Origin of the sequence: Neorhizobium sp. IRS_2294 (assembly GCF_050500145.1) — a bacterium.
In the GTDB taxonomy this organism is placed as follows: Bacteria; Pseudomonadota; Alphaproteobacteria; order Rhizobiales; family Rhizobiaceae; genus Neorhizobium; species Neorhizobium soli.
The window spans coordinates 794304-851974 of sequence record NZ_CP191439.1 but is presented as its reverse complement, the minus strand read 5'-3'; the positions used below and the strand labels follow the sequence as shown (position 1 = coordinate 851974).

General features: G+C 61.6%; 53 protein-coding genes (2 of these 53 cut by a window edge). 29 read left to right on the top strand and 24 right to left on the bottom strand.

All coding sequences use genetic code 11. The features are described 5' to 3' along the window. The 3 genes from ACQY1K_RS03980 to ACQY1K_RS03970 form a co-directional block, all read right to left on the bottom strand. Nucleotides 1-1882, bottom strand: partial view of a chromosome segregation SMC family protein gene (locus ACQY1K_RS03980; protein WP_430258358.1) — the 5' portion only. Its footprint begins 1580 nt before the window's first position; 1882 of the gene's 3462 nt are visible here — the first part of the coding sequence; its start codon is at nt 1880-1882; the stop codon falls past the left edge of the window. A gap of 51 nt (nt 1883-1933) precedes the next feature. After that, nucleotides 1934-2638, bottom strand: a complete 705-nt coding sequence (locus ACQY1K_RS03975) for a DsbA family protein (RefSeq protein WP_113109616.1) — start codon at nt 2636-2638, stop codon at nt 1934-1936. Nucleotides 2639-2927: 289 nt separating this feature from the next. After that, nucleotides 2928-3440: a DUF721 domain-containing protein gene (locus ACQY1K_RS03970; RefSeq protein WP_430258357.1), complete on the bottom strand. Its 513-nt coding sequence runs from the start codon at nt 3438-3440 to the stop codon at nt 2928-2930. Between the two features lie 92 nt (nt 3441-3532). On the opposite strand from ACQY1K_RS03970, the gene mutY reads away from it, so the two are divergent. The 3 genes from mutY to ACQY1K_RS03955 all read left to right on the top strand — a co-directional run bounded on the left by mutY (nt 3533) and on the right by ACQY1K_RS03955 (nt 5806). Next, entirely contained in the window at nt 3533-4645 is a 1113-nt protein-coding gene (gene mutY, locus ACQY1K_RS03965; protein ID WP_430258356.1) for an A/G-specific adenine glycosylase, read from the top strand. A gap of 18 nt (nt 4646-4663) precedes the next feature. Further along, nucleotides 4664-5278, top strand: coding sequence for an HAD family hydrolase (locus ACQY1K_RS03960; RefSeq protein WP_430258355.1), 615 nt, complete (start codon nt 4664-4666; stop codon nt 5276-5278). Nucleotides 5279-5371: 93 nt separating this feature from the next. Next, nucleotides 5372-5806: a VOC family protein gene (locus ACQY1K_RS03955; RefSeq protein WP_430258354.1), complete on the top strand. Its 435-nt coding sequence runs from the start codon at nt 5372-5374 to the stop codon at nt 5804-5806. 232 nt (nt 5807-6038) lie between these two features. Here ACQY1K_RS03955 and ACQY1K_RS03950 read toward each other — a convergent pair whose 3' ends face one another. Further along, a complete protein-coding gene (locus tag ACQY1K_RS03950; protein WP_430258353.1) occupies nt 6039-7169 on the bottom strand; it encodes a site-specific DNA-methyltransferase in 1131 nt (376 codons plus the stop codon). A gap of 165 nt (nt 7170-7334) precedes the next feature. Here ACQY1K_RS03950 and ACQY1K_RS03945 point away from each other — a divergent pair, with 165 nt between their 5' ends. The 3 genes from ACQY1K_RS03945 to ACQY1K_RS03935 all read left to right on the top strand — a co-directional run bounded on the left by ACQY1K_RS03945 (nt 7335) and on the right by ACQY1K_RS03935 (nt 10245). Beyond that, nucleotides 7335-7631 carry a nucleotidyltransferase family protein gene (locus tag ACQY1K_RS03945; RefSeq protein ID WP_174195764.1) on the top strand — a complete coding sequence of 99 codons (297 nt, stop codon included), beginning with the start codon at nt 7335-7337 and terminating at the stop codon, nt 7629-7631. A gap of 176 nt (nt 7632-7807) precedes the next feature. Beyond that, on the top strand, nt 7808-9445 hold the full coding sequence (locus ACQY1K_RS03940; RefSeq protein ID WP_113109611.1) for a Na+/H+ antiporter: 1638 nt from the start codon (nt 7808-7810) through the stop codon (nt 9443-9445). A 113-nt stretch (nt 9446-9558) separates the two neighbouring features. Further along, entirely contained in the window at nt 9559-10245 is a 687-nt protein-coding gene (locus tag ACQY1K_RS03935) for an HAD family hydrolase (RefSeq protein WP_092661492.1), read from the top strand. On the opposite strand, the gene ACQY1K_RS03930 is transcribed toward ACQY1K_RS03935, so the two are convergent. Together ACQY1K_RS03930 and ACQY1K_RS03925 are read right to left on the bottom strand one after the other, a co-directional pair. Next, nucleotides 10242-13034: an autotransporter outer membrane beta-barrel domain-containing protein gene (locus ACQY1K_RS03930; RefSeq protein WP_430258352.1), complete on the bottom strand. Its 2793-nt coding sequence runs from the start codon at nt 13032-13034 to the stop codon at nt 10242-10244. The genes ACQY1K_RS03935 and ACQY1K_RS03930 overlap by 4 nt on opposite strands. A 126-nt stretch (nt 13035-13160) precedes the next feature. Continuing rightward, nucleotides 13161-13718 carry a PilZ domain-containing protein gene (locus ACQY1K_RS03925; protein ID WP_430258901.1) on the bottom strand — a complete coding sequence of 186 codons (558 nt, stop codon included), beginning with the start codon at nt 13716-13718 and terminating at the stop codon, nt 13161-13163. A gap of 149 nt (nt 13719-13867) precedes the next feature. Between ACQY1K_RS03925 and thrC the strand changes: the two genes are divergently transcribed. From thrC to ACQY1K_RS03905, 4 genes are all read left to right on the top strand, one after another. Next, a complete protein-coding gene (thrC, locus tag ACQY1K_RS03920; protein WP_430258351.1) occupies nt 13868-15262 on the top strand; it encodes a threonine synthase in 1395 nt (464 codons plus the stop codon). Between the two features lie 41 nt (nt 15263-15303). Continuing rightward, nucleotides 15304-16602 (top strand): M16 family metallopeptidase, encoded by a 1299-nt coding sequence (locus tag ACQY1K_RS03915; protein ID WP_430256175.1) that lies wholly within the window; start codon nt 15304-15306, stop codon nt 16600-16602. 36 nt (nt 16603-16638) lie between these two features. Continuing rightward, complete coding sequence (locus tag ACQY1K_RS03910) at nt 16639-17250, top strand: GNAT family N-acetyltransferase (RefSeq protein ID WP_062453614.1); 612 nt, start codon at nt 16639-16641, stop codon at nt 17248-17250. A gap of 71 nt (nt 17251-17321) precedes the next feature. Further along, entirely contained in the window at nt 17322-20159 is a 2838-nt protein-coding gene (locus ACQY1K_RS03905) for an EAL domain-containing protein (RefSeq protein WP_371816136.1), read from the top strand. A 134-nt stretch (nt 20160-20293) separates the two neighbouring features. Here the strand turns inward: ACQY1K_RS03905 and ACQY1K_RS03900 are convergent, their stop codons facing one another. The 3 genes from ACQY1K_RS03900 to ACQY1K_RS03890 all read right to left on the bottom strand — a co-directional run bounded on the left by ACQY1K_RS03900 (nt 20294) and on the right by ACQY1K_RS03890 (nt 22481). Continuing rightward, the gene (locus ACQY1K_RS03900) at nt 20294-21445 is read right to left on the bottom strand and encodes a zinc-binding metallopeptidase family protein (protein ID WP_082471851.1); all 1152 of its coding nucleotides are present in this window, start codon (nt 21443-21445) and stop codon (nt 20294-20296) included. Nucleotides 21446-21556: 111 nt separating this feature from the next. Beyond that, on the bottom strand, nt 21557-21748 hold the full coding sequence (locus ACQY1K_RS03895) for a CsbD family protein (RefSeq protein ID WP_062453615.1): 192 nt from the start codon (nt 21746-21748) through the stop codon (nt 21557-21559). Between the two features lie 103 nt (nt 21749-21851). Continuing rightward, nucleotides 21852-22481 carry a YqgE/AlgH family protein gene (locus tag ACQY1K_RS03890; RefSeq protein WP_062579450.1) on the bottom strand — a complete coding sequence of 210 codons (630 nt, stop codon included), beginning with the start codon at nt 22479-22481 and terminating at the stop codon, nt 21852-21854. A gap of 280 nt (nt 22482-22761) precedes the next feature. Here ACQY1K_RS03890 and ACQY1K_RS03885 point away from each other — a divergent pair, with 280 nt between their 5' ends. After that, a complete protein-coding gene (locus ACQY1K_RS03885; protein ID WP_245341481.1) occupies nt 22762-23604 on the top strand; it encodes a protein-disulfide reductase DsbD domain-containing protein in 843 nt (280 codons plus the stop codon). A gap of 84 nt (nt 23605-23688) precedes the next feature. Continuing rightward, on the top strand, nt 23689-24174 hold the full coding sequence (locus ACQY1K_RS03880) for a peroxiredoxin (protein ID WP_062453618.1): 486 nt from the start codon (nt 23689-23691) through the stop codon (nt 24172-24174). 96 nt (nt 24175-24270) lie between these two features. Here ACQY1K_RS03880 and ACQY1K_RS03875 read toward each other — a convergent pair whose 3' ends face one another. The 3 genes from ACQY1K_RS03875 to ACQY1K_RS03865 form a co-directional block, all read right to left on the bottom strand. Continuing rightward, nucleotides 24271-24579: a Dabb family protein gene (locus ACQY1K_RS03875; RefSeq protein ID WP_062453619.1), complete on the bottom strand. Its 309-nt coding sequence runs from the start codon at nt 24577-24579 to the stop codon at nt 24271-24273. Between the two features lie 121 nt (nt 24580-24700). After that, nucleotides 24701-25144, bottom strand: coding sequence for a ribonuclease HI (gene rnhA, locus ACQY1K_RS03870; RefSeq protein WP_244474026.1), 444 nt, complete (start codon nt 25142-25144; stop codon nt 24701-24703). Further along, nucleotides 25138-26103 (bottom strand): homoserine kinase, encoded by a 966-nt coding sequence (locus tag ACQY1K_RS03865; RefSeq protein WP_092661481.1) that lies wholly within the window; start codon nt 26101-26103, stop codon nt 25138-25140. Before ACQY1K_RS03865 ends, rnhA begins: the two co-directional genes overlap by 7 nt. A 407-nt stretch (nt 26104-26510) precedes the next feature. On the opposite strand from ACQY1K_RS03865, the gene ACQY1K_RS03860 reads away from it, so the two are divergent. Next, complete coding sequence (locus tag ACQY1K_RS03860; RefSeq protein WP_139283826.1) at nt 26511-26816, top strand: hypothetical protein; 306 nt, start codon at nt 26511-26513, stop codon at nt 26814-26816. 45 nt (nt 26817-26861) lie between these two features. Here the strand turns inward: ACQY1K_RS03860 and ispH are convergent, their stop codons facing one another. The 10 genes from ispH to coxB all read right to left on the bottom strand — a co-directional run bounded on the left by ispH (nt 26862) and on the right by coxB (nt 34872). Further along, complete coding sequence (ispH, locus tag ACQY1K_RS03855) at nt 26862-27887, bottom strand: 4-hydroxy-3-methylbut-2-enyl diphosphate reductase (RefSeq protein WP_430258350.1); 1026 nt, start codon at nt 27885-27887, stop codon at nt 26862-26864. A 71-nt stretch (nt 27888-27958) separates the two neighbouring features. Further along, nucleotides 27959-28726, bottom strand: a complete 768-nt coding sequence (locus tag ACQY1K_RS03850; RefSeq protein ID WP_430258899.1) for an SURF1 family protein — start codon at nt 28724-28726, stop codon at nt 27959-27961. Nucleotides 28727-28736: 10 nt separating this feature from the next. Next, nucleotides 28737-29030: a helix-turn-helix domain-containing protein gene (locus ACQY1K_RS03845; RefSeq protein ID WP_113166733.1), complete on the bottom strand. Its 294-nt coding sequence runs from the start codon at nt 29028-29030 to the stop codon at nt 28737-28739. Next, nucleotides 29027-29377, bottom strand: a complete 351-nt coding sequence (locus ACQY1K_RS03840; RefSeq protein WP_062453625.1) for a type II toxin-antitoxin system RelE/ParE family toxin — start codon at nt 29375-29377, stop codon at nt 29027-29029. The genes ACQY1K_RS03845 and ACQY1K_RS03840 overlap by 4 nt, the downstream gene beginning before the upstream one ends. Nucleotides 29378-29458: 81 nt before the next feature. Next, complete coding sequence (locus ACQY1K_RS03835) at nt 29459-30334, bottom strand: cytochrome c oxidase subunit 3 (RefSeq protein ID WP_430258349.1); 876 nt, start codon at nt 30332-30334, stop codon at nt 29459-29461. A 62-nt stretch (nt 30335-30396) separates the two neighbouring features. Further along, a complete protein-coding gene (locus ACQY1K_RS03830; RefSeq protein WP_430258348.1) occupies nt 30397-31041 on the bottom strand; it encodes a cytochrome c oxidase assembly protein in 645 nt (214 codons plus the stop codon). 25 nt (nt 31042-31066) lie between these two features. Beyond that, nucleotides 31067-31207 (bottom strand): hypothetical protein, encoded by a 141-nt coding sequence (locus ACQY1K_RS03825; RefSeq protein WP_162734883.1) that lies wholly within the window; start codon nt 31205-31207, stop codon nt 31067-31069. Beyond that, on the bottom strand, nt 31204-32160 hold the full coding sequence (gene cyoE, locus ACQY1K_RS03820) for a heme o synthase (RefSeq protein WP_209900053.1): 957 nt from the start codon (nt 32158-32160) through the stop codon (nt 31204-31206). The genes ACQY1K_RS03825 and cyoE overlap by 4 nt, the downstream gene beginning before the upstream one ends. A 73-nt stretch (nt 32161-32233) precedes the next feature. Beyond that, on the bottom strand, nt 32234-33970 hold the full coding sequence (gene ctaD, locus ACQY1K_RS03815; protein WP_430258347.1) for a cytochrome c oxidase subunit I: 1737 nt from the start codon (nt 33968-33970) through the stop codon (nt 32234-32236). Between the two features lie 17 nt (nt 33971-33987). Further along, nucleotides 33988-34872 carry a cytochrome c oxidase subunit II gene (coxB, locus tag ACQY1K_RS03810; RefSeq protein ID WP_062453631.1) on the bottom strand — a complete coding sequence of 295 codons (885 nt, stop codon included), beginning with the start codon at nt 34870-34872 and terminating at the stop codon, nt 33988-33990. Nucleotides 34873-35198: 326 nt separating this feature from the next. Here coxB and ACQY1K_RS03805 point away from each other — a divergent pair, with 326 nt between their 5' ends. The 5 genes from ACQY1K_RS03805 to ACQY1K_RS03785 all read left to right on the top strand — a co-directional run bounded on the left by ACQY1K_RS03805 (nt 35199) and on the right by ACQY1K_RS03785 (nt 39843). Further along, a complete protein-coding gene (locus ACQY1K_RS03805; RefSeq protein ID WP_180215419.1) occupies nt 35199-35870 on the top strand; it encodes an invasion associated locus B family protein in 672 nt (223 codons plus the stop codon). A 119-nt stretch (nt 35871-35989) separates the two neighbouring features. Continuing rightward, nucleotides 35990-37405 (top strand): metalloprotease TldD, encoded by a 1416-nt coding sequence (gene tldD, locus ACQY1K_RS03800; RefSeq protein WP_184653953.1) that lies wholly within the window; start codon nt 35990-35992, stop codon nt 37403-37405. Further along, on the top strand, nt 37402-37842 hold the full coding sequence (locus ACQY1K_RS03795) for a bleomycin resistance protein (protein ID WP_430258346.1): 441 nt from the start codon (nt 37402-37404) through the stop codon (nt 37840-37842). The genes tldD and ACQY1K_RS03795 overlap by 4 nt, the downstream gene beginning before the upstream one ends. Nucleotides 37843-37918: 76 nt before the next feature. Beyond that, nucleotides 37919-38710: a sulfite exporter TauE/SafE family protein gene (locus ACQY1K_RS03790; RefSeq protein WP_430258345.1), complete on the top strand. Its 792-nt coding sequence runs from the start codon at nt 37919-37921 to the stop codon at nt 38708-38710. Between the two features lie 92 nt (nt 38711-38802). Beyond that, nucleotides 38803-39843, top strand: coding sequence for a polysaccharide deacetylase family protein (locus ACQY1K_RS03785; RefSeq protein ID WP_062580187.1), 1041 nt, complete (start codon nt 38803-38805; stop codon nt 39841-39843). 21 nt (nt 39844-39864) lie between these two features. Here the strand turns inward: ACQY1K_RS03785 and pdxH are convergent, their stop codons facing one another. Beyond that, entirely contained in the window at nt 39865-40485 is a 621-nt protein-coding gene (gene pdxH / locus ACQY1K_RS03780) for a pyridoxamine 5'-phosphate oxidase (protein WP_062579430.1), read from the bottom strand. Between the two features lie 84 nt (nt 40486-40569). Between pdxH and ACQY1K_RS03775 the strand changes: the two genes are divergently transcribed. The 4 genes from ACQY1K_RS03775 to ACQY1K_RS03760 all read left to right on the top strand — a co-directional run bounded on the left by ACQY1K_RS03775 (nt 40570) and on the right by ACQY1K_RS03760 (nt 43961). Beyond that, nucleotides 40570-41001, top strand: a complete 432-nt coding sequence (locus ACQY1K_RS03775) for an RT0821/Lpp0805 family surface protein (RefSeq protein ID WP_430258344.1) — start codon at nt 40570-40572, stop codon at nt 40999-41001. Between the two features lie 223 nt (nt 41002-41224). Continuing rightward, complete coding sequence (locus ACQY1K_RS03770; protein ID WP_430250371.1) at nt 41225-42394, top strand: DnaJ C-terminal domain-containing protein; 1170 nt, start codon at nt 41225-41227, stop codon at nt 42392-42394. 150 nt (nt 42395-42544) lie between these two features. After that, complete coding sequence (gene fabI, locus ACQY1K_RS03765) at nt 42545-43363, top strand: enoyl-ACP reductase FabI (RefSeq protein ID WP_062453638.1); 819 nt, start codon at nt 42545-42547, stop codon at nt 43361-43363. Nucleotides 43364-43370: 7 nt separating this feature from the next. Then, the gene (locus ACQY1K_RS03760; protein ID WP_209900043.1) at nt 43371-43961 is read left to right on the top strand and encodes a histidine phosphatase family protein; all 591 of its coding nucleotides are present in this window, start codon (nt 43371-43373) and stop codon (nt 43959-43961) included. A 24-nt stretch (nt 43962-43985) separates the two neighbouring features. On the opposite strand, the gene ACQY1K_RS03755 is transcribed toward ACQY1K_RS03760, so the two are convergent. Continuing rightward, entirely contained in the window at nt 43986-44246 is a 261-nt protein-coding gene (locus ACQY1K_RS03755) for a DUF1344 domain-containing protein (protein ID WP_062453640.1), read from the bottom strand. A gap of 297 nt (nt 44247-44543) precedes the next feature. Here ACQY1K_RS03755 and ACQY1K_RS03750 point away from each other — a divergent pair, with 297 nt between their 5' ends. The 7 genes from ACQY1K_RS03750 to glgB form a co-directional block, all read left to right on the top strand. After that, nucleotides 44544-47687: a putative bifunctional diguanylate cyclase/phosphodiesterase gene (locus tag ACQY1K_RS03750; RefSeq protein WP_430258343.1), complete on the top strand. Its 3144-nt coding sequence runs from the start codon at nt 44544-44546 to the stop codon at nt 47685-47687. A 159-nt stretch (nt 47688-47846) separates the two neighbouring features. Then, nucleotides 47847-48944, top strand: coding sequence for a chorismate synthase (gene aroC / locus ACQY1K_RS03745; RefSeq protein ID WP_430258342.1), 1098 nt, complete (start codon nt 47847-47849; stop codon nt 48942-48944). Between the two features lie 10 nt (nt 48945-48954). Beyond that, nucleotides 48955-50055 carry a 3,4-dihydroxy-2-butanone-4-phosphate synthase gene (gene ribB, locus ACQY1K_RS03740; RefSeq protein ID WP_430258341.1) on the top strand — a complete coding sequence of 367 codons (1101 nt, stop codon included), beginning with the start codon at nt 48955-48957 and terminating at the stop codon, nt 50053-50055. A gap of 225 nt (nt 50056-50280) precedes the next feature. Then, a complete protein-coding gene (locus ACQY1K_RS03735; protein ID WP_062580184.1) occupies nt 50281-50772 on the top strand; it encodes a cupin in 492 nt (163 codons plus the stop codon). 133 nt (nt 50773-50905) lie between these two features. Beyond that, nucleotides 50906-54160: a maltotransferase domain-containing protein gene (locus ACQY1K_RS03730; protein ID WP_430258340.1), complete on the top strand. Its 3255-nt coding sequence runs from the start codon at nt 50906-50908 to the stop codon at nt 54158-54160. A 23-nt stretch (nt 54161-54183) separates the two neighbouring features. Beyond that, nucleotides 54184-57528, top strand: coding sequence for a maltose alpha-D-glucosyltransferase (treS, locus tag ACQY1K_RS03725; protein WP_430258339.1), 3345 nt, complete (start codon nt 54184-54186; stop codon nt 57526-57528). Next, a protein-coding gene (glgB, locus tag ACQY1K_RS03720; RefSeq protein ID WP_430258896.1) for a 1,4-alpha-glucan branching protein GlgB crosses the window boundary here: on the top strand, nt 57528-57671 show its start. It continues 2064 nt past the right edge of the window; 144 of the gene's 2208 nt are visible here — the first part of the coding sequence; it begins with the start codon at nt 57528-57530; its stop codon lies off the right edge, out of view. Before treS ends, glgB begins: the two co-directional genes overlap by 1 nt.

The following is a 57671-nucleotide window of genomic DNA, read 5'->3' as shown; positions in this document are numbered from 1 at the left end:
CCGCACCCGGCGCTTCGGAGCCCGAGATATGGCCATCCCAGCGATAGACGGCACCCTCTCGGGTCACGAGGCGCTGGCCAGGGCGCAGCAGCGGCATCAGCCCCTCGGCGTCGTCTTGCGAGATCACGCCGATCTGCCCGAGCCGGCGCGCCAGTTCCGGCGGCGCCGTGACATAGGACGACAAGGGCAGCGCACCCTCGGGCAGGCTGGGATCAGCGGCACCATCTCCATTGATCGACCAGTGGGCGGAGGCAGAGGCATCGACAGGTGTTTCGAGATCATCGCCGAGGGCTGCACCAAGCGCTGCCTCATAGCCACGATCGACGCGGATCATTTCTGCAACGGGGACGAAGCCGCCGGACAGGGCGCCGGCGGCCAGCATGCGCGAAATCGTGCGCTTTTCGGTTTCGAGCGCGTTCAGCGCCGAGCGAGCGGATTCGACCGGGCCGCGGGCCATCAGTTCGTTCGAGCGCGCATGGGCCAGCGCCGCTTCGACTTCTTCGGCCGCGATCGTCGCATCCTCGACGGCGATTTCGGCGGCTTCCACCGCGTCCTGCCGCTCGGCCGGGTTGTCGAGGCCATCAAGCTTTTGTCCGATCGCGTCGAGTTCGCCGCTCGCATCGGCCATCTGGCGGTCGAGGCGCTGGCGGCGTTCGGCGAGGTCGCGGATCAGCCGGTCCAGCGCATTGCGTCCGGCCGCTGCTTCGGCGCGTTCGGCGGTGACTGCGGCAAACAGCTTTTCGCTGTCGGCAAGCGTTGCAGCGGCTGCCTCGAAGGCCTCGCGCAGGTCTTCGGCTTCGGCACCTGAATCCGCCAGCGTCTCGGTCAGCTCGGCTTCTTCGCCATCCAGCTTTTCGAGGAAGGCGGTGTTATCGGCGGCAAGCTGTTCCTCGCGGCTTATGTCTTCGGCAAGCTGCGACAGTCTTCGCGTCAGTTCGTCGCGACGGCGCAGCAGGCGGCCGGCTTCTTCTTCCAGCTGACCGCGGGCGATCTGCAGGCGCTGCAGGGCGGCACCGGCTTTCGCCTCGTCCTCGCGCAATTCCGGCAGTCTGAGGCTGGCAATCGCCTGCGCCTTTGCCGCTTCCATCTGCCCTTGCGCCTTTTCGGCGACGATGTTGGTGGCCTGGTTGAGCGCGGTTTCGGCCTCGGCCTCCGCCTCGCGGGCCTGGACGAAGCGGATATGCAGAAGCATCGCCTCGCGGGCGCGGATATCGGCTGAGAGCATGCGGAAACGGTTGGCCTGGCGGGCCTGGCGCTTCAGGCTTTCGATCTGGCTTTCCAGCTGGGCGACGACATCTTCCAGCCGCTCCAGATTGGTTTCGGCGGCGCGCAGGCGAAGTTCGGCCTCATGGCGGCGCGAATGCAGGCCGGAAATGCCGGCGGCTTCTTCGAGAAGCTGGCGACGGGCCTGGGGCTTGGCATTGATCAGCTCGCCGATCCGCCCCTGCCCAACCATGGAGGGCGAGCGGGCGCCTGTCGAGGCATCCGCGAACAGGAGCTGCACATCCTTGGCGCGGGCTTCCTTGCCGTTGATGCGGTAGAGCGAGCCGTTCTCGCGCTCGATGCGGCGCGACACCTGGATCTCATCGGCATCGTTGAAGGCGGCGGGTGCCGTATGATCGGAATTGTCGAGATAGAGGCCGACTTCGGCGCTGTTTCGGGCCGGACGGTTGCCCGAGCCCGAAAAGATGACGTCGTCCATGCCGGACGCGCGCATGTTCTTGTAGGAGTTTTCGCCCATCACCCAGCGCAGCGCTTCGACAAGGTTGGACTTGCCGCAGCCATTGGGGCCGACCACGCCGGTCAGCCCTCGCTCGATGATGAATTCCGTCGGCTCGACGAAGGACTTGAAGCCAACGACGCGCAGCTTGTTGAATTTCATGCTGCGCCCTTTCTCCCGCCGACGGGTCCCCTACCCGCCGGGGTGGCGATCTTACAGAAGGCTGTCGAAAAGCTTCGACATGGAGTCAACCGTCATATCTCCGGAGTATTTCTTGCCGTTGATCAGGAAGGTCGGTGTGGAATTGACGCCGAATTCCTCGTTGCCCCGCTTAACGACGGTATTAATGTCGTCGAGAAGCTTCTGGTTCGTCAAGCAGGCTTCGAAACTCTGCTGTGAGTAACCTGCAAGCTTGACCGACTGCAGGAGGGCGCCGCGCACATCCTTGTCGGCAGGGGCCGCCCAGGCGCGCTGCTGCTTGAACAGCATCGACACCATCGGGTAATACTGCGCAGACGTTGCGAGTTCGGCCGGGTTCTGCGGGTTGCAGCGGGCCAGCATGAAGGCAGCGGTCGCGACCGGATCGAACGGGAATTCGCGGATGATGAAGCGAACCTTCCCGGTATCGATATAGTTCTTCTTGATCGTCTCGAACGTGGTGTTGTGGAAGTGTGCGCAATGCGGGCAGGTCATCGACATGTATTCGATGACGGTGACCTTGGCGTTTTCTTCACCAAGCGCCATTTCCGGCAGGGTGCCAGGCTTCAGCGCCGCCGCCATATCCACATCGCCCTGCGATTCCGGAAGGGCCTGGGCAAAGGCGTCGGAGATGCCGAGCGGCAGCGACAGGCAAAGCGCCGTGACCGCCACTCCGCCGAGAAGCGCGCGTCTGGTGATGGTCTTATCGTTCAACTGCATGGAACACCCGTGTTCGAGATTTGAAAAAGTTTGATATTCCGTATCGTGGCGCCTTGGCCCCGACAAGCGGTGGAGTGTTAAATCCCTTCAAAGAATTGTGACGAAATGGCGGTGCGAGGGATAGTTCGGTGTATTCCTCGGCCTTTTCCGCTCTGTTGCGTCACGATGCGTATGCTAGTCGGAGGGAACCTGGCCCTGCGATGAAAAGAGTTATTTCAGCCCAAGGACTTGGGCTGGCTGGATTCCTGTGACGAGCACAGGAATGAGAGTGGCGGGGGCCCTGGAACTCTCATTTGCGCTTCTGCTGGAGAACGGCGGTGCCGAGCCTGGCGACGGCTTTCTTCAGCGCTTCGCTTTCGATCCCTTCCATCATGCCCTCCAGCCGTTTTGCCGCTTCGCCTTTGAGCGGCTGCAGTTTGCGCGGATGCTTGAACGTCTGCGATACCGCCTTCTGCACGATGCGGATCTGGCGCACGGCCGGAAAGCCGAAAAACCCGTTGATGCGGGCGATCAGTTCGCCCTGGGCATGGCCGAGGAACAGTGCGCGAGACCCTTCGCAGGCGATAGTGAGGACACCAGGCTGGTGGCCTCCCTCGCTATAGCCATCGTTATAGCGCGACCAAGCGATCTTTTCCGGCCGCGTGCAATCGGCGAAATCCTCGCCGGCGATCGCGTCCCAGGAGCCGAGCAGCGCGGTGGATATGCCGGCGCGGCGTGCCAGCACCGGATCGATGATGCCGTTCGCCACTTCGGAGATCTGCAGCGCGCCTTTGCGGCGGAACGGAGGTTTCGGAGCATTCATCGCTGGATAACTGGCCGCCTGAGGTTGTGCCGTCCTTGATGCCGGCGCATTGACGCATACCTATAGGCCATTCCAGCGGCAAACGGCAAACGATGCTCCAGACGCTTCCCAAGACGACGAATTCGGCCGATGGCCCGACCCATGCGGAAAGGCTTCTCGCCTGGTACGACCGACACCACCGCGAGCTGCCCTGGCGGATCAGCCCGACGGCTGCCAAAGCCGGGATCCGGCCCGACCCCTATCGCATATGGCTGTCGGAAGTGATGTTGCAGCAGACGACAGTGCAGGCGGTCAAACCGTATTTCGCAAAGTTTCTCGAGCGCTGGCCGAAGGTGACCGATCTTGCCGCAGCCCCTTCCGACGACGTGATGGCGGCCTGGGCGGGGCTTGGCTACTATGCCCGCGCCCGCAACCTGAAGAAATGCGCCGAAGCGGTAGCAGCCGATCATGGGGGCATCTTTCCCGATTCGGAAGATGGCCTGCGCGCCCTGCCCGGCATCGGCGATTATACATCGGCCGCCGTTGCCGCGATCGCCTTCAACCGGCAATCGGCTGTGATGGACGGCAATGTCGAGCGGGTGATCTCGCGTCTCTATGCGATCGATGCACCGCTGCCGGGTTCCAAGCCCACCATGAAGGCAAAGGTCGTGGAGCTGACGCCATCAGACCGGCCGGGCGATTTTGCCCAGGCGATGATGGATCTCGGCGCGACGATCTGCACCCCGAAACGTCCCGCCTGCGCGCTCTGTCCGTTCCGGGACGACTGTATGGCCTTGGCCGGCGACGACCCTGAGCGGTTTCCGGTGAAGGCCGCAAAAAAGGAAAAGCCGGTTCGCCAAGGCGCTGCCTTCGTGGCGGTGACGCCCGATGGCGAGGTGCTGCTTCGAAAGCGCATCGAGACCGGGCTTTTAGGCGGCATGACGGAAGTGCCGACGACGGCCTGGACCGCGCGGCTCGACGGCGGCACGACGATCGATCACGCGCCGATCCCGTCTGCCGACTGGCAGGCCTGTGGTACGGTCATTCACGTCTTCACCCATTTCGAGCTGCGGCTTTCGATTTTTCGCGCGAAGGTGACCAAGGTCGCTGTGGACAATGGCTGGTGGGAACCGGTGGAAAGCCTGGAGAACCAGGCCTTGCCGACCGTCATGAAAAAAGCAATCGTCCAAGCTATACCACTCGCCTTCGCAAAAGCTCCAAACTGACAGCAGGAAACATCCTCTATGGCGGCCAAGATTGATCACATCGTTTTCGACATCGGCAAGGTTCTGATCCACTACGATCCCAACCTTCCCTTTAGCCGGATCATTCCCGACGAGAGCGAACGCAAGTGGTTCTTCGACAACGTCTGCACCCACGAATGGAACCTGGAACAGGACCGCGGCCGCAACTGGCATGAGGCCGAAGCGCTGCTGCTGGAACAGCATCCGGAACAGGAAGCCAATATCCGCGCCTTCCGCCAGCACTGGCACGAAATGGTGCCGCATGCCTATGACGGCTCCGTCGCCATCTTCGAAAGCCTGATCGAGAGCGGTCGCGACGTAACCATGCTCACCAACTTCGCCGCCGACACGTTTGTCGAAGCGCGCCGGAAATTCCCGTTTCTCGACAAGCCGCGCGGCGTGACGGTTTCGGGCGAGATCGGCCTGATCAAGCCGGATGTGGCCATTTACGAAAAGCACGCCCGTGATTTCGGCCTCACCCCTGAAGCCTCGATCTTCATCGACGACAGCTATCCCAACGTCGAAGGCGCGCGGGCAGCGGGCTGGAACGCTGTGCATTTCACGGATCCGGAAACGCTGCGCAAGGATCTGAGGGATCACGGTATCGAGGTGTGAGGTTTGGGGGTGGTAGCCGGTATGCTGACGATATAAGTTCCCGGCCCACCCACCTCGTTTTGCAATCGACCTCACGTTAAGACGGCACCCCTCATGGCAATTCCATTCGCTCCCGTCGGCATTGATCACATCGTTCTTCTGATCGACGACATGAAACGTGCGCTTACGTTCTACACGGATGCCCTAGGGTGCCGTCCTGGCTATTCCTATCCGGCACTGGGGATGGAGCAGGTGTGGTTCGGGTCGTCGTTGATCGTCTTGTGGGATGTAACTCACCCGGGCGGAACGAAAGCAGCGCCTCCGGTGACCGGTGGGCGCAATGTCGATCATGTCTGTCTTGCGACCAGCCCTTTCGACCATGACGAACTGCGTAAGCATCTCGATAAGCACGGGGTAGAGATCGTCCAGGAAGCGTTTCATGGTGGTGCCCGTGGCATGGGGCACTCGTTCTATATCCATGACCCGTTTGGCAATAAGATCGAGATCAAGGGGCCTGCAGAATACCCGGATGGACGGCAGGCAACCTAGCCGGGTGATCGGCGGACGGGCCGAAACATTCTAATTCGGAGGTGTTCAGGGTTACTCTGGTCAGAGCCTGCGTCGTTGCGGCCCCGAAATCAGTGCATTTGCCCCATAAAAAAGATGACGCCCGGAGCCTTCACACTCCGGGCGTCACATGATCCTCTTCCGGAACTAGAGGTACAAAACCGGAAGAGGAAGCTCGCGAGCTGACATGGGATCTGGTCCCGGGACTGGTGGCTCAGTCCGCTTTTGGCAGGCCGTTGCGAATGATGGTGCGAAGGTCGTCGATCGGTTTCAGGACGCCGGCCTCCTCGTAGTGCCAGAAGGTCCAGCCGTTGCAGGCATCAAACCCCTGAACCTTGGCGCCGAGCCGGTGGATCGATCCGGCGTCTCCGTTCGAAGTCAGCGTGCCGTCGGCGCGGATGATGGCGCTGTGGCGGCGGCGGGCGTCGGTGAGGATCTGGCCAGGCTTGACGAGACCGCTTTCGACGAGCGCATTGAAGGCGACGCGCGGTTCGGCGCGCTTGCCGGTCATGACCGTCAGTTCCGTCTTGCCGAGCGGTTCGACCGAGGTGATGCGGGCAGATGCGGCGTCGATATAATCCTGCTCGCGTTCGATGCCGACGAAGTTGCGGCCGAGACGCTTGGCGACCGCACCCGTGGTGCCGGAACCGAAGAACGGGTCGAGCACGACATCGCCGGGCTGGGTGCAGGACATGATGATGCGGGCGAGCAGCGCTTCAGGCTTCTGGGTCGGATGGACCTTCTTGCCGTCGTCACCCTTCAGGCGTTCGCCGCCCGAGCAGATCGGAAACAGCCAGTCGGAGCGCATCTGCACGTCGTCGTTGGAGGCCTTCAAGGCTTCGTAATTGAACGTGTAGCCCTTGGCCTTGGCATCGCGGCTGGCCCAGATCATCGTTTCGTGGGCGTTCTGGAACCGGCGGCCCTTGAAGTTCGGCATCGGGTTGGTCTTGCGCCAGACGATATCGTTGAGGAGCCAGAAATTGAGGTCCTGCATGATCGCGCCGACGCGAAAGATGTTGTGGTAGGAACCGATCACCCAGATCGTGCCGTTCGGCTTGAGCACGCGGCGGCAGGCAAGCAGCCAGGCGCGGGTGAAGGCATCATAGACCTGGAAGGAGGCGAACTGGTCCCAGTCGTCATCGACGGCATCGACCAGGCTCTGGTCGGGGCGATGCAGGGCGCCGCCGAGCTGCAGATTGTATGGCGGATCGGCAAAGATCGCATCCACCGATTTATCCGGCAGCGCCTCGAGGGCTGCCACGCAATCGCCCTTGATGATGGAGTTCATCCAGGCGTGAGGACGGGCCTGTTTCTGGAGGTCGATCAAAGGAAGGACTGCGGCCATGAGACACTCGCTACGCTGTACTGGATACGAATTTACTGACTGTTATGGTTACTCATTTTGGTTACCAAAGACTGAAGCCGGTGGCCTGTTTCAGGAAAAAAGCAAAATGATGGAAGGCGGCGCGAAGATGCGCTAGGATACAACTCATGAGAAAAGCCGAGGGTCATGAGAAAAGCTGAGGCGATCGAGAAGCTGAGACGGCAGGCCGACGCGATCAGGGCGCTCGGCGCGACCTCGCTTTACCTGTTCGGCTCCGTTGCCCGCGACGAAGCAGGCCCCGACAGCGATCTTGATCTGTTTATCGATTATGATGAGAGCAAGAAATTCTCTCTGGTTGATCTTGTCGGGATCAAGCTGTTTCTCGAGGATGAACTCGCGGCCGACATCGACGTTACGACCCGCAACAGTCTGCATCCAAGGCTGAAGGACAGGATCGAAGCCGCTTCGGTGCAGGTGTTCTGATGGACCAATTTATCTGGGACGTCATCGCGCATGACCTACCGCCGCTCAAATCCGCGATGCTGGGTCTGCAGGAACGACTGAGCCGGGCGTAAAGGTCGCACCGCCCTTCCCGGCCCTTGCCTCATCCATTCCCATTTCCTATTCAGGCCGGAACCGGAACGGATAGGAGTGCCACCATGGAAAGCATCACCATTGCCCTGGTCCTGCTTCTCGCCGTGGTTCTGAGCGGTACGCTTGCGAGGCTTTCGCCTGTTGGCATTCCGCTGCCGCTGGTGCAGATCGCGCTCGGTGCCGCAATCGCCGGCGTGACGGGGTCTGCGGTGCAGCTCGATCCGGATTTCTTCTTTCTGCTGTTTCTGCCGCCGCTGCTGTTTCTCGATGGCTGGCGCATTCCCAAGGAAGGGCTGTTTCGCGACAAGGCGGTGATCCTGGAGCTGGCGCTCGGGCTTGTCGTGTTCACGGTGATCCTGATCGGCTTTCTGGTCCACTGGATGATCCCGGCGATACCGCTTGCGGTCGCCTTCGCGCTCGCCGCCATTCTCTCGCCAACCGATCCGATCGCGGTCTCGGCGATTGCCGCGCGGGTGCCGATCCCTGGCCGGCTGATGCATATTCTGGAGGGCGAATCGCTGCTCAACGATGCGTCGGGCCTTGTCTGCATGCAGTTTGCGGTGGCCGCCGTGCTGACCGGCGTGTTCTCGCTGACGGATGCGGTGGGTACGTTCCTCTGGGTGGCTATCGGCGGCATCCTGATCGGCTTTGGCACCACATTCGTGGTCATGAAGGCGAAGTATTACGTGTCGCGCAAGCTCGGCGAAGAGCCCGGCGCGCAGATCCTGATCAGCCTGCTCATTCCGTTCGGCGCCTATCTTCTGGCCGAGCACCTGCATTGCTCCGGCATTCTGGCAGCGGTTGCGGCCGGCATCACCATGAGCTTTGCCGAATTGCGTGGCCAGACGATGGCTGCCACCCGCATGCGGCGCTACGCGGTGTGGGACACGGTGCAGTTTGCGTTGAACGGCATCATCTTCGTGCTGCTGGGCGAACAGATGCCGGGCATCGTCTCGGGCGCCGCCCGGATCGTGACGGAAACGGGCCACCTCCACCCGATCTGGCTGATCGCCTATGTGGCGGTCATCACCACCGCACTCGCGGCCCTGCGCTTTGCCTGGGTGTGGGTATCCTTGCGCTTTACCCTGTATCGCGCCGCGCGTCGCGGAGAGGCGATCCGCAAGCCGCACTGGCGGCTTCTGGCGGCCATGTCGCTTGCCGGCGTGCGCGGTGCGATCACGCTTGCGGGTATTCTCACCCTGCCGCTTGCCATGAACGACGGCACATCGTTTCCGGCACGCGATCTGGTGATATTCCTGGCAGCCGGCGTGATTATCCTGTCGCTGACGGCGGCCAGCATCGGCCTTCCCTATCTTCTCCAGAACCTCGAATTGCCGCCGGAACCTGACCACCTCCAGGAAGAGGATATTGCCCGGATTGCGGCGGCAGAGGCGGCGATCCGAATGATCGAGAAACTGCAGCATGCGATGAGCGAAGGCCGCACCGACGCCGATCTTTACGGTGAGGTCGGCACGCGGCTGATGGAACTCTACCGGCAGCGGATCGAGGGCCGTTCCAAGCTGGGAGACGAGGCAGAGCTGTTGCGCAAGATGGAGGAGGTCGACAAGCGGTTCAGGCTGGCCGCCCTGCGTGCCGAACGCGACGAGCTGTTCCGGCTTGGCCGCCGGCGCAAGATCTCCGAGGAAATCGCGCGAAAGCTGGTTCGCGAGATCGATCTTGCCGAGGCGCGCTACGGTTTCTGAGGCGCGCCCCTGTTGTCGCCGCTTTGCCGGTAGAGGAAATCGCTCTCCGCATTGTTTCCGGCGCTGCCCTCGTGTAGATCGCCCTCACCTTCTTTCTTCAAAGAGTATCCATCATGAGCGGCTTCGACCTCATCATCTTCGATTGCGACGGCGTGCTCGTCGATTCCGAAATCATCGCGGCACAGGTCGAATCCCGGCTGCTGACGGAAGCGGGCTATCCGATCAGCGTCGAGGAAATGGGCGAGCGCTTCGCCGGCATGACCTGGAAGAACATTCTTCTGCAGGTGGAACAGGAAGCGGATATTCCGCTATCGGCCTCCCTGCTCGACAAATCGGAAAAGCTGCTTGACCAGAGGCTGGAGCGCAGCGTCAAGATCATCGACGGCGTCAAGTTCGCGCTGGCGCGGCTGACCACGCAGCGCTGCATCTGCTCGAATTCTTCGAGCCAGCGGCTGGACATGATGCTGACCAAGGTCGGCCTCAAGCCTTATTTCGAAAACCACATCTATTCCGCCAAGGACCTCGGTCCCGACCGCGTCAAGCCGAAGCCGGACATCTTCCTGCATGGGGCAAAGCAGTTCGGCGTTGAGCCGGACAGGTGCCTGGTGATCGAGGATTCCACCCATGGCATCCACGGCGCACGCACGGCCGGCATGCGGGTGGTGGGCTTTACCGGTGCATCGCATACCTATCCGAGCCATGCCGACCGGCTGACGGATGCCGGCGCCGAAACGGTGATTTCGCGCATGAGCGACCTGCCGGCGGTGATCGCCGCACTGGGAGAATGGGGCGGGATCTAGAACTGCACAGCAAGGCTGGCCTTCGCGGTATGGCTCGTCAGCGAATGGGCAAATTCGCCGGAATAAGTCACCTTCAGTCGCGCGGACTTTGAAACCTGCGCGGTGACGGAGGCTTCGACGACGGCCGTATCGCGCGGCAGCGCCACGCCTTCCAGCACGAACGGACTGCTGCCGCTTGCAAAGGCAAGCCGTGACTCGGGCGTCAGGTCGCCCATTGCGTGACGCCAGCCGAGCATGCCGGAGACGGTGAGCGGCAGGTCCTCGACCGGCATTTGCGCCGACCAGCGAAGGCCGAATGTGGAAAGGGCGATGTTGTCCGTTTCACCATTCCCCGTCAGAGCGGCCTCCCCGCCCTTCTCGCGAAAACCATCGGTGTCGAGATTGATATAGGCAAGGCTCGCGAAGGGCTGCAGCGTGACCGGACCTGCCGTCGTCTTCCACGACAGGTCGGTAAACAGCTGGCGGGTGGCGCCTCTGTAATCGGCCTGGAGATCATCCGTGAACGTGCCGAAGTCGACGCTGCGCGACGTCGAGATGCGGTTTTTGGAATAGACGGCGCCGGATGTGAGGGCAACGTCACCCCATTCTGCGGCGGCGTAGAGCCCGGCATGATAGCTTTCCCAGTCCGCCTCGCTGCCAGCGGAAGCATTGCTGTAGCCGAACAATCCGCCGAGCCGCCAGTGATCGGAGGCCTGCCCGTCGAAGCCCGCGATCAATCCAGCCGCTTGGCTGTCGATGCCGGCCGCGTTGCCGTCGCTGCGCAATTGCCCTGATGCAGCGGCGCCGGTCGCCCAGAAGCTGGTCGCACCATCGGCCGATGCGCGGATCGGGACCGCACCGTTCACCCGGTCGACGATCGTGTCCCGGACGAGCCGGCTGTCGCTCAAAAGCTGGGTTTTCAACGAGGCGTGGATCTCGCCGCCAAGCTGCGAGAAGGCATCGCGTGCGCCGTCGGCGTTTTGCTGGAGAACGCCGAGGAAGACGTCGTTTTCGGACCCGAGCGACTGGACCGCTGTAGCCGTTGCCCGCGTATTGGCGGTGTTCGCCACGTCGGCGAAATCGACATCGTTGCGGTAGAGGCTCAGCGTCACATCGTCGGCGCCATAGGCAAGGATGGGCGACAGGAAGGCGAGATCGGTGGTGACGTCGTCGAATTCACCTGCGACGCTTTCGCCTGTGATGATCGTGTAGGCCGTAGCAGGTGAATAGGTGCCGCTGCCTGCGAGAACCTGGACCGTGCCGCCTTCGATCGTGACGGACCCGGTGGCGGCTAGGCTGTCGGACGTGCCGTCCGCTTGCGTTTCCACCTGATAGGTCGAGCCGGTCTCGAAGGTGACGTCGCCGTTGACGGCAAGCGTTGCGATACCCGGGCCGGGCGACAGCGTGCCGCCTGACCCGACGGTGAGGCCACCGATCTCGCCTGTGCCTGACAGCATGCCATCCGTGCCGATATCGATCGCGCCGCCGATCGTGCCGTCGTTGACGAGCACTCCTCCTGTCACCGTCGCATCGCCGCTGATCTCGCCCGTGTTGGAAAAGCTGCCACCGGTGTTGGTCAGCGAGGCGATGGTGCCGTCGTTGGATGAGGTTCCGGCGTTTGTGACATCGCCGGCGACCGCGCCGGAATTGTTGACGAAGCTGGCGGAAGCCGCGACATCCACGTCGGTGACGACGAAATTGTTGGTGACCGTGCCGCCTGTCACGGTGGTGCTTCCGGTGATTTCGCCGCCGTCGTTGTTGGTGAAGGTGCCGCCGGTATTCGTGAGTAAGGAGATCGTTCCGGCGTTCGAGGCGTTGCCGGCATTGGAGACGTCGCCGGCCGTCGCACCTGAATTGTTGACGAAGATCGCAGCCGCCGCGACATCGACCGTCGTCACCACGAAATTGTTGGTGAGCGTGCCGCCCTCGAGTGACGTTGCGCCTGAAATGGTGCCGTTGTTGGTAAAGCTGCCGCCGGTATTGGCAAGCGATGCCACAGTGCCGGCATTGGACGCCGTGCCCGCGTTGGTGACGGCTGCCGCCGAAGCGCCGGAATTGTTGACGAAACTGGCTGTTTCAGCGACATCGACGTCTGTGACGACGAAGTTGTTGGTGACGGTGCCGCCCGAGACCACCGTATCGCCGGTGACCGTGCCGCCATCGTTGTTGGTGAAGGATCCGCCGGTATTGGTGAGCGACGCGATCGTTCCGGCGTTGGAGGTGGTGCCCGCATTGGTGACGGCACCGGCCGTTGCGCCGGAATTGTTGACGAACCGGGCGGTCGCTTCGACATCGACATCGGTGACGACGAAATTATTTGTCATCTGCGCATCGCCGGACAGCGTCGTGCGGCCGTCGATCGTGCCGTCGTTGACGACTTCGCCACCCGAAGATGCAAGGTCACCGGAGAGCGTTCCCGAGTTACTGATGGAGCCGCCGGACATCGTGACGTCTGATGACAGCGTGCCGCTTTCCGAGATCTCCATGCGGCCCATGTCGAACAGGGTCGTGCCGCTCGTCGCTCTCAGGTCTGCTTCGACATGAAGCGTGCCGCCGGACACCGCGAGCGTATCGACGGCCGTGCCGGTTGACACCGTCGGGGCGCCGGAGCCGATCGAGGCTGCGTCCGATGGGCCTGGGGCATCCGGTGCCGTTGTCCAGTTCGCGCCGTTTTTGAAATTGTTGTCGGAGGCGCCGGTCCAGACCGATTGCGCCGATGCGCCGCCGGGAACGAGCGCTGCCAGCGTGACGATGGCGGTGCAAAGCCGCAGACGCCGCTTCGCGTCCGCCACGATAGCTGGAGCAATCATCCCAAACCCTGTCTCGAATGGTCGCGGGCGACGCGCCCTTGACGATCTTCACATACTGGGTACGGATTTATGGTTAACCGAAGATTAAACGGGCGCCGTCAGCGCCCGACCGGAGTGGCCGCAGGCTTAGCTACGGCGTGCGGGCTTCTTGCCGGGTGCGCCATTGTCGAAACCGACGCGGACGCGGGTGAAGCGCGATGCGCCGCCCTGCGCGTTCGGGATCTGCACATCCGCCTTCTGGAAGATGAACTGCGTGCCGCCGGCCGGAAGATCGACCGGATAGGCGACCTTCTGCGAGTAGATCGTGTTGTCGCCGTCGACGACCTCGACCAGGATCGGCAGGGTGACCCGGGCCGGTGCGCCGACAGGTCCGTCGACGAGGCGGCCCTGGACCACGACATTGATGGTCATCGTCGTTTCGTTGGCCGTGCACTGACGCGTCGCGTCGGCCAGCGATGCCTGGTAGACGAGCTTCTGCGGATCATCCTGACCGCCACGCGCGTATTCCTGGCGTATCGCCGTCTGCTCGCGCAGAACGACCTGCGGGCAATAGGCCTGCACCACCGCCGGGGTTTCAGCCTGTGCCGTCGGCGCAAGGCCACCCGCCGGAGAGGACGAGTTGCAGCCGGCGAGCGCCGTCAGGAGGGATACCGTTACGAGACCATGGGAAATCTTGCCAAACACAATACTCAACCTTGTTCCATCCCTTTTGACCGGCTTGCCGCGCCAAACATGCTCATGGCGTAACGCAGCGCCGTTTTCCAGTCTTTCACCGCAGATTTCAATCGTCTATACCAGCGGCGCGAATAAAAATCGATTGGGGATTATCGGTCGTGGACTACATTTCTACCCGGGGCGAAGCGCCCGCTCTCGGCTTTCGTGATGCACTGCTGGCCGGCCTTGCCCGCGATGGCGGTCTTTACCTGCCGCGCCACTGGCCGCAGCTGTCCAAGCGGGACATCCGCAATCTGCGCGGAAAGTCCTATGCGGAAGTGGCTTTCGAGATCCTCAAGCATTTCGTCGACGGGGAAATTCCGGACGACAAGCTGAAGACCATGATCAACGAGGCCTATGCGACCTTCCGTCATCCGGCGGTGGTGCCGCTGGTGCAGACGGGTCCGAACGATTTCATCCTCGAGCTTTTCCACGGCACGACACTTGCCTTCAAGGATGTGGCGATGCAGCTGCTGGCGCGGCTGATGGATCACGTTCTGGCCGAGCGCGGCGAGCGCGCCACGATCGTCGGCGCGACGTCGGGCGATACCGGCGGTGCGGCGATCGATGCCTTTGCCGGGCGCGACCGGACCGACATCTTCATCCTCTTTCCCGAAGGCAAGGTCTCGCCGGTGCAGCAGCGCCAGATGACCTCGTCGACCGCATCCAACGTGCATGCGGTGGCGCTCAAGGGCAATTTCGACGACTGCCAGAACATCGTGAAAGAGATGTTCAACGATGTCGCCTTCCGCGACCGGGTGAAGCTTTCGGGCGTCAACTCGATCAACTGGGCCCGCATCATGGCGCAGGTCGTGTATTATTTCACCGCCGCTGTTTCGCTCGGTGGACCGGATCGCAAGGTATCGTTCACGGTGCCAACCGGCAATTTCGGCGATATTTTCGCGGGCTACGTGGCCAAGAAAATGGGCCTGCCGATCGACCGGCTGGTGATCGCCACCAATGACAACGACATTCTTGCCCGCACGCTGAAGACCGGGCGCTACGAGATGCAGGGGGTGATGGCGACCACGTCGCCGTCGATGGATATCCAGATCTCGTCGAATTTCGAGCGGCTTCTGTTTGAAGCCTATGGCCGCGATCCGAGCGCCGTGCGCTCATCCATGGCGAGCCTGAAGCAATCGGGTGCGTTCGAAATCAAGCCGGAAGCGCTGAAGGCGATCAAGCGCGAATTCCGCGCCGGCCGCGCCACGCAGGAGCAGGTTGCCGAGACAATCCGTGAGACGCTGGAAGCCACCGGATACCTGCTCGACCCGCATACGGCGACCGGTGTTTTCGTGGCTCAGAAGAACGCTCGACCCGGCAGCCCGATGGTGACATTGGCCACGGCGCACCCCGCCAAATTCCCGGCGGCGGTAAAATCCGCTTGCGGAATTGATCCGGCACTTCCATCATGGCTCGCTGATCTGATGCACAGGGAGGAGCGCTTCGATACGCTGGACGCCGAGCTGAAGGCCGTTGAAACATTCATCGGCGACCACGCACGGGCCAATTGAGCCAGTTATCGGCAGTGCCGGAAAGACGCGAAGACGTGAATATGAATGTTGAAATCACCCGGCTCCCCTCCGGGCTCACAGTCGTGACCGAGACCATGCCACACCTGGAGAGCGTCGCGCTCGGTGTGTGGATCAAGTCCGGAGCCCGCAACGAGACCGAGAACGAGCACGGCATCGCGCATCTTCTCGAGCACATGGCGTTCAAGGGCACAGCGAGGCGCAGTGCCCGCGATATCGCCGAGCAGATCGAGGATGTCGGCGGCGAACTCAATGCCGCGACTTCGACCGAAACCACATCCTATTACGCAAGGGTGCTCAAGGACCACGTGCCGCTCGCGGTCGATATCCTTGCCGATATCCTGACGGAATCGGAATTCGACGAGGAAGAGCTGCGCCGCGAAAAGCACGTCATCCTGCAGGAAATCGGCGCGGCCAACGACACGCCCGACGACGTGGTGTTCGACCGCTTTTCCGAAGTCGCCTATCGCGGCCAGACGATCGGGCGCGCCATTCTCGGCACGCCGGAGACGGTAAAAGGGTTCACGCCGCCGCAGATCCGCGGCTATCTCTCGCGCAATTATACGACCGACCGGATGTTCATCGTCGCGGCCGGCGCTGTCGACCACCAGGTGTTCTGCAAGCAGGTCGAGGAGCGGTTCGCCAGCCTGCCGACCATGCCGAGTGCGACGCCCGTTCTCGAGCCCGCCCATTATATCGGCGGCGACACCCGCGAAGACCGCGACCTGATGGATGCCCAGCTGCTGATCGGCTTCGAGGGCAAGGCCTATCACCAGCGGGACTTCTACTGCTCGCAGATTCTCGCCAACATCCTCGGCGGCGGCATGTCCTCGCGGCTGTTCCAGGAAGTGCGCGAGCGTCGGGGCCTTTGCTATTCGGTTTATGCATTCCATTGGGGCTTTTCCGATACGGGCATTTTCGGCGTCCATGCGGCGACCAACGGCGACGAGTTGCCGAACCTCGTGCCTGTGGTCGTCGAAGAGCTGCGCAAGGCATCCGAGCAGATCCATCAGGCGGAAATCGACCGGGCGCGCGCGCAGATCCGTGCCCAGCTTCTGATGGGGCAGGAAAGCCCTGCCGCCCGCGCCGGCCAGATCGCCCGCCAGATGATGCTCTACGGCAAGCCGATCCCCAATGACGAGATGATGGAACGGCTGGAGGGGATCACCACCCAGCGGCTGACCGATCTTGCCGGACGTCTGTTCTTCGACACGGTGCCTACGCTTTCGGCGGTTGGGCCGATCGCACAACTGCCGTCGATGGAAGAGATCGCGGCGTCGCTTTCCTCACCAGGCGTGACAACCAAAAAGGCGGCCGGCTGATCAAGCCGCCTGCCCTGCCCGGAGCACACAAGCACCATGGCCAAGTCCGTGTTTCGGTTCCTATCGCGACATCCGGACACACCGGAGATCTCAGGCGAGCGCCACATCATGCGCCTGCCGCTTTATGCCGACTACAAGGCCTGGATGACGCTGCGGTCGCAAAGCCGGGCGTTCCTGCAGCCGTGGGAGCCGACCTGGCGCCCTGACGAGCTGACGGAATCGGCGTTTCGCGCTCGCGTGGTGCGCGCCACCCAGGAACATGCGTCAGGCGTCGCCATGCCGATGCTGCTTTTCCGCCGCGACACGATGGAGCTTTTGGGGGGCCTGACGATCGGCCATATCCGCCGCGGCGCGTCGCAAAGCTGCATGGTCGGCTACTGGATGGGCGAGAAACATTCGGGCCAAGGCCATATGTTGGCCGCATTGGAGATGGCTATCCCCTACATCTACGGCGGACTTCAGTTGCACCGGATCGAGGCAGCCTGTATTCCGGACAATTGGAAAAGCATCCGGCTTCTCGAAAAGGCCGGATTCGAGCGGGAAGGTCTTTTGCGGAAATATCTCAAGATCAATGGTGAGTGGCGCGACCACGTGATTTTCTCCCGACTGCCAGAAGATGGTGAATTTGCGAAAATGCTGAACACATGATGCTGCGTCACATGAGTTTCTCGGCCATGCCGCGCCTGCCGTCGGTTCTTGGAATTGTTTCCGCTGTCTTGATGTTTCTTGCGGCGGCGACGTTTGCACAGGCGGCCGAGCCGGTGAAAATCTCGCGCGACGACACCGCGCTCGACCTGACCCGCACGACCGACATCTACGCCAACCAGGGCGAGGCCTTTCAGGTTTCCACCGCCGCTGCTGCCGACGGTATCCGTCGCCGCATCGAGGTGCGCGCGTCTTCGCCGTCGCACCAGGGCGACTGGGCTGTGTTTGCGCTCTCCAACGTTTCCGAGGAGCAGCTGGAGCGGGTAATCGTCGCGCCGCATTTTCGGCTGGTGAATTCCAAGGTTTTCTGGCCGGATCTTGGCTCGCAGCGCATCATCTCGATCACGCCATCCGAAGGGTTTGCGCTCGACCGTATCGCCAGCCCCGATGCCGACGTGTTCCGCATCACGCTCAATCCGGGCGCCACGATCACCTTCGTCGCCGAGCTTTCGACGCCGGCGCTGCCGCAGATCTATCTCTGGCAACCGGATGCCTACAAGGATTCGGTCAACTCGTTCACGCTCTACAAGGGCATCGTGCTCGGCATTGCCGGTCTGCTTGCGGTGTTCCTGACCATCCTGTTCGTGGTCAAGGGAACCTCCATGCTGCCGGCGGCGGCAGCCCTTGCCTGGGCGGTGCTTGCCTATATCTGCGTCGACTTCGGGTTTCTTGACAAGCTCATCAGCGTGACATCGTCCGACGAGCGAATATGGCGTGCCGCAGCCGAAGTGGCGCTTGCCTCGTCGCTCGTCATCTTTCTGTTTACCTATCTCAACCTCAATCGCTGGCACGTGCATCTGGGCTATGCGACGCTTGCCTGGGTGGCCGGCCTCGTGCTCCTCGGCGGTGTGGCAATCTACGATCCATCCGTTGCATCCGGTATCGCGCGGCTTTCGTTTGCGCTGACCGGCACTGTCGGCATCCTCCTGATCGTCTATCTCGGCTTCAACCGCTATGACCGCGCCATCCTTCTGGTTCCGACCTGGGCGCTGCTGCTGGTCTGGCTGTTCGGGGGATGGCTGACTGTCACCGGCCAGCTCGACAACGACATCGTGCAGCCGGCGCTTGGCGGCGGACTGGTTCTGATCGTGCTTCTGATCGGCTTTACCGTGATGCAGCACGCCTTTGCCGGCGGCGCCTACCAGCAGGGTCTGTTTTCCGATCTGGAGCGGCAGTCGCTGGCGCTGACCGGTTCGGGCGACACGGTTTGGGACTGGGATGTGGCGCGCGACCGCGTGGTGACCACGCCCGACATCTCGACGCGGCTTGGCCTCGAGCAAGGCTCCATGCACGGGCCGGTGCGCAACTGGCTGCCGCGGCTTCATCCCGATGACCGCGACCGGTTCCGCGCCACGCTGGACGTGCTGCTGGAACATCGCCGCGGCCGGTTGAACCACGAATTCCGGATTCGCGCGGAAGACGGGCATTTCCACTGGCTGCAGATCCGCGCACGGCCGGTGCTCGGCTCAAACGGCGAAATCATCCGCTGCGTCGGCACCGTCATCGACGTGACCGAGCAGAAGAACTCGATCGAGCGTCTGCTGCAGGACGCGATGCATGACAACCTGACCGGGTTGCCGAACCGCCAGGTGTTCCTCGACCGTCTGCAATCGGTACTGACGCTGGCACCCGGCGACGGGCATCTGCGCCCAACCGTCATGGCGATCGATATCGACCGCTACAAGCAAGTCAACGACTCGCTTGGAATTGCCGCAGGCGACAACATTCTGATCGCGCTGACGCGGCGCCTGCGTCGTCTCTTGAAGCCACAGGATACGCTGGCACGGCTTGCCGGCGACCAGTTCGGCCTCATCCTTGTGTCCGAGCGGGACCCGGGCAAGGTCGCGGATTTCGCCGATGCGGTGTCCAAGGCAATCATGGTGCCGATCAACTTCGCCAATCGCGAGATCGTCCTCACCGCCTCGATCGGCCTAGCCTCCTGGGTAGATCAGCAGGAAAGCGCCCCGGGACTTCTCGCCGATGCGGAACTGGCGATGTACCGGGCCAAGCGCGCCGGCGGCAATCGCGTCGAACCGTTCCGTCCGGCATTCCGCTCGACCGGTACAGATCGTCTGCAGATCGAAACCGACCTTCGCCGCGCCATCGAGCGACGCGAACTGACACTCGCATACCAGCCGATCATCCGGCTTGTGGATGGCGAGATTGCCGGCTTCGAAGCGCTGATGCGTTGGGAACATCCCAAACGCGGCAGCATTCCGCCCTCCGAATTCATTCCGATCGCCGAAATGTCGGACCTGATCGGCCCTCTCGGCCTCTTTGCGATGGAACGGGCGGCCTCAGACCTCACGTCCTGGCAGGCACAAACCGGTTCGCTGCCGATCTTCGTATCCGTCAACGTCTCGAGTGCGCAGCTCCTGAACGCCGATCTCTACAATGACGTCCGGGCATTGCTGCAAAGGACGCAGGTGGCACCGGGCCAGCTCAAGCTGGAGCTGACGGAGTCGCTGATGATGGAGAACCCGGAGCAGGCGCGTCTTGTTCTGGCCAAGCTCAAAGAGACCGGCCTCAGCCTCGCGCTCGACGACTTCGGTACCGGATACTCTTCGCTCGGCTATCTTACGCAGTTCCCGTTCGACACGATCAAGCTCGACCAGTCGTTGGTGCGCGATGCCACCGACAAGCGCGCAGTGCTGCTGCGCTCGGTCATCGCCATGGCGCGGGCGCTCGAGATGGACGTGGTGGCTGAGGGCATCCAGACCGACGAAGACGCGGCGGAACTTGCCAAGATGGGCTGCCATTTCGGCCAGAGCTACCTGTTCGGCCCGCCGGCGACGACGGATGCGATTGGCCGACTGCTGAAAGAACGGTTTCCGCTGACGAAACGGGCTTGAGTTCCGACTTCCTCATCTTGCCTTGTGGCGAGGATGAGGGAGACCGGCTATCGCTCTCGTCAACCAAGCCTCACCTGTGTTTCGAGCAGCCTGACAGGCCTGATGTCAGGCCCGTCCGCGTGAATAGAGCCTGATCATACAGCCGTTGCCATCGCGGCGCCGCTCATGGCTTCCCAAGTCGCGCCCGGATGCTGACGGCGGTTTTCCTGGATCATGTCGTGGATGAACTGCAGCTTGGTGGTGACCGCCGGGGCGAGGATGAACGGATAGAGATCCGGCACACCCATGGCCCTATGGATGCTGTTCAACGCCATGCTGAACGGAATCCACGCCCGAACGAGCTGCTCGGCGCTTGCTGCCTCGTAGGGTTGGAACGCAACTTCCGCTGCAAGTTCACCGTGACGTCGCGGGTCGATCGACAGGCCGTAGGCGCGCGCCATTTCCAGTGTATCGACGATATGGATGTAGTGGGCGAAGGTCTCGGCGAAATCCTCCCACGGATGCGAGCTCGCATAGGTGCTGATGTACGACTGCTGCCAGCCAACCGGCGGGCCTTCTTCGTAGTTGCGGCGCAACGCGTCGGCATAATCCATCGTCTCGTCGCCGAACACGGCGCGGAATGCATCGGTCCTGCCGCCGTCGCGGATGAGCTTGTCCCAGATGTAGTGGCCGGTCTCGTGGCGGAAGTGGCCGAGCATCGTGCGATAGGGCTCGTTCATCGAGATGCGGATCTGCTCGCGCGTCGCGTCGTCGGCTTCGGCAGCGCGGATGGCGATAAGGCCGTCTTCGTGGCCGGTCATGGCGGGCTTCACCGTTCCATCCGGCTGGATCTCGTCGATCAGGAAATCGAAGACGAGGCCGCCCTGCGGATCTTCTTCGCGGTTGGTGCGCGGCAGGTTCCATTTCATCAGCGAGTAGAACAGATGGCGCTGCGCCTGGCTGATGCGACGCCACTGGTCCAGCCCCTCCTCGGTCGAGGCGTCAGGCACCAGGCGGTTGTGCCGGCAAGCCGGGCAAAACGGGTTCGGGTCCTCGGCAACGACCGTCCAGTTGCAGATATCCAGGCTGCTGTTGGCACAGAGCCTCACCTTGCTGTCGAGGTCACCGAACAGGTGCCAGGTCGGGTCCGCCACGGGGGCGTCGGGACCCGCAACCATCTCGTCCTGCTCCAGAGCCATGATGGCGAGCTTTTCCGGAACGAAAGCCAGTTTGTAACCGCAGTGGACGCAGTTGCGATTGTCGAAATAAACCGGTTGGCCGCAGTGATCGCAGTCGAAGAGGCGCATGGACAGATCCGCTAGACGAAGTGGAAGTTGGGGTGAACTGAATTCTGGATGATAAAAAACCTGCCCCGGTAGGACCGGAACAGGTTTCTGGATTTGGCGGATTCGGATCGCTTAGGCGCGATCAACGATGTCCTTGCCGGCTTCCTTGATCTTGCCCTTGGCCTGCTGGGCTTCGCCCTTGGCTTCCTGGGCAGCGCCCTTGGCTTCCAGCTCGTGGTTGTCGGTCATGTCGCCGACAGCCTGCTTGACCTTACCGGAGACTTCATTGCCCATTCCGGAAATTTTATCGCTGGTGCTACCCATAGTGTTTCTCCTTGAGCTTAGCGGCATCGTTTTCGATGTCTTGCACTAGGAGAACTCCGAGCCTTGGCAGTTCGTTCCGGCATCACTCAAGAATTTCAGAAACTCAGGCGTGGCCGGCGTCGGAGGACAGCATTGCGGGCGTCACGCCCATCGAGGCGAGCGCGCGCTCGTACTTGTCTTCCAGCGTCGTACCGAAGATCAGATCTTCGCTGGCCGGGCAGTTCAGCCAGCCGTTGCTGGAAATCTCCCGCTCCAACTGTCCTGCACCCCAGCCTGCGTAACCGAGCAGCATGGTAGCGCGTGATGGCCCCCTGCCGTCACAGATGGCGCGGATGATATCGAGCGTGGCGGTGAGCGAGATATCGTCGCTGACGGGAATGGAGGATTCGCTCGAGAAGTCGTCGGAATGCAGCACGAAGCCGCGACCGGTTTCCACCGGACCTCCAGACAGGATCGGGAACTCACGGCATTCGTGCGGGAGGGCAATGATCTCGTGCTCGTCCAAGAGCTTGAGGTGCCGCAACACTTCCGTGAAGGAAATTTCCTGGGCGCGGTTGATGATAAACCCCATGGCGCCGGCCGGAGAATGGGCGCAGACATAGATGACCGTGCGGGAGAAATTGGTATCCTGCATGCTCGGCATCGCAATCAGGAACTGTCCGTCAAGAAAGCCGCGTTCGCGACCGCCCTTGCCGCCGTCGTCCTGAGCACCCGAGAGAAGCGAAAAAGCCATCATGCCTCCACCTGCAGCGCTTTGAAACCTATTCTAGCAAAACTGCGGCCGTTTGAAATGTCTGTACTGACTGTCTTTGAAGGCCGGGCCCGCCTGGTTGTGAGAGCGTGCCGTGGCTGCTGCTTCACAGCAGCGTTCCTGAAACATGGGGCACGAACCGTGGCGATCAACGGAAAATGATCCTGTTTTTCGAAAGCGCTGCTGGTTCGTTCAACATTTAACGGTTAATCCCTGAGCGATGAGGAGCCTGACCCCAATTCGAACCACAACCGCAAACCTGTTGCTTGGCGCTGCCATCTGCCTTGGATTGCAGACGGCGGCGGCCGATGCTCTGGCGGAAATGACGCCCTGGGCCACCAACGAGGGCGGCCGCATGCGGATCGTCACCATGCCTCCAGAGCCCGATGGAACCGTGCGCGGAGCGATGCAGATCGAGCCGAAGGATGGCTGGATCACCTATTGGAAAGAGCCGGGTGAAGCGGGCATTCCGCCGCAACTGACATTTTCGCGCGAAAGCGGGATCACCTCCCAGACGATGTCCTATCCGGTTCCAAAGCTGATCACCAACGGTGACGTGACCGACATCGGCTATGATCGCGCCGTGGCATTTCCGTTTGCGCTGAAGCTCGACAAGCCGACCAAGGCGGGGCAAGCCTCACAGGTCTTGCCGTTGGGGGCGGCAAGCATCGACGTTTCCGCGTTTATCGGCATTTGCCGCAATATCTGCATACCCTTCCAGGCCGAATTCTCTCTGCCGATGAAAGCGGTCCGGGGCACGCCGGTGGAAGAGGCAATGATCCTCAACGCCGCCAGCGCCGCACTCCCCTCGCCTCCGGCCAACGATTTTGCCGTGACTGATTATGCGATGGTGAAGGGCGGGAAGGTTCTACGGCTGACGCTGCGGCTGCCGGACAGTGCGACCGCGCCGCCGCAGGTGGTGGTGACCGGTCCCGAGGGGCATGTGCTCTTCGAAAGCGTCGATGCGAAGCGGCAGGGTCATGCCTATACGCTGGATATGCCGGTGGGCAAATTGCCTGACAATTACGACATCAGCGGCAAACGGTGGGGCATTCTGGCGACCAGCGGCAGTCGGTCGATGGAGACGTCCATCGTTTTCGACTGAGACCTCTCCCGTCTTCGCTTGCCTCTTGCCGACCGCGACCTATAGTTCCGCCGAACGGCAAACTTCAAGCCAACAGGAGATCCCATGACCATCGCTATCGGTGAAAAACTACCCAGTGCCACCTTCAAGGAAAAGACTGCTGACGGCCCGGTCGAGATCTCGACGGACGCGCTGTTTGCCGGCAAGAAAGTCGTGCTGTTTGCGGTACCCGGCGCCTTCACGCCCACCTGCACACTGAACCACCTGCCCGGCTATCTCGACAATCGCGACGCGCTGCTTGCCAAGGGTGTCGACGACATCGCCGTCGTTGCCGTCAACGACTGGCATGTAATGGGCGCCTGGGCACAGCAGACCGGCGGCATGGACAAGATCCATTTTCTGGCCGACTGGGACGGTGCCTTTACCAAGGCGATGGGCCTTGATGCCGATCTTTCCGCCGGCGGGCTTGGCGTGCGCTCCAAGCGCTACGCGATGCTGGTCGAGGACGGTGTGGTGAAGTCACTCGACATCGAGGAAAGCCCTGGCCAGGCCACCGTCTCGGGTGCCGACGCGATGCTGGAACGCCTCTAAGTCAATTAGTATTCCATGAGATCGTTTGAGGGGCTCATGCCCCTCATTCCCATTGCGCATGAGACGCTGCGAGGGGCTAGAGCCCGCCTCGAACCATTACACTGCCATATCGAAAACCATCAGGCCCGACACGCCGCCATCGGATGCGGCGACAATTCGTTCGGCGACGGTAATATGGTCGGGATGGACGAGATAGGCGTCACGGCTTTCCAGCGTGTCGAAGGTGACGATGAAGCCGTCGAGGAAGCCGCCGTTCAGGCCTTCCGATGAGGCGTTCGGGCCGGACTTCACATCGACAATGCCGGGAATGAGCGTTTTGAGGCCGTGAACGGCGTCGTAGATTTCCTGCTTCTCTGCCGGCTGCAATGCAGTCTTGAAGCGCATGAAGACGCAATGAAGGATCATCGGTGGGTCCACCCTATGGCTGTTCTGTATGGCGCGAAATCGTCGTGGAGCCTGCTTCAACGCTATGCCCGACGGGAAACCGCTTCGCACCTTTGCTGTAAACCACCCTCAAGAGCAACCGCTACTTTCTCTTGAAAGGCGCCATGCCGGTGCGGGCCAGTTCGTCGGCGCGTTCGTTTTCCGGATGGCCTGCATGGCCCTTGACCCAGTGCCATTTGACCTTGTGGCGCTGGTTGGCGACATCGAGCTGCTGCCACAACTCACCGTTCTTGACGGGCTTCTTATCGGCCGTCTTCCAGCCGTTCTTCTTCCAGCCGAAGATCCACTTGGAAATGCCGTCCATCACGTATTTGCTGTCGGTGTGAAGATCGACCTCGCACGTGTCCTTGAGCGCGTTGAGGGCGCTGATGGCGGCCATGAGTTCCATGCGGTTGTTGGTCGTTTCGGCCTCGCCGCCGGACAGTTCCTTGGTGGTTTCGCCGTAACGCAGGATAGCGCCCCAGCCGCCCGGGCCGGGATTGCCGGAACAGGCGCCGTCGGTGAAAATGTCGACCTGTTTCATGATGTCAGTCCATAATCTGCAGCAGAGGAAATGCCGCGGTGGAACCGCAGCTTGCGGAGGTATTCGAGCGGATCCTTCTTGACCACCAGCGCGCCCTCGGGCGTCGTCAGCCAATCATAGAGCCGGGTGAGAAAGAAGCGCAGGGCCGAGCCGCGGGCAAGCACCGGCAATGCGGCGATCTCCGCATCAGACAGTGGCCGGACGCTGCGATATCCTTCCAGCATCGCCATACCCTTCTCAACGTTATAGCTGCCGTCCGCTTCGAAGCACCAGGCATTGAGGCAGATGGATACGTCGTAGGCTAAGAGATCGTTGCAGGCGAAGTAGAAGTCGATGAGGCCGGAAAGTTCGTCGCCGAGGAAGAAGACGTTGTCCTGAAACAGATCCGCATGGATGACACCCGCCGGCAGATCCTTCGGCCAATGGGCGGCGAGAAATTCCAGTTCCGAGGTGATCTCGTCCTGCAGCCCCGTTTCGACCTCGTCGGCGCGGTCCGCGGATTTCTCCCACAGGACCTTCCAGCCATCGAGCGACAGCGCATTGGGGCGCTTGATCTTAAACCCTTCGCCGGCGAGATGCATCTGCGCCAGCGCCTTGCCGACCTCGCGGCAGTGCCTCGCCTCCGGCCGTCTCAGCCACATGCCCTCGAGAAACGAGATGAGGGCCGCCGGCCGGGTCGAGAGTTCGCCTAGCAACTGCCCGTCGCGGCGTGGCAAAGGCAGCGGGCAGGACAGACCCCGATCGGCCAGGTGCTGCATCAGGCCCAGAAAGAACGGCAGGTCGGATTTCTCGACGCGCTTTTCATACAGCGTCAGGATCAGCGGCTCGCGGGTTGTGTGCAGCAGGAAATTCGAGTTCTCGACGCCCTCGGCAATGCCCTTGTAGGACGTGAGCTCCCCGACATCATATTCGGCCAGGAACCGGTTCAGGTCGATTTCGGTGATATCGGTATAGACGGCCAAGATTTCGTCCCGCTGATGATCGTTGCGCTGGATCTCTTCCTAGAGCGTTTCCTGGCCAGATTGAAGCCTGCTGTTGGCTCAAAAGGGGTCGAATGGTCGCCTTTGCCCTGATGAAAATCTGCCCCGGCAGATCGCTTCAATCCGGGCCGTGAACTCAAAAACGGCTATCGGTACCGATGAACCCATCGATAGATGCGGTGTCAGACATTTTGCAGACATATCCCCAAATTCAGGTCGGGAAAAATTTACGCCGACAATGCTGGCGTAGACAAACAATATAGCGAACCATCGACCGGTACTGCTTAAAATCGGAAAAATTGGCGAGTGATTCGATGTTGATCCCGGGTCTGACTAACGTCTATCTTATCGGAATAGTCGGACTAGAATTTCTAATGATATGCGCTCGAGTGCTTGGCTATGGCCCCGCATTTGCTGCCTTTGGCAGCATGGCTGTTGCTGCCGTCGCATACTTTCATCTGACGCTGGTAAAGACCAAAGTCCGCCCTCTTGTCGGAAGCTTGCGTGATGAGGATCGTCGCGCGGAGATGAGATGGCTGGTCGTCATCGCTCCGATTTTCATCATGTGGATCAACTCGGTTCCTATCTCCGGAAAATTCCCGATAGATTACGCGGTCGATATCTGGAAATCGGTATTCTTTATAGCGGTAATGGTCTGGTGTCTTGTTGAGGGCGCAATCAGGATCCGCTTCTAGTGTCCACGCCGGCTTGGCCGGTGCTTCGCTAGAGCCGAAGGCGGTTCATCCAGCGGAGAGAGGGCGCTCGCCGTTGACCCAGGCCATGTCTTCGATGGTGAGGGGGACGGCGCGGAGTTCGCGGTTGACGAGGAAGTTTTCGGTTTCCTCGGCGGTGATCGCAAGCTCGATTTCGGCCGAAAACCTCTGCTTGAAGGCTTCGATGATTTCGTCGACGATGACTTCCGGGGCAGAGGCGCCGGCGGATAGGCCGAGCGTCTGGATCTGGCCGATCTCATCCCAGTTCAGCTCGGAGGCGCGCTGCACCAGGATCGAGCGTCTGGCGCCGGCCCGCAGAGCGACTTCGACGAGACGCTTGGAGTTCGACGAGTTCGGTGCGCCGACCACGATGAAGAGATCGCAGCCGGGTGCTGCTTCCTTGACGGCTTCCTGGCGGTTGGTGGTGGCGTAGCAGATGCTGTCGGCTGCGGGTGCCGTCAGGTTCGGGAAGCGTTCCTGCAGCTTGGCGATGACACCGGCCGTATCATCCACTGACAGCGTCGTCTGGGTAACGTAACCGAGATTGTCAGGATCGGCGGGGATATAGGCTTCGGCATCGGCGATCGTGTCGACGAGCGAGACCGTGCCTTCCGGCAACTGGCCCATTGTGCCGATCACTTCCGGATGTCCAGCATGGCCGATCAGGACCACATGGCGGCCCAGCCGCTGGTGGCGCATCGCCTGCTTGTGGACTTTTGAGACGAGCGGGCATGTGGCATCGAGATAGAAAAGATTGCGGGCCTGGGCATCCTCGGGCACCGATTTCGGCACGCCATGAGCGGAAAATACCACCGGCTGTTGGCGATGCTCCGCCGGGATCTCATCCAGTTCCTCAACGAAGACGGCGCCCTTGGCTTCCAGTCCCTCGACGACATAGCGGTTGTGGACGATCTCGTGACGGACATAGACCGGCGCGCCATAGGCTTTCAGCGCCAGCACGACGATCTGGATTGCCCGATCGACGCCGGCGCAAAAGCCGCGCGGACCGCAGAGGCGGATCGTGAGAGCCGGTTTTGTGACCTGGATGTTCATGTCGCTTCCGTAAGCCGTTGCAGTCCCCATATAGGCGAGCCGGCTCCGCCACGCCAAGAAAAAAGTGACGGCTATGGCGTCGCAGGCTTGGCACGGCGCCACCATGCGCCGATGACGACCGCCACCAGTGCCGCTGCAAGCCCGTACCAGGTGAAGGCATATTGGAGGTGGCTGTTGGGGAGATCGAACTGGGTGACGCCGCCCTTCGGCCAGCCGCCGGGATTTTGAACCAGATCATCCACATCGACAAAGAACGGCAGGGTTTTGGCCGGATCGAGACCTGATGACGACGCCATGACGTCGAGATCCTTCCAGAAGAAGATGTTCTTGGCGGTATCGTTGTCGGGCACGATGGAGGATGGCTTTTGCGCCAGACGGCTGCGGGCATAACCGGTCAGCCGCTGCTCGCGCGTGACTTCGCCGGCCGTGCGCGTCGAGACCTCTTTCATCTCGTAGGGAATGAAGCCGCGATTGACGAGAAGGGCGCGACCATCGGAAAGGATCAGCGGGGTGTAGACGTAAAAACCGGTCTGGCCCTGAAACGTGGCGAAGAAATGCCGTTCTTTCGTGTGGTCGAACGTGCCTGAAAGCGCGACGCGGCGGTATTCGATATCGCCGCCATCCGCCGCGATCCGCTCGATGTCTGCCAGCGGTACGGGATCTGCGCTGCGCCGCTCGGCGATATCGGCGAGCAGGCCTTCCTTCCAGTGCAGCCGTTCCATCTGCCAGGTGCCGAGAGCAAGGAGGATGGCGAGCGAGGCCAGGATGAGGGTGATTGTGGCGATGGTGCGCACAAGGCTGCGGGAGCGCCTTGAAGAGGCCGGCTGTCGCTCGGTCAACTGATGCATGCTAGACCAGCTCGATACGGAGATTGCGGCCGACAGCTGTTGCAGCACGGCGCAACGTCAGAAGGGTAACCGAGGGATTGTTCGGGTCGAGCAATCGATCAAGCTGCTGACGGCTGGAATTCATCCGCTCGGCCATGGCAGTCTTCGTGAGGCCTTCCTTTTGCATGGCCGCCCGTAACTGGTCGGCAATCACCTGTTTCAGGGCAATCGTCTCGGTTTCCTCCAGCAGGCCATCGGCTTCAAGGAAATCGTCGAAAGTCTCTGTCCTGTCGATATAGCCCTTTTGCTCCGTCATAGTTCCACATCCCGTTTTCGTGCCAGCGCGAGGTCAAGATCCTGAGCCGGTGTCTTCTGGGTCTTCTTTTCAAAGCCGTGGAGAAGGATCATCTCACCCTCGTGAATGAAAAAGATCACCCGTGCGATGCGCCCGCCGGAGAGGTTGGTCCGAACTTCCCAAAGTCCATTTCCGAGAGAGCGGCAATAGGGCATGCCCAACGGCCAGCCAAACTCGACCCTTTGGATATCGATACCGATCTGCCGCCTGTCTTCTCTCGTGAGATCCATCAGCCAATCGCGCACCGGCCTGCGCCCGTGTGCGGTCGCGTAGAACCTTCCGACGATCTTTTTCGGCAAATCCGTCATCACGGCGCATTGTACCAATTTTGGTACACTTTCGCAACAAAAAAGGGCGGCATCGGCCGCCCTTCGAAGTGTCGTTTGTTCTCAATGCGCCAGCGGTGCGCCCCAGCCGCCCCAGATGTAGATGGAGAAGAACAGGAAGAGCCAGACGACGTCGACGAAGTGCCAGTACCAGGCGGCTGCTTCGAAGCCGAAGTGTTTTTCCGAGGTGAAGCCGCCGTTCATGGCGCGGATGAGGCAGACCAGCAGGAAGATGGTGCCGATCAGAACGTGGAAACCGTGGAAGCCGGTGGCCATGAAGAAGGTGGCGCCATAGATCGAATTGGAGAATTCGAACGGGGCGTGGGCGTATTCGTACACCTGCACTGCCGAAAAGAAGACGCCGAGTGCGACCGTCAGCGCCAGGCCCGTGACGAGACCCTTGCGGTCGTTATGCAAGAGCGCGTGGTGGGCCCAGGTGACGCAGGTGCCCGACAGCAGCAGGATGACCGTGTTATACAGCGGCAGGTGCCACGGATCGAGAACTTCGACGCCTTTCGGCGGCCATTGTCCGCCAAGGAACTGCGTCCGCGAGGCCTGGATCGCCTCGTTGGCGTAAAGGCTTGCATCGAAAAAGGCCCAGAACCAGGCGACGAAGAACATCACTTCCGACGCGATGAACATGATCATGCCATAGCGCAGATGCAGCGACACGACGCGGGTATGGGCGCCCGCATTACCTTCCTTGATCGTATCCGACCACCAGCCGATCATCACATAGATGACGATCGCGAGGCCGATGAAGAAGACCCATGGCGTTGCCAGGTTCATGCCGAAAATGTGGAATTCCGAACCCTTCAGGTAGCGCATGTAACCGACGCCACCGAACGCCATGACGAAGGCGCCGATCGAGGCGAGAAGCGGCCAAGGGCTGGGGTCGATAATGTGATAATCGTGGTTCTTCTGGTGCGCTTCTGCCATGCCTGCCCCTCCCAAGGGTGCTTACCGCAAGTGTTCCACCCGCCAAAAACGGCGGGCCATTTCTAGAGTTTACTGCCCTTATCCTGCACTCCATTCCGCAAGGCTGCAACCGGCTTCGGCGGCGGCTCCTTGCCGGGATAGAAGGTGTAGGACAGGGTAATGGTCTTGATGTTCTTCGTCTCGTTCGCCTTGACGATCTCGGGATCGACGAAGAAGACGACCGGCATATCGATCGTTTGGCCCGGCTGCAGGGTCTGCTCGGTGAAGCAGAAGCACTGGACCTTGTTGAAATAGACCGCCGCCTCCATGGGGGTGACGTTGAAGACCGCGGTTCCCGTGGTGGCGACCGGCGAACGGTTCTTCGCGGTAAACGACACCTGCCCGGTCTCGCCGATCTTCAATTCCACCGGTTTCGACGGCTTGAAATCCCAGTTCAGCCCGGGCGACACATTGGCGTCGAACGTGACCTTGATGGTCTTGTCGAGGATGGTATCGGAATATTGCTCGCTGCGCTGGGTGGTGCCGTTATAGCCGGTGACCTGACAGAAAAGGCGGTAGAGCGGTACGGAGGCATAGGCGGCGCCCACCATGCAGGTGACGAACACCGCGCAGCCGGCAAAGATCGCGGCATTGCTGACCCGCTTCACCTGGCCATGGCCCGGCCGCTGGGCGTTGCCCTGACCATTCCCGTGAACCTCTCCTCCCATGTGCCTCCTCCTCAAGCTTTCTGGGTCAGTTGCCGACGCCGCCGACTTTGACCAGCGTCATCACGTAGAAAAGGACGACCAGCCCGGCGAGGACCAGTCCCAGCGCCACATTTCTGTTGCGGCGGGACTTTCTCTGGGCGTCGTTGAGCTTGACGGTATCAATCATAGAAGGCTTCCGATCAGGGTCGCCACACCGGCTGCCGCGTGGTCGGCAAGCAGCGCGGAAAAGATGATGAAGAGATAAAAGATCGAGTAACCGAACATCTTGCGGGCCGGCACCATCCGCTCGTCGCCTTCGGGCATGCGCAGGACAGAGATGGAACAGGCAATGAAGATCAGCCCGAGCACGCCGGCAAAGATGCCGTAGCCGATGCTGGCAAGGCCGGTGAAGCTGGGTGCGACGCCGAGAACAGCCGTCAGAACCGCATAGGCGAGCATCTGAATCTTGGTGGAACGCTCGCCAGCGACGTTCGGCATCATCGGCACGCCAACCGAGCCGTAATCGCGCATCTTGTAGAGCGCCAGCGCCCAGAAATGTGCCGGCGTCCAGAGGAAGATGATCAGGAACAGGATCACGCTGTCGAGCGAGATGCCGCCGGTGACGCAGGCCCAGCCGATCATGGGCGGGAAGGCGCCTGAGGCACCGCCGATGACGATGTTCTGCGGCGTCGAGCGCTTCAGCCACATCGTATAGACGACGGCGTAGAAGAAGATGGTGAAGGCGAGCAGACCGGCGGCCAGCCAGTTGACGGCAAGGCCGAGGATCGCGACGGAGAAGACCGACAGCGTCAGGCCGAAGGCAAGCGCTTCGCTCGGCCGCACGCGACCGTCAGGAATAGGCCGCTTGGCGGTGCGGGTCATGACGGCATCGATATCGGCGTCGTACCACATGTTGAGCGCGCCGGACGCGCCGGCGCCAACGGCAATACAGAGAACCGAGATTACAGCAAGAACCGGATTGAGCGTGCCGGGCGCCAGAACGAGACCTGCGAATGCCGTGAAGACGACGAGCGACATGACCCGCGGCTTCAGAAGTTCGAAGAAATCGCGCGCGCCCGCTTCAGACAGGAACAGGCCTGCGTCATTGCCGAGAGCGTCGCGATCATCGATAACTGTCATGAGACCTAAAAACCTTGCAATTTCAGGAGACAGCGCGTGTCACACGCGATGTCCCTTGTTCGGAACGCTGCCTTTAGCGGATGCGCGGCAGCTGTTCCCACTGGTGGTAAGGCGGCGGCGAAGACAGCTGCCACTCGAGCGTCGTTGCACCTTCACCCCATGGATTGTCGCCGGCGACACGCTTCTTGGCGAAGGCTTCCCAGACGCCGAAGAGGAAGACCAGAACACCGGCGAAGGAGATGTAGGAACCGATCGAGGAGATGTAGTTCCAGCCCACGAAGGCATCCGGATAATCGATATAGCGGCGTGGCATGCCGGCGAGGCCTAAGAAATGCTGCGGGAAGAACACCAGGTTCACGCCCACGAACATCACCCAGAAATGCAGGTGCGCCACCTTCTCGCTATACATGTAGCCGAACATTTTCGGGAACCAGTAATACCAGCCGGCAAAGATTGCAAATACGGCGCCGAGCGACAGGACGTAGTGGAAGTGAGCCACCACGTAATAGGTGTCGTGCAGCGACCGGTCGAGGCCGGCATTGGCGAGCTGGACGCCGGTGACGCCGCCCACGGTAAACAGGAAGATGAAGCCGATTGCCCAGACCATCGGCGCCTTGAAGGTGATCGAGCCACCCCACATCGTCGCGATCCAGGAGAAGATCTTGATGCCGGTCGGCACCGCGATCACCATGGTTGCGAACACGAAGTAGCGCTGCGCATCGAGCGACAGGCCGACCGTGTACATGTGGTGGGCCCAGACTATGAAGCCGACCGCGCCGATTGCCACCATCGCATAGGCCATGCCGAGATAGCCGAAGACCGGCTTTTTCGAGAAGGTCGAGATGATGTGGCTGACGATGCCGAAGCCGGGCAGGATCAGGATGTAGACTTCCGGGTGACCGAAGAACCAGAACAGGTGCTGGTAGAGGATCGGATCGCCGCCGCCTTCAGGCGAGAAGAACGTGGTTCCGAAGTTGCGGTCGGTTAGCGCCATGGTGATGGCACCGGCGAGAACCGGCAGCGACAGAAGAAGCAGGAAGGCAGTGACCAGAACGGCCCAGGCAAACAACGGCATCTTGTGCAGCGTCATGCCCGGAGCGCGCATGTTGAGGATGGTGGTGATGAAGTTGATCGCGCCGAGGATCGACGAGGCACCTGCAACGTGGAGCGCAAGGATCGCCAGATCGACGGCCGGACCCGGATGGCCCGAGGTCGACAGCGGCGGATACATGGTCCAGCCGCCGCCCGCGCCATAGGCACCGGACGGTCCCTCGACGAACATTGACAGCATCAGAAGCAGGAATGCCGGAATGATCAGCCAGAAGGAGATGTTGTTGAGACGCGGGAAGGCCATGTCAGGCGCGCCGATCATGATCGGAACCATCCAGTTGGCAAACCCGCCGATCATCGCCGGCATGACCATGAAGAAGATCATGATCAGCGCGTGCGCGGTGGTGAACACATTGTACATGTGCTTGCCGCCATCGATCGCGGCATCGCCCTCGAAGCCGTAAACCATGGCCGCCAGACCGTGGAAGATCTGGATGCCAGGTTCCTGCAGCTCCATGCGCATCGCAACCGACAGAAGGCCGCCGAGGACGCCCGCCATGATCGCGAAGATCAGATAGAGCGTACCGATATCCTTGTGGTTGGTCGAAAACAGCCAGCGGGCGGCAAAGCCCGGTGTGTGGGAATGATGGTCGCCATGCGCATGCGCATCGTCGTGAGACGCGCGGGCGTGGGCATCATGAGCATGGTCGTCCTGGGCGTGAGCGCCATGGGGATCCGTATGAGTGGTATGTCCGGCCATTATCGTCAGCCTCCTGATTACTTCGCAGCGACGGCCAGGCCGTCGGCGGGCTTGGCCGTGCCGGCATCGGCGACCAGTGCTTTATAAGCACCGGGAAGGTCGCTGGCGGCCTGGGCAAGCCAGGTGTTGTACTTTTCCTCGGAGACGACGTGGATGGCGATCGGCATATAGGCGTGATCCTTGCCGCAAAGCTCGGAACACTGGCCGTAATACATCCCCTCGCGATCGGCCTTGAACCAGGTCTCGTTGAGACGGCCGGGAACGGCATCGATCTTGACGCCGAAGGCCGGCATGGCGAAGGCGTGGATCACGTCGGACGGCGCTGCCGTCACCAGCATGCGTACCGTCTTGCCGACCGGAATGATCATTTCGTTGTCGACGGCAAGCAGCCGCGGATAGCGATCGATATCGGTCTTGCCGGCGGCAGCGCGATCCGGATCCTTCAGCATGTAGCTGTCGAAGGCGACGGGCGTTTCGCCGGAACCCTCATATTCGTAGTTCCACTGCCACTGGGTGGCGGTGGCCTTGACCGTCATGTCCGCATCCGGAATTTCCAGCTGTGCGTTCAGAAGGTTGAAGGACGGGATGGCGAGGAAGAACAGGATCAGCACCGGCGCCACGGTCCAGACGATCTCGATGACCGTGTTGTGGCTGGTGCGCGAAGCAACCGGATTGCGGCTGGCGCGGAACTTGACCGCAACCATGATCAGCAGCACCAGAACGAGCAATGTCACCGGCACGATGAACCAGAGCGTATAGTGCTCGAACCAGCGAATTTGGTGCATGATCGGTGACGCGGGCGCCTGCAAATCCATCTGCCATGGCCTCGGCTGGTCCGCATGGGCCAGCGAAGCCGTGAAAAGACAGATAAGCGACGCCATTGCGGCGTAAGCTCTCAACATAACGATAAACCCTCTCTCCCATGCGCCCGAGTCCCGCGATCGAACGGCATGCGGAATTCAAGCGCCTGGTTTGGTTCAATCACAGTTTGCGGGTCGTCGCAATATCTGCGCGGCATTGCTCATGCGGCATTTTGAACCTATCGGCATGCGGCCGAGTGCCTGCGCCGTCAGGAACATGCGGCATTGCTTGACCAGATGGCGCCGCACAGTCGCAAACCCCTCAAGTCCCATTTTCGCCGTACTCGGCTGAAAAGAGAGCGAGGCCTTTCATTTCGGCGTAGGACCGCCAAGAATAGTCACACTGATTCGTCCGTTTAGAGGTCTACATGGGTCGTCCCTACCGCCTTCGCGCCTGCCTTGCCTTGATGCTTGCGGGGGCCGTCGCATTACCCGCACTCGCGCAGCAGCCGGGACCTCGGCCGACTCCCAATACCCCATCGGCACCGGCTCCTTCCGCGCCGGCTCCTGCCCCATCGGCCCCTGCCCCATCGACTGGTGCCGCACCGAAGACCGGGCAGAATGCACAGCAGGCGCCACAGAGCCCTGCCCCCGGTTCTCCGGCACAGCCCGGCAACGTGAAGGAAAACCACGGCGCCTGGTCGATCATCTGCGACAAGCCGGCCGGTGCCTCCGTCGAGCAGTGCGCGATGATGCAGAACGTGATCGCCGAAGATCGCCCGGAAGTCGGCCTGTCCGTCGTCGTCCTCAAGACCGCTGACCGCAAGGCGCGCATCCTGCGCATTCTTGCCCCGCTTGGCGTTCTTCTGAAGGACGGCATGGAACTCTATGTCGACAGCAACAATATCGGCCGCGCCTATTTCACCCGCTGCTTCTCGGAAGGCTGCTATGTGGAAGTGGAAATCGACGACGAGCTGATGCGCATCCTTCGCGCCGGCAAGAATGCCGTGTTCGCGCTGCGCGAATCCGCTGACCAAGACCGCGTCGGCATTCCGATCGAGCTCAACGGTTTCGGCCCCGGCTACGACGCGCTTCCGTAAAGACGCTTGTTTCGGCGGATTGCCGGAACTACATCGGGCTCCAGATATCTCGACTTGGGCGCACAGATCGTGCCCTTCGGTCCCGAATGCACTGACGTGCGCAAGCGGAGCATAGAACAATGAACACCGACCTGATCTCTCTCTTCGATTGCGACGAGACGAAGCTGCGTTCTATCCTGAGCCAGGCGCTGTCAGGCGCTGACGATGGCGAGCTCTATCTCGAGCATGCCCAGGCGGAATCGCTTTCCTTCGACAACGGTCGCCTGAAGGGTGGATCGTTCAACACCGACCAGGGTTTTGGCCTGCGTGCCGTTGCCGGCGAGGCCGTCGGTTATGCGCATGCGGGCGAGCTTTCGGCGTCCGCGCTTTCGCGTGCGTCGGATGCCGTGCGCGCCGTCACCGCCAACCATTCCGGCTCCTATGCGGCTGCGCCCCAACGCACAAATAAGAAATACTATGGCGACGAGAACCCGATCGGTTCTCCGAGCTTCGAGGCCAAGGCCAAGCTTCTGACCGAGATCGACGCCTATCTGCGCGCCAAGGATCCGAAGGTACGGCAGGTTTCGGCAAGCCTTGCCGCCAGCTGGCAGGTGGTCGACATCCTGCGCGCCGATGGGCACCGGGTGCAGGACATCCGGCCGATGACGCGCATCAACATCTCCGTCGTCGTGGGTGACGGCGACCGCCAGGAATCCGGTTCGTTCGGCACCGGCGGCCGGATCGGGTTCGGCGATTTCGTCGCGACCGGCAACTGGCAGGCAGGCGCCGACGAAGCGCTGCGCCAGGCGCTGGTCAATCTCGAGGCGATCGACGCACCGGCCGGTACGATGGATGTGGTGCTTGGCAATGGCTGGCCGGGCGTGATGCTGCACGAGGCTGTCGGCCACGGGCTGGAAGGCGATTTCAACCGCAAGAAGACATCCGCCTTTGCCGGCCTGATGGGCGAGATGGTGGCAGCCCCCGGCGTCACTGTCGTCGATGACGGCACGATCGACAACCGCCGCGGGTCGCTGACCGTCGACGACGAAGGCACGCCTTCGGCCTATAACGTCCTGATCGAGGACGGAAAGCTGGTCGGCTACATGCAGGACCGCCAGAATGCGCGGTTGATGGGTGTGGCACCCACTGGCAACGGCCGCCGCCAGGGCTATGCGCACATACCCATGCCCCGCATGACCAACACATTCATGTTGGGCGGCGACAAGTCCCCGGAAGAAATCATCGCATCGGTCAAGAAGGGCATCTATGCCGTGTCCTTCGGCGGCGGACAGGTGGATATCACTTCCGGCAAGTTCGTGTTCGGCTGCACCGAGGCATACATGATCGAGAACGGCAAAATCGGCGCACCGGTCAAGGGTGCGATGCTGATCGGAAACGGACCGGACGCGATGAAGCGCATCTCGATGGTGGGCAACGACCTGAAGCTCGATACCGGCATCGGCAATTGCGGCAAGGGCGGCCAGTGGGTGCCTGTTGGCGTCGGTCAGCCGCATCTGCGGATGGATCAGGTCACGGTGGGCGGCACCAGGGCGTGACGCGGCACCGGTCCAACGCACTGGTGCCTGAGCTTTCCGTCAGCGACTGGCGCAAAAGCTGCGATTTCTACTGCGAGCTGATCGGTTTTGATATCGTCTATGACCGTCCGGACGAAGGGTTTGCATTCCTGGCGCTTGGCCAGGCGCAACTGATGATCGACCAGATCGGCGTCGGCCGAGATTTTGCTCTGCCCGACGGGGCGTCCCCCGCCTATCCGTTCGGTCGCGGCTTGAACCTGCAGATCGAGGTTCCGTCCTCGGGCGCGATCCTTGCGCGCCTGCAGGCAGCCGGCGTGCCCCTTCAGCTCGAACCGGAAGACAAGTGGTATCGCCGCGGCGATCATGAGGTCGGCAATCGGCAGTTCATCGTTGCCGACCCGGATGGCTATCTGCTGCGGCTGTTCGAACATCTGGGAGAGCGGCCCCTGCCGCTCTGAACCCGTCGGCGTGACGGCTTGACACCTTCGGCCAAATCCCTGCAGTTGCCGGCTTTGTAACAGTGCAAGCCGATCCATGCCCTCCTCCACCCCCATTGCCGACATGTTCAGCCTCTGGCTTCCCGGCCATTCGCCGGGTGAACTCGCCTTCGTGTTCTCAGCCGCCATGATCGCCGGCCTTGCCCGCGGGTTCTCGGGATTTGGCGGCGCCCTGATCTTCGTGCCGCTGGCAGGCACGGCGATCGGTCCGAAACTCGCGGCGGCGCTGCTGCTGGTCATCGATGGCGTGATGACGCTCGGGATGGTGCCGGACGGCTGGCGAAGGGCAAACCGGCGCGAGGTGTTCACGATGATGATGGGTGCCGTCGTCGGCGTGCCCGTCGGTGCGGCGGCGCTGGCATTGCTTCCCTCCGTCACCCTGCGCTGGATCATCTCGGTCGTCGTCTTGTGCCTACTCGTGTTCCTCATCTCCGGCTGGCGCTACCAGGGCCGGCCGAAGGCGCCGTTGACCGTTGCGGTCGGGGCGTTGGCCGGCCTGTTTGGAGGCGCGGCGCAGATGTCGGGACCGCCGATCGTTGCCTACTGGCTTGGCGGCGCGACGGCACCTGATGTCGTCAGGGCAAACCTCGTCCTCTATTTTGCGCTCGCCAGCGTCATCTCGTCCGTGTCGTATCTGATCGGCGGCATCCTGACGCTCGAGGTGCTGCTGATCGCGCTGATCGCCGGGCCGGGCTACGGGATCGGGCTCTATGCGGGATCGCGGCTGTTCGGACGCGCCAGCGAGGCGACGTTCCGGCGCATCTGCTTTTGCCTGATTGCATCCGCCGCGCTGATCGGCCTGCCGCTGTTTGACGGCATGATTCGCTAAAACAGGTCTTCAGCAACGCTTAACGGCTGACACGGTAGGTTGCATCTCGGGGTTGAACGGGCGTGGCGACGATGGTGAATTTGAAAGCAAAGTTGCCGGCGGCATGGATCCGTGGCCTGAAACGTCAGGTCACGACGACAGGTCTCGAGGCGTCGGCAGCACTCGCGCGGGCCGGCATGCTGGCAGGTGCGCGCGGTCGTGGTTCTATCTTCACGCTTCATCACGTGCGCCCCAAACAATCGCTCGCGTTCCAGCCGAGCGGTCATCTGGAGGTTACCCCGGAATTCCTGGCCGATGCGATCGAACGGCTCTCGGCGGATGGATATGCGTTCGTGCCGCTGGACGAAGTGCCGGAGCGGCTTGCCAATCCAACCGGCCAGCCGTTTGCAGCCTTCACGCTTGACGATGGCTATCGTAACAACGCCGAACATGCGCTGCCGGTGTTCGAGAGATACGGCGTGCCCTTCACCGTTTTCGTCGCCCGCGGCTTTGCGGAGCGGACCCATTCGATGTGGTGGGAGACAATGGCGGACCTGATAGGTCGCGAGCGGGAGCTGAGTTTCGATTTCGGCAATGGACCCGAGCGGATCGAGCTCGGCTGTGAAGAGCAGAAGTTCGACGCCTTCGACCGGTTTGCCGATCTCGTGTTTCGCGATGACGAGGCAAGTGCCGTCTCAAGGATGAATGCGCTTGTGCGGTGCCACGGTATCGACCCGTTGCAGATGACCGCCGACCTGACGATGGATCCGGCCGAGCTGCGCGAACTTTCGCGGCATAAGCTCGCAACACTTGGCGCACACACAATCAGTCACCGCGCCGTCGGGCGGCTGTCGGAAGCGCAGGCGCGGGCCGAGATGGCGAGGTCTGCCGACTATGTGGAAGAACTGACCGGGATACGGCCGACCACGATCGCCTATCCCTACGGCACGCGGAAGGCGGTGGGCGAGCGCGACTACCGCATCGCCCGCGACCTCGGCTTTTCGGTCGCCGTCACGACCCAGCCGGGAACGATCTGCGAGAAATGGCTGACCCGGCTGACGGGTCTGCCGCGGATTTCGCTGAACGGCCATTACCAGCGGGCGCGCTATGTGTCGGCGCTCGCCTCGGGCATTCCCTTCAAGCTTGCGCGCTAGGCGCAAGCTTTCATCGGTCGCTCACGGATACATCCGCACCTTTTCCCAGGCACCGTCTGGCGTATCGCGGCGGAATTCGATCCGGTCATGCAGGCGGAACGGTCGATCGTGCCAGAACTCGATCGACACGGGACGGATGCGGAAACCGGACCAGTGCGGTGGCCGCGGTATCTCGCCGATCGCAAATTTCGCGGTGTATTCGGCCACGGATTTTTCCAGCGCGAAACGGCCTTCGAGCGGCCGTGACTGTTTCGAGGCCCAGGCGCCGATTCGGCTTCCGCGTGGCCGCGTCGCATAATAGGCATCCGCTTCGGCATCGCTGACGATCTCGACGGGGCCGCGCAGACGCACCTGACGTCTCTGCGACTTCCAGTGAAAGACCATCGCAGCCTTTTTCTGGCCGAGAATTTCCTCGCCCTTCTGGCTTTCGAAATTCGTATAGAATACAAACCCGTCCTCGTCGTAGCCCTTCAGCAGGACCATTCGCACATTGGGAAGCCCATGTTCATCGACGGTCGCAAGCGCGACGGCGTTCGGATCGTTGATCTCGCTGGATTCGGCATCCTTCAACCACGACCCAAATAAGGTGAAGGGTTCACTTTCCTGCGTGAAGTCACCGCTTGTTAACCCGTTTTCCGACATATTGACTAAAGTGCTCCCGATCTGATGAACATGCCCGAGACACTTGGCCGGACAGGATGCAAGGTGATTGTGATAGCAAATTCGATGTGCCGTACAAAGAGCCTGAATGGCGCCAGCCTGCGAATCATCGCGATCGTCGCACTGTGCGGTTCGCTTGGCAGCTGCACCAGCATGGATGTGTTCGGCGGCTCGGACAAGGTCGATCGTAGTATCTCGACGAGCAGCATTCCCAGCAAGCCAAAAGCGGGTGATCCGCAATCGGACGAAGCCACCGTGCGCAATGCCGTGACCTCGGCCGATCTCGCCAAGGTGGGTGCGAACCCCCTTCCCTGGGCAAATTCGGCGACCGGCAGTGCCGGTGTCGTCTCCTCGATCCACGAGGACCGGAGCGCCGGCCTACTCTGCCGCGCCTTCACCACCAGCCGCCATTCCTATGAGGGAATATCGCTGTTTTCCGGTCAGGCATGCCGGACCAAAACGGGCGACTGGTCGCTCACGGCATTTGACCGCCAGTAGTGTTAAGGCCTGCACTGTGCGGTAAACGTTTTGTTTACCGTAACATGCATCAACCTTCTCTCCGTAACCTCTGATTCAGCAATTCCTCCATACGGTTACTGCCTGTGATCCGGCCAGCCTCGGGGCATGAGGAACCGAAGGCTGCCGCGAGAGTTGTTGAGTTACGGGGGGTCCGGAATTGGATACGCGACCCACCGCCCCAAGCTTTACGGGTGGTTTCAAAATGCGCGATCCCTACTCTATTCTCGGCGTCAATCGGAGCGCCAACGCTGACGAGATCAAATCGGCGTGGCGTTCGAAGGCAAAGACCATTCATCCCGATCAGAACCAGGACGACCCCGATGCCGGCGAGCGCTTCGCCGAAATGGGCCAGGCCTATGAGGTGCTGAAGGATCCCGAGCGGCGCAAGCGCTACGACCGCGCATCCGCTCTTCAACAGACATTCATGCAGCAGCGCCAGGCAGCCCGCGAAGCGGAAATGCGTGCCAAGGCTTCCCGCGAGCGCGCGGCAAAAGTGATGGAAGAGCTCGCCCGTGCCAGCGCCAAGCGGGCGCAGGCCGAAGTGCTTCAATCCCAGGCGCAGCAGCAACAGCAGAACGGCAAGGCCCGTGGCGATGCCCCGCCGGAACCGGCCGAAGACATGGTCGAGCGTATCTTCGGCGTCTCGCCAGACGGCCAGACCGCCGACTCCGGACCGAAAAAAACCGCAGACGAGGCGTCGACCGCGCAGGCCGCTCGTCCATCGTCGAAAAGCGACGCGACAGGAGCCGATGCAGCGGATGAGGGACCCGGCAGCCGCCCGGCCCCGCCGACCACCGGCATGGGTTCCGGTCTTCTCAACACGCTGCTGCGGCGCATCCGCGGCGAAACCGTGACCGTTCTCGAAACGGCGCCGGATCTTCTGGCCGAAGCGGTCGTGACGATCGAAGACCTTCTCAACAGGGGTTCGGTCATCGTGCATTCCAGCGACGATCGTGACGTGCGCGTTTCGCTTTCCGCGGGCATGACCGAGGGTCATGTTGTGCGGCTGAAGGGCCAGGGGCTGAAGCTTCCCGGGATGAAGCAGGGCGATCTCGTGGTGACCCTGAAAGTGGCCAAGCATGCGGATTTCCGGGTGAGCGGTTTCGATATCCACACCATTTTGCCGATCTCTCTCGAAGACGCCGTTCTCGGCGCCGAGCCGATGCTGAAGACGCCTGAAGGCGAGCAGACGATCGCGGTTCCCGCATGGTCGGGGTCCGATCAGGCAATCCGGCTGGAAGGCATGGGGCTCTACAACGATGCAGGCGGCCGCGGCGATCTGGTGGCGGAACTGCGCATTGTGCTTCTCGAAAAGCCCGACCCGAAGGTGACCGATCTGATGCGCCACATGCGCCACGGGCTGTATCTGTAAGACATCGATCCCCAACCGGCTCCGGCGACAGCTGAAACGTTGGCCTCCCCGTTCGCCAAAGAGTGGGCGTATGAGTTGGTATCCGCAAGCTTGAACCGTTGCCCTGCCTATGTCATAGGCAAGGCCAAATCGAGTTTCCAGGGGATATTCATGGTTCAGGCTTCCGGCCTCATGTCAGGCAAACGCGGCGTCGTCATGGGTGTCGCCAACAATCGCTCCATCGCATGGGGCATTGCCAAGGCCATTCACGATCAGGGTGGCGAAGTTGCTCTGACCTACCAGGGCGACGCCCTGAAGAAGCGGGTCGAACCGCTCGCTGCCGAAATCAACGCTTTCATGGCCGGCCACTGCGATGTGAGCGACGAGTCGACCATCGATGAGGTGTTCGCCAATATCGAGAAGAAGTGGGGCAAGATCGACTTCTTCGTGCATGCGATCGGCTTCTCCGACAAGGATGAGCTGACCGGCCGTTACGTCGATACGACGCCTGACAACTTCGCCAAGACGATGCAGATCTCGGTCTACTCCTTCACGTCGGCCGCACGCCGCGCCGAAAAGCTGATGACGGACGGCGGCGCCATGCTGACGCTGACCTATTACGGTGCCGAGAAGGTGATGCCGAACTATAACGTCATGGGCGTTGCGAAGGCGGCACTTGAAGCCAGCGTCAAATACCTGGCCGTTGACCTCGGACCGAAGAATATCCGCGTCAACGCGATCTCGGCCGGCCCGATCAAGACGCTTGCTGCGTCCGGCATCGGCGACTTCCGCTATATCCTCAAGTGGAACGAGTATAACGCGCCGCTTCGCCGCACGGTCACGATCGAGGAAGTGGGCGATGTCGGCCTTTATCTTCTGTCGAACCTGTCGCGCTCCGTCACCGGTGAAATCCACCATGCGGATAGCGGCTATCACGCCATCGGAATGAAGGCCGTCGACGCGCCTGACATTTCCGTCGTGAAGGACTGAGCGCCCCGTGCTTCTCTACGTCATCCGCCACGGCCAGACGGACTGGAACGCTGAAGGCCGGCTTCAGGGTCAGAAGGATATTCCTCTGAACGATACGGGCCGCCTTCAGGCTACCGGCAATGGTGAAGCGCTGAAAGAACTGCTCGGCGACGATGTCGCCAATTTTGACTTCGTGGCAAGCCCGCTCTCGCGCACTCGCGAGACGATGGAGCGGCTGCGCACAGCGATGGGGCTCGATCCCCTCGCCTACCGGACCGACGACCGGCTGGTGGAAGTTTCGTTCGGCGACTGGGAAGGCCAGACGCTGGCCGAAGTCAAAAAACTCGAGCCCGAGCTGCTGAAGGAAAGAAAGCGCCAGAAATGGAGCTTCATTCCGCCGGGCCAAACTGCCGAGAGCTACGAGATCCTGTCATGGCGCATCGGCGCCTGGATGCAGTCTCTGACCGGTCCGACCGTGGCGGTCGCCCATGGCGGCGTCATCAGGTCGATCTTTCGCCTGATCGGCGGCGTGGGAGAAGAAGAAGCATCGTCTATCGCCATCCATCAGGACCGTATCCTGAAAGTCGAGCCGCTCGACGGCCGGATGGAATGGCTGTAAGCCGCTGAGGCCCGGTTCCGGCCCTTACTGTACGATTTCGAGATCGTCCACGACGCGGTTGCCATCGACGACCGTGTAGAACACCAGAACCTTAACGCCCGCCTTCAGGCCCTCGAAGTTGAACTCTTCCGGCACCTTGTAGGTCTTGCCGTCGTCCAGCGTCAGGCTGAGCGACTTGGCGTCGATCGTCTTGATCGTCGCCTCGACGTCCACGCTCTGCGCCCAAGTGCTCAGCGGCGAGAAAACACCGGCGGTCGCAAGCAAGGCAGCAATGAGGATACGCATGATGAAGATCCCTGGAACAAACGGTCTGTACTAATTCGGTGCAAGATAGCCTGCCGATTGTGGCGAAAATTGCTCGCCAGCATGACATTTTCGCTACAAACAACAGTTTGATTATTAACCATATTCTTTCGAATTCAAGACGTCTCAAGACCAAATCGAACGTTTAGTGACCGCGTTTACCAACTATTTGCAATAAAACGCAGCTTCACAGCTCTAAGGCGGATGTGGAATGGGAAATTAACTGCGCCACAATACAGTTATACCCGGTCACAAGAGTTAACGAGAAGGTGTTCAGTTTTGGCGCTCTGGCGTTCCTCCATTACCGAAAGGTTTCGCCCTTTCAGCAGTGCATGCGCGCCTGCCGTCGCAGCCTTCCTCGTTTCGCTGACAGTTATCGTCACCGCGGTGGTCCTCGATCACCGATTCGTGCAGAAACATCGCGACGATATTCACGCCGCCACGACACGCGCGGCCGGCACGGCGGCCCGTCAGATCGCCTCGCGGCTGGAGCTTGATTTCGCGGTCGCCGATAGCCTGCGCAATGCGTTGATCGGTCAGGCAGGATACAAGCCCAACGATATGCAGACCGCTGCTCGTCAGGCACTCGCCGACCTGCCGCACCTTTCCGCAGTGATCGCGGCACCGGGATTCACACCAACGACCTTCTTCCGCCGCGACAGCTTGGCCGGTGAGACCGGTATCGATCTTGCTGGTCTTAAGGCGGATCTCGACCGGGCCGGCAACAAGGCGCGCCCAAGCGTGCTGACCGGATCGCAGACGGGCAGGCTTACCCTCATCATGCCGGTGCCTTCCGCCAGCGGACAGGAAGCCGGGCTCTGGGGCGCTCTGGTTCTCGTCCTCGATGTCGCCGATCTGCTTGATCCCGCGACACGCCCTCAGGTTGGCGACGCGGCACAAACGTCCGAGACGGTCTTCGACTGGCTCGATCTCGCGCTCGTCGACAACAGTCGAGCCGACCAGGCCGTGTTTTACGGCAATGAAGCGGTAAAGGGCGGCGATCCGGTCCGGTGGTCGATCACCGTCAAGGGTACGGACTGGCAGATCCTTGCGGCGCCGTGCGTCGGCTGGAATGCTTCGCCCGCCGGTCAGATGCGGTTCCGGTTGATCCTGGCGCTGGCATCGCTTGCGATCGTCTTGCCGGTGCTCATTGCGACCTCGCTGATTTCGGAACGCAACCGGCATATCGAGACGCTGCGGCTGCGCGAAAACAAGCTGTTTGCACTGTCGCGACGGTTCGGGCTTGCCATGGAAGCTTCGATGATGGGCATCTGGGAAGTGACTGATGAGGGTGTGCAGCTCTCCTGGGACGATCGCTCCGCCGCTCTCCACGCCAATCCGTCAGCCACCACCGGCAACCGGTTCGATGACTGGATGGCATCGATCGCGCCTGAGGACAGGGCTGTCGCGGAAGCGCATCTCTTTACAGTTCTCTGCACCGACAGCCCATCGACCGAGACCTATCGCCTGATCCTGCCCGGCGGCGACATCCGGCATCTTCGCTCCGCCGGCGCGAGGGTCCAGAACGAGCGCGGCATCCAGGCGACCGGCATCGTCTGGGACGTCACCGCCGACGTGACGATGGCACAGACCCTGCGCGACGCGAAAGACAACAGCGAGGTCAAGAATGCCGAGCTCGAACTGGCGCTCGACGAATTGTCGGACCGGGAGCAGGAACTGGAAGGTCTGTCGCGCAAGCTCGACCTCGCACTCGGTTCCTACGGATGCGGCGTCTGGGAATATGATCCGGCAACCGGCTGCGAGATATGGGACGCTCGCATGTGCCAGCTTTATGGCGTTGCCCCGATTGCCGGCCCCCTTCCCCACGACTTCTGGCTGTCTCTGCTGGTTCCGGAGGATCGCCAGAGTGCTCTTGACGCGGCAATGCGTTACCTTTCCGGCGACGTCGAGGAGGCTCTGATCGTTCGCGTGCCGCAGTCTGACGGCAGCCTCCGCTATATCCGGTCCGTCGGTCAGCTGGTGATCGGTCGCGACGGTTCACGCAAGCTTATCGGCCTCGCCTTCGACGTGACCAAGGACGCGGTGATGACGACCGAGCTCAAGTCTGCAAAAGCGGAATCGGATGCTCGCAATGTCGAGCTTCAGATGGCCAAGACCCGCATCGAGCACAATGCGCTGCACGACCCGCTGACGATGCTTGGGAATCGCCGCAAACTGGACATGGAACTCGACCACCTCTCGCGTGCAAGCCAGGTTGAGCGGCAGAAGTTCTTCATCCTTCATCTCGACCTCGACCGGTTCAAGCAGATCAACGACACGATGGGCCATGCGGCCGGTGACGCGATGCTGGTGCATTCATCCCGGATCCTGTCCCGCAACGTGCGTGACGAGGATATCGTTGCGCGGATCGGCGGCGACGAGTTCGTCATCCTGATGAACAATTCCGCATCCATCGAGGACGTGGCCGAGCTTTCGCAGCGGATCATCGCCGAGTTTCGTCAGCCCTTCGACTTCGACGGCTTTTCCTGCCGGTGCGGCGTTTCGATCGGCATTGCGCAGGCAACCGGCCTTAATGTCGATGCACGACGCACGCTGGTCAACGCCGACATCGCGCTCTACCGGGCCAAGGGCCTCGGCCGCAACCGTTTCGAATTCTTCACGCTCGACCTGCAGGAAGAGATCGTCAGCCACAAACGGACCGCCGACGAAGTGCTCTCGGCGATCGACAACGGCGAGTTCGTGACCTGGTACCAGCCGCAGTTTTGCGCCAGAACCGGTGAACTGACCGGGGCCGAGGCGCTGCTGCGCTGGAACCATCCGCATCACGGCATCCTCGCGCCAGCGCGGTTCCTGAGGATCGCGGAAGACCTCAACGTATCGGCGGTGCTCGACCAGATCGTGCTTGAGACGGTGCTGAAGGACAAGATGCGCTGGACCGCGCTCGGCCTCAAGGTGCCGAAGGTCTCCGTCAACGTCTCGTCGAAGCGGCTGCATGACGAAAACCTGATCGCGAACCTCGAGTCGCTGTCCATCACACCCGGCGAGATCTGTTTCGAGCTGGTGGAGTCGATTTTCCTCGACGACGGCGACGTGTCGGTATCGGGCAATATCGAACGCATCAAGGGAATGGGCATCGACATCGAGATCGACGATTTCGGGACCGGCCATACCTCGATCGTCTCGCTGCTAAAGCTGAAACCGAAGCGGCTGAAGATCGACCGGCAGCTGGTGATGCCGATCCTTGAAGCGCCGCAGGAACGGACCATGGTTCGCTCGATCGTCGACATTGCCCGCTCGCTTGGCATCGACACGGTGGCGGAAGGTGTGGAGACGATGCAGCATGCGGAATTGCTGCGCGAACTCGGCTGCGACCTTCTGCAGGGCTATGCCTTTGCCAAGGCCCTGCCCTTTGACGAATTCGTTGAGGCGGCCAGAGCCGACTGGCTCAAACAGGCGGCATGAATGGCACCGAATGGCCGGCCGTGCATCCATGTCCGGGATCGACAGCCCGATATGGGGCAAGAAGGGCTTGTCGCCCGCCGACCTTTTCCATAAGACATCCGCGTCAAAGTTTGACGTCGAATATTGACGGAGGCAGCCCCTCCGAAGCCGGTTAGTGAAATGTCGCACAATACTTTCGGTCATCTTTTCCGTGTCACGACCTGGGGCGAAAGCCACGGGCCGGCACTCGGCTGCGTGGTGGACGGTTGCCCGCCCGGCCTGCGCTTCACGCTTTCCGAAATCCAGGCCTGGATGGACAAGCGCAAGCCCGGTCAGTCGCGGTTCGTGACGCAGCGGCGCGAGGACGATATCGTCAAGATCCTCTCCGGCGTGATGATGGACGCGGACGGCGAGACGATGATCTCGACCGGCACGCCGATCTCCATGCTGATCGAGAATACCGACCAGCGCTCAAAGGATTACGGCGAGATCGCCCGCAGATATCGCCCCGGCCATGCGGATTTTGCCTACGATCTGAAATACGGCATCCGCGACTACCGCGGTGGCGGCCGCTCATCGGCGCGCGAGACGGCAGCGCGTGTGGCGGCTGGCGCGATCGCCCGCAAGGTCGTGCCAGGAATGACCGTGCGCGCAGCCCTGGTGCAGATCGGCAAGCACAAGATCAACCGTGACAACTGGGACTGGGGCCAGGTCAACGAGAACCCGTTCTTCTGCCCCGACCCTGAGATGGTGCCTGTCTGGGAAACCTATCTCGACAGCATCCGCAAGGCCGGATCGTCGATCGGCGCGATCGTCGAGGTGGTGGCGGAGGGCGTTCCCGCAGGGCTTGGCGCACCGATCTATGCCAAGCTCGACCAGGAAATTGCTTCCGGCCTGATGTCGATCAATGCCGTGAAGGCCGTCGAGATCGGCGATGGTTTTGCCGCCGCCGAGCTTTCCGGCGAGGACAATGCCGACCAGATGCGGATGGGCAACGATGGCCAGCCTATCTTCCTCTCCAATCATGCCGGCGGCATCCTCGGGGGCATTTCGACCGGCCAGCCGATCGTTGCCCGCTTCGCCATCAAGCCGACCTCGTCGATCCTGAGCGAGCGCCAGTCGATCGACGCTGATGGCAACAATGTGGATGTACGCACCAAGGGTCGCCACGATCCTTGCGTCGGCATCCGCGCCGTGCCGATCGGGGAGGCGATGATGGCCTGCACGATCGCCGACCATTTTCTCCGTGACCGGGGTCAGACCGGTAAAACCCGCTAGGAATCATCACATGCCCTACGATCAGAAGCGCGTCGTCGACGCCATCCGCGCCTTCGAAGCCGGCGAAATCGTCGTTGTTACCGATGACGACGGACGCGAAAACGAAGGCGATCTGATCGTCGCTGCGGTTCACTGCACGCCGGAAAAGATGGCCTTCATCGTGCGCCACACATCCGGTATCGTCTGCACGCCGATGCCGCGCAGCGAAGCCAAGCGCCTGAACCTCAATGCGATGGTGGCGGAAAACGACAGCGCGCATACGACCGCCTTCACCGTAACGGTGGATTTCAAGCACGGCACGACGACCGGCATCTCCGCCGACGACCGGACGCTGACGGTGCGCAACCTCGCCAACCCGAATGTCGGCCCGGCCGACTTCGTGCGTCCCGGCCACATCTTCCCGCTGATTGCCCGCGAAGGCGGCGTTCTGATGCGCTCCGGCCATACGGAAGCGGCCGTCGACCTGTGCAAGCTCGCCAACCTGCCGCCGATCGGCGTGATCTGCGAACTCGTCAACGACGACGGCACGGTGACGCGCGGTCCTCAGGTTACGGAGTTTGCGATCACCCATGGCCTGAAGCAGGTGTCCGTTGCCGATCTCATCGCCTATCGCCAGCGCAAGGAAACGCTGATCGAACTGCACGGCACGTTCGACATCGAGACGCCGAAGGGCAAGGCCAAGGCACACGCCTACTCCCTGCCCTGGGAGACGATGCAGCACGTCGCCATCGTGTTCGGCGACATCAGGGACGGCGTCGACATTCCGGTCCGCCTTCATCTGGAAGACGTGGCGCGCGATGTGTTCGGCGCGGCACGCTCCGTGGACCGTTACATGGCAAAGATCGCCGACGAGGGTCGCGGCGTCATCATCTATCTGCGCGAGGGTTCGGTTGGCGTCGGTGCCAGCGCGACGTCGCGCAAGGTCCGCTTCGGCGAGGAATCGCACGCGGAGGCCAAGGTCCGCGACAGCGAGTGGCTGGAAATCGGCCTCGGCGCCCAGATCCTGCGCGATCTCGGCGTATCGTCGATCAAGCTTCTGACCAGAAGCGAACGTCATTACGTCGGCCTCGAAGGGTTCGGCATCCAGATCGCCGAGACCGTGATCTGCTGAACGGCCACTGAGCGGAGCGCGTTTCCGTGCTGACCTTTTGAAATAGAGGTTGTCGCGGGAACATCGCATTTGCGCACGTGTTCAGTCTCAGGACGTTGCTGGAAAATGCCGGCGACGTCCGACAGACGCAACCGTGCAAGGATCAAGTCCGTGACCCGAAGCCTGAACATCGTTCCACCAGCCCTCGACCCCGCCGTCTCCGCTGGAAGGACGACCGTCGAGAGCATGACGTTTCCGCCGAGCGGCTTCGTGCCCAACCACCCTCACCTTCCGGCTCTGATCTACCGCAACGCCCTTGCCATCGACCCTCTGGTCGGCGACCCCGCCAGCCTGTTCGAAGACCTTTTTGCGAAAAACGGCTGGCAGGGCATCTGGCGCGATGGCGTATTCGATTACCAGCACTACCACACGGGCGCCCACGAGGTCCTCGGCATCGCAAATGGTCGCGGCCTGCTGCTGATCGGCGGTCCGGATGGCACCGAAATCTCAGTCCATGGCGGCGATTGCATCGTGTTGCCGGCCGGCACCGGGCACATGCGGCTGGAGGCCAGCCGCGACTTCGTGGTTGTCGGCGCCTATCCGCCAGGACAGCGTGCGGATCTCCAGACCGGACCCGCGGATTCTGAGGGTCTCAGCCGAATTTCGAGCCTTCCCGTGCCGCAGACCGATCCGCTTCGTGGCCGCGACGGCCCCCTCCTTCGGCACTGGGTCCGTTAGGGTTTATTCATGTACATCTAATGCGTGCGCAAAAATCCGATAGGCACAATTTTATCGGAACAAGCACAGCAGCCTTGCAGTTACCCCGCTGATCGCCACCCGCTCTACGGCTCGGCAACCCAAGGCTATAAAGATGAACACGCGTCCTCAATTCGCCTCGTCCACCCCGCTGTCAAAGCTCCCGCCGCAAATCTACTACGTGCATCCTCTCATGCTCAAAGGCTTGCAGGATTGGCGCCAGGTTTTTGCCCATGCGAAGGATCTCGGCTTCGATACGGTCCTCAGCGCGCCGCTGTTTGCACGCGGCGCGGACACGAGCATTTTCGTCAGCGGAGACCTGGACAGGCTTGATCCGGCGCTGGGACTTGGGGAAAGCATCGACGACGGCGTGAAGGCACTGGCAGGTGCCGCTAAAGAGCATGGCATCAAGCTGATGCTCGACATTGCCGTCGATCGTATCGCCGATGCGTCAAACCAAGGCAGCGCCGTCGTATTCGACCCGCGTCGCTCACCGCAGGAAAGCGGCAGCCGCACGATCGATATCACTCATGAAACGCAGCTGCTTGATGACTGGCGCCGCCGACTGGCGCGGCTGGCCGGGCTTGGCATCGCCGGCTTCCGATGCATCGGCATTGGCAAGGTCGCGCCCGACGTCTGGAAGGGCCTGATCGCTGCGGCCCGCAGTGCCGTCTCTGACACCGTCTTCCTTGCCTGGACGCCCGGCACCAGTTTTGAAGATCGCAAGGCGCTCAAGGGCGTCGGCTTCGACGGCAGCTTTTCGTCCTTTGCCTGGTGGAACATGGAGGAACGCTGGATCCTCGACGAATACGAGGTGCAGCGCGAACTCGGCTACCAGATTACCTTTCCGGAAGCCCCGTTCGGCAAGCGCATGGCGCATGGCATTGACGGAACCGAAGTGTCGGAGCGCAGAGCGGTCCGGGCCCTGAAGCTCGCGTCGACCTTCGCCAGCGGCCTCATGGTGCCGATGGGCTTCGAATACGGCTCATCCATCCCGCTCGACCCACTGACCGGCGACGGTGTGGGTCTGCGTGGGCTCAAGGACCAGGGCGTGTTCGACCTGTCGAGCGACATCCGTGCCATCAATGCCGCGCCCAACAAGACATCGGCCGGGTTCGGCCGCCAGCCGCTGAGGTTGATTTCCACCAGCCAGACCCAGGCTGTGGCGCTCTTGCAGACCGACCATGAGGATATCCGCGCATCTTCGAAGATCCGCGTCGTCATGCTGAACCGCGATTTGCGCAGGGTCACCAAGGCTCCGTTCAACGTGCTGCGTGAAGCAGCCTCCCCTTTCCTGCCGCTGACGGCGCCGGGGAATGACGCCGACATTTTTGCACCCGATCTCATGCTGAAGCCGGGCGAACTGCGCGTTTTTGAAGGCCATGCCTCGCAGCCGATCATCGAAGCTGTTCCTGTTTCCACCGCAGCAGAGGCCGCAGCCACGCCGCGGCTGGCAATCGAGAAGATCACGCCGTCGGTGGATGACGGCCGTTTCGTGGTGAAGCGGGTTGTTGGCGAGACGGTCAAGGTCGAAGCCGACGTGTTCGGCGACGGGCACGATCCGCTGTCGGCATCGGTCATGTGGCGTGCGGCCGACGAGGACCAGTGGACCGAAGTGCCGATGACGCTTGTCACCAACGATCGTTGGGCGGCAGAATTTCCGCTGAAGCGGATGGGTCGCCACGAGTTTGCAATCGAGGCCTGGAAGAACCCCTTTCAGATCTTCCGCTACGAATTCACCAAGAAGCACGAGGCGCGGCTCGATCTGCGGCTGGAGATCCAGGAAGGCATCAATCTGGTGCTTGATGCGCTGGATCATGCCACGGGTGACCTCAAGACCGAACTGCAGGTGCTGTTCGACAAGCTGACGGCGCAGGACGATCCGAAGCGGACCGAAACGCTACTGCTGGCCGACACGGCCGAGCTGATGGTGGAAGCCGACCGCCGCCCGCACCGGGTTCGCTCGAATCCGATCCCGGTCGATGCCGAACGGACGGCTGCGGCATTTGCCAGCTGGTTCCAGGTGTTCCCTCGCTCCCAGAGCGGCGATGCGAACCGTCACGGCACGTTCGACGACGTGATTGCGCGGCTGCCGGCGATCCGGGAGATGGGCTTTGATGTCCTCTACTTCCCGCCGGTGCATCCGATCGGTTCGACCAACCGCAAGGGCAAGAACAACACGCTGACGCCGGCCCCTGATGATCCGGGCAGCCCATACGCGATCGGCTCGGAAGATGGCGGCCATGACGCGATCCATCCGGAGCTCGGCACGTTCGAGGATTTCCGCCGGCTGGTGGATGCCGCCAAGGAGCACGGGCTGGAGCTCGCTCTCGACCTCGCGATCCAGGCATCGCCCGACCACCCGTGGCTGAAGTCCAATCCCGGCTGGTTCGACTGGCGGCCTGACGGCACGATCCGCTATGCCGAAAACCCGCCGAAGAAATACGAAGACATCGTCAACGTCGATTTCTACGCCAAGGACGCGGTGCCTTCGCTGTGGATCGAGTTGCGCGACGTCGTGCAGAAGTGGGTCGATAACGGCGTCAAGCTGTTCCGCGTCGACAATCCCCATACGAAGCCGTTCCCGTTCTGGGAATGGATGATCGCCGACATCCGCTCGCGCCATCCAGACGTCGCCTTCCTGTCGGAAGCGTTTACGAAGCCGAAGGTGATGTACCGCCTCGCCAAGGTCGGGTTCTCGCAGTCCTATACGTACTTCACCTGGCGCAATGCCAAGTGGGAGCTCGAGCAGTATATGCGCGAGATCACGACCGAAGAGCCGAAGGAATTCTTCCGTCCGCACTTCTTCGTCAACACGCACGATATCAACCCGGATTTCCTGCAGAACGCACCGCGTCCGGCCTATCTGATCCGTGCGGCGCTGGCTGCCACGCTGTCGGGCCTCTGGGGCGTCTATAACGGCTTCGAGCTTTGCGAAGGACGCCCGGACGCCAAGCGCAAGGAATATGCGGACTCCGAGAAGTACGAGATCCGTGCCTGGGATTACGACCGTCCGGGTCACATCAAGGGCGAGATCGCGCTTCTCAACCGCATCCGCCGCGAGAACCCGGCGCTGCATTCGCATCTCGGTCTGCAGCTCCTGCCCGCCTGGAACGACAACATCATGTTCTTCGAAAAGGCCAGTGCCGGCCGCGAGAACGTGCTGCTGATCGCCGTCAACCTCGATCCGCATCAGGCGCAGGAAGCCGATATCGAACTGCCGCTGTGGTCGTTCGGCCTTCCGGATCACGGAACCCTCGACCTCGAAGACGTCATCGGCGGCGATCGCTTCTCATTGACCGGCAAGGTGCAACGCATCCGCCTCGACCCTCACTCCGGCCTGCCATTCTCCATCTGGCGCGTCCGTTAAAGACAAGAATGGGAGGAGACATCATGGACATCACGAGCGGCAGAAACCAGGGCCAGGACCAGAATCAAGCGATGAACGACGATCCACTATGGTACAAGGATGCAGTTATCTATCAGCTGCATATCAAGTCGTTCTACGACGCCAATGGCGACGGTATCGGCGACTTCCAGGGGCTGCACGAGAAGCTTGATCACGTCGCTTCACTTGGCGCCAACACGATCTGGCTCTTGCCGTTCTTTCCATCGCCGCGTCGTGACGATGGATACGATATTGCGGATTATACCAGCGTCAGCCCGGACTATGGCACGGTGGACGAATTCAAGGCGTTCGTGGCTGCCGCCCATGCGCGCAATCTGCGTGTGCTGATCGAGCTCGTCATCAACCACACGTCCGACCAGCATCCGTGGTTCCAGCGGGCACGTCATGCGCCTCCCGGTTCGCCGGAGCGCGATTTCTACGTGTGGTCGGATACGGACCAGAAATTCCCGGAAACGCGGATCATCTTTCTGGATACGGAAAAGTCCAACTGGACCTGGGATCCGGTTGCCGGCGCCTATTACTGGCACCGCTTCTATTCGCACCAGCCCGACCTTAACTTCGACAACCCAGCCGTTCTCGAAGAGCTGTTCGAAGTCATGCGGTTCTGGGCCGATACGGGCATCGACGGTTTCCGCCTCGACGCCATCCCCTACCTGATCGAGCGCGAAGGCACGATCAACGAGAACCTGCCGGAAACCCACGACATCCTGAAGAAGATCCGCGCGGCGCTCGACAGCACCCATCCCGGCAAGATGCTGCTGGCGGAAGCCAACCAGTGGCCGGAAGATACGCGCGAATATTTCGGCGATGGCGACGAGTGCAACATGGCGTTCCACTTTCCGCTGATGCCACGCATGTATATGGCGATCGCCAAGGAAGACCGCTTTCCGATCACCGACATCATGCGCCAGACGCCCGCGATCCCGGACAATTGCCAGTGGGCGATCTTCCTGCGCAACCATGACGAGCTGACGCTCGAGATGGTGACTGACGAAGAGCGCGATTACCTCTGGAACATCTATGCAGCCGACCGGCGCGCCCGCATCAATCTCGGCATCCGCCGCCGCCTTGCGCCACTGATGGAGCGCGACCGCCGCAGGATCGAGCTGATGAACGGCCTGCTGCTGTCCATGCCAGGAACGCCCGTCATCTACTACGGTGACGAGATCGGCATGGGCGACAACATCTATCTGGGCGACCGCGACGGCGTTCGCACGCCGATGCAGTGGTCTCCGGACCGCAATGGCGGTTTCTCCAAGGCCGATCCGGCGCGCCTCGTGCTGCCGCCGGTCATGGATCCTCAGTACGGCTATGAGGCGGTGAATGTCGAAGCGCAGGGCGCCGACGCGCATTCGCTGCTGAACTGGATGCGCCGGATGCTGGCGCTGCGCAACAAGCATGCAGCCTTCGGCCGCGGCACGCAGCGGTTCCTGACGCCCGGAAACCGCAAGATCCTTGCCTATCTTCGCGAATACGAGGGTGAGACAATCCTTTGCGTCGCCAACCTTTCGCGCCTGCCGCAGGCGGTGGAACTGGACCTGTCGCAATTTGCCGGCTGGGTGCCGATCGAGATGTCCGGCATGTCGCCGTTCCCGCCGATCGGTCAGCTGACCTATCTGCTGACGCTGCCGCCCTACGGCTTCTTCTGGTTCCAGCTGGTGGATAGCTCGGAAGGTCCGGTCTGGCGCACGGAGCCGCCGGAGCAGATGCAGGACATGGTGACCATGGTCGTTCGCCGTGACCTGCAGGAGCTCGGCGAAGACTCTCCGCTGTCGCAGATGTTTGCCAAGGATATCCTGCCGCCATACCTCTCGAAACGCCGCTGGTTCGGCTCCAAGGGCTCGATCCTCAATTCGGCGCGGCTTGCCAACGTGACGCCGATCGCGTTTGCCAACAACATCCTGCTCGGCGAGCTAGAGGTCGATGTTGCCGGCAAGTTGGATACCTATCTCCTGCCGCTCGCCATCGCCTGGGATGAAGCCCAGCCTTCGGCGCTTGCCCAGCAGCTGGCGCTTGCGCGCATCCGTCAGGGTCGCCGTGTCGGCTTCCTGACCGACGGCTTTGCGATGGAAGGGCTGGCGCGCGGCGTGATCCGCGGACTGTCCGAACGGGCCGTGATCTCGGGCGTTTCAGGCGCCCTTGAATTCGTCGGCACCGACACTCTCGACCAGCTCAACTTCAACGACGACATGCCTGTGACCTGGCTTTCGGCCGAACAGTCGAACAGCTCGCTGATCATCGGTGATCTCGCCATGGTAAAGCTGATCCGTCACATCTTCCCGGGCATCCACCCGGAGGTGGAGATGACGCGATATCTCACCAATGTCGGCTACCAGAATACGGGACAGCTGCTCGGCGAAGTCGCCCGCACCTCGCCGGAGGGCAACCGCTACACGATGATCATCGTGCAGCGCGCGATCCGCAATCAGGGTGATGCCTGGAACTGGATGCTCGGCAACCTGCGCCGCGCAATCGACGAGATCGTGGTGACCGGGCTCGAGGGCGAAGGGATCGACGAGCACTTCAAGCCACTCGTCAATCTTTCGGCCACCATCGGAACACGGCTTGGTGAGCTGCATGTCGCACTGGCCCAGCCGACCGATGACGAGGCATTCAGCCCGATCTGGGCTGGCGATGCCGATATCTCGAGATGGCGCGCGGGCGTAACGGCTCAGATCGACCAGAGCCTGACCATGCTCGAACTGAACAGCGAGGGACTGGAAGGTCGCGCCGCAGAGGACGCACGCATGATCCTCAGCCGTCGCGAAGACCTGTTCGGCCTCGTCGAGACGCTGTCCGGCTTTGCAATTTCGACGCTGATGACCCGTACCCACGGGGACTTTCACCTGGGCCAGATCCTGGTGGCAGAAGGCGACGCCTATATCATCGACTTCGAGGGCGAACCTGCCCGCGATCTCGAGGAACGTCGTGCAAAGTCCAACCCGCTGCGCGACGTGGCCGGCCTGTTGCGGTCGCTCAGCTATCTCGCAGCCTCGGCCGATCTCGATCGGGAAGTCGTCAGCGAAGTGGACGACGCCCGTCATCCGGAGCTCGTCAGCCGCTTCATTGACAAGGCGGAACCGGCATTCCTGCAGGCCTATTTCGATGCTGTGGAAAAGTCCGACTCGCTCAACATCCCGCACGAGAAGCGGTCGAAAATCCTCGACCTCTTCCTGCTGGAAAAAGCCGCCTACGAGATCGCCTACGAAGTGCGCAGCCGGCCGAAGTGGCTGCCCCTGCCGCTCGCAGGTTTTGCGACCATCGCAGCGCGGCTTCTCGACACCGACAGCAATTCCACCCCTGATGCACCCAAGGGAGAGACAGAGTGATGCGATACGAGCGCACGGACCTCATCATCGGAACCGTTGAGGAGGGCCTCCAGGCCCTCGTCGACGGCCGTCATGGTGATCCCTTTTCCATTCTCGGCCGCCATCAGTACGGCGACCTCACCGTGGTGCGGGTGCTGCTTCCC

Bases quoted from the DNA above. Each gene is read 5' to 3' on its own strand.
- ACQY1K_RS03975 (WP_113109616.1), bottom strand. From the start codon at position 2,638: ATGCAGTTGAACGATAAGACCATCACCAGACGCGCGCTTCTCGGCGGA.
- ACQY1K_RS03970 (WP_430258357.1), bottom strand. From the start codon at position 3,440: ATGAATGCTCCGAAACCTCCGTTCCGCCGCAAAGGCGCGCTGCAGATC.
- mutY (WP_430258356.1), top strand. From the start codon at position 3,533: ATGCTCCAGACGCTTCCCAAGACGACGAATTCGGCCGATGGCCCGACC.
- ACQY1K_RS03960 (WP_430258355.1), top strand. From the start codon at position 4,664: ATGGCGGCCAAGATTGATCACATCGTTTTCGACATCGGCAAGGTTCTG.
- ACQY1K_RS03955 (WP_430258354.1), top strand. From the start codon at position 5,372: ATGGCAATTCCATTCGCTCCCGTCGGCATTGATCACATCGTTCTTCTG.
- ACQY1K_RS03950 (WP_430258353.1), bottom strand. From the start codon at position 7,169: ATGGCCGCAGTCCTTCCTTTGATCGACCTCCAGAAACAGGCCCGTCCT.
- ACQY1K_RS03945 (WP_174195764.1), top strand. From the start codon at position 7,335: ATGAGAAAAGCTGAGGCGATCGAGAAGCTGAGACGGCAGGCCGACGCG.
- ACQY1K_RS03940 (WP_113109611.1), top strand. From the start codon at position 7,808: ATGGAAAGCATCACCATTGCCCTGGTCCTGCTTCTCGCCGTGGTTCTG.
- ACQY1K_RS03935 (WP_092661492.1), top strand. From the start codon at position 9,559: ATGAGCGGCTTCGACCTCATCATCTTCGATTGCGACGGCGTGCTCGTC.
- ACQY1K_RS03930 (WP_430258352.1), bottom strand. From the start codon at position 13,034: ATGATTGCTCCAGCTATCGTGGCGGACGCGAAGCGGCGTCTGCGGCTT.
- ACQY1K_RS03915 (WP_430256175.1), top strand. From the start codon at position 15,304: ATGAATGTTGAAATCACCCGGCTCCCCTCCGGGCTCACAGTCGTGACC.
- ACQY1K_RS03910 (WP_062453614.1), top strand. From the start codon at position 16,639: ATGGCCAAGTCCGTGTTTCGGTTCCTATCGCGACATCCGGACACACCG.
- ACQY1K_RS03905 (WP_371816136.1), top strand. From the start codon at position 17,322: ATGTTTCTTGCGGCGGCGACGTTTGCACAGGCGGCCGAGCCGGTGAAA.
- ACQY1K_RS03900 (WP_082471851.1), bottom strand. From the start codon at position 21,445: ATGCGCCTCTTCGACTGCGATCACTGCGGCCAACCGGTTTATTTCGAC.
- ACQY1K_RS03895 (WP_062453615.1), bottom strand. From the start codon at position 21,748: ATGGGTAGCACCAGCGATAAAATTTCCGGAATGGGCAATGAAGTCTCC.
- ACQY1K_RS03890 (WP_062579450.1), bottom strand. From the start codon at position 22,481: ATGGCTTTTTCGCTTCTCTCGGGTGCTCAGGACGACGGCGGCAAGGGC.
- ACQY1K_RS03880 (WP_062453618.1), top strand. From the start codon at position 23,689: ATGACCATCGCTATCGGTGAAAAACTACCCAGTGCCACCTTCAAGGAA.
- ACQY1K_RS03875 (WP_062453619.1), bottom strand. From the start codon at position 24,579: ATGATCCTTCATTGCGTCTTCATGCGCTTCAAGACTGCATTGCAGCCG.
- ispH (WP_430258350.1), bottom strand. From the start codon at position 27,887: ATGAACATCCAGGTCACAAAACCGGCTCTCACGATCCGCCTCTGCGGT.
- ACQY1K_RS03845 (WP_113166733.1), bottom strand. From the start codon at position 29,030: ATGACGGAGCAAAAGGGCTATATCGACAGGACAGAGACTTTCGACGAT.
- ACQY1K_RS03840 (WP_062453625.1), bottom strand. From the start codon at position 29,377: ATGACGGATTTGCCGAAAAAGATCGTCGGAAGGTTCTACGCGACCGCA.
- ACQY1K_RS03835 (WP_430258349.1), bottom strand. From the start codon at position 30,334: ATGGCAGAAGCGCACCAGAAGAACCACGATTATCACATTATCGACCCC.
- ACQY1K_RS03830 (WP_430258348.1), bottom strand. From the start codon at position 31,041: ATGGGAGGAGAGGTTCACGGGAATGGTCAGGGCAACGCCCAGCGGCCG.
- ACQY1K_RS03825 (WP_162734883.1), bottom strand. From the start codon at position 31,207: ATGATTGATACCGTCAAGCTCAACGACGCCCAGAGAAAGTCCCGCCGC.
- cyoE (WP_209900053.1), bottom strand. From the start codon at position 32,160: ATGACAGTTATCGATGATCGCGACGCTCTCGGCAATGACGCAGGCCTG.
- ctaD (WP_430258347.1), bottom strand. From the start codon at position 33,970: ATGGCCGGACATACCACTCATACGGATCCCCATGGCGCTCACGCCCAG.
- coxB (WP_062453631.1), bottom strand. From the start codon at position 34,872: ATGTTGAGAGCTTACGCCGCAATGGCGTCGCTTATCTGTCTTTTCACG.
- ACQY1K_RS03805 (WP_180215419.1), top strand. From the start codon at position 35,199: ATGGGTCGTCCCTACCGCCTTCGCGCCTGCCTTGCCTTGATGCTTGCG.
- tldD (WP_184653953.1), top strand. From the start codon at position 35,990: ATGAACACCGACCTGATCTCTCTCTTCGATTGCGACGAGACGAAGCTG.
- ACQY1K_RS03790 (WP_430258345.1), top strand. From the start codon at position 37,919: ATGCCCTCCTCCACCCCCATTGCCGACATGTTCAGCCTCTGGCTTCCC.
- pdxH (WP_062579430.1), bottom strand. From the start codon at position 40,485: ATGTCGGAAAACGGGTTAACAAGCGGTGACTTCACGCAGGAAAGTGAA.
- ACQY1K_RS03775 (WP_430258344.1), top strand. From the start codon at position 40,570: ATGTGCCGTACAAAGAGCCTGAATGGCGCCAGCCTGCGAATCATCGCG.
- ACQY1K_RS03770 (WP_430250371.1), top strand. From the start codon at position 41,225: ATGCGCGATCCCTACTCTATTCTCGGCGTCAATCGGAGCGCCAACGCT.
- fabI (WP_062453638.1), top strand. From the start codon at position 42,545: ATGGTTCAGGCTTCCGGCCTCATGTCAGGCAAACGCGGCGTCGTCATG.
- ACQY1K_RS03755 (WP_062453640.1), bottom strand. From the start codon at position 44,246: ATGCGTATCCTCATTGCTGCCTTGCTTGCGACCGCCGGTGTTTTCTCG.
- aroC (WP_430258342.1), top strand. From the start codon at position 47,847: ATGTCGCACAATACTTTCGGTCATCTTTTCCGTGTCACGACCTGGGGC.
- ribB (WP_430258341.1), top strand. From the start codon at position 48,955: ATGCCCTACGATCAGAAGCGCGTCGTCGACGCCATCCGCGCCTTCGAA.
- ACQY1K_RS03735 (WP_062580184.1), top strand. From the start codon at position 50,281: ATGACGTTTCCGCCGAGCGGCTTCGTGCCCAACCACCCTCACCTTCCG.
- ACQY1K_RS03730 (WP_430258340.1), top strand. From the start codon at position 50,906: ATGAACACGCGTCCTCAATTCGCCTCGTCCACCCCGCTGTCAAAGCTC.
- treS (WP_430258339.1), top strand. From the start codon at position 54,184: ATGGACATCACGAGCGGCAGAAACCAGGGCCAGGACCAGAATCAAGCG.